Genomic DNA, 57,671 nt, shown 5'->3' with positions numbered 1-57,671 from the left:
TGTCGATGAAACGGCATTGGTTTCACCGAACTTCGAACCCGAACAGGAAGAGTACTACCGCTGGCAGGACGTTACGGCGGCCGTTACCAACGAAGCGCCTCAGGCCGTATGGAGTCAGTATTACATGGCGATTGCCGCTGCCAACCAAGCGCTCGACGCCATCAAGGAGCTGGGCGGCGCCGACACCCCGCAGCTGAAGGCCGCCAAGGGCGAAGCGCTCATTTGCCGTGCATACGCTCATTTCTGTCTGGCCAATATGTTCTGTCAGGCTTACAATCCGCAGTATGCGTCGGAAGACCTTGGCATCCCCTACATGGAGAAGGCCGAAACGATACTCAACCCCAAATACACCCGCGGTACGCTGGCCGATGTCTATTCCAAGATCGACGCCGACCTGATCGAGGGTCTGCCGCTGATCACCGACGAGTTCTACTCGGTGCCGAAGTACCATTTCAACCAGAAGGCCGCCTATGCCTTTGCAGCCCGTTTCTACCTCTTCTATCAGAAGTGGGACGAGTGTATCGCCGCCGCGAAGGTAGTGCTGGGAAGCGCTCCCGAAACGATGATGCGCGACCTTGAAGCGAACGGCAAACTGGGACTGCAGTCGGCCGACGGACAGACCCTGCTCCGCACGATGGATTATATCGACTACTCGCACAAGTGCAACCTGCTGCTGCAGACCTCGATAACCGATGCTCCCGGCATTTCGTTCGGTCCTTACAATGCCTACACCGGGTTCTCCCACGGCAACTGGCTGGATCAGACCGAAACCTTCCGCGCTCCGACGGCTCCGTGGGGCAGCAGCTATACGCTCTACTCTGCGCCGTATTCAATGAATACCGGTAAAGCCGACAAGTGTTTCGCATGGCGTGCGCCCTACCTCTTCGAGATCAAGGACCCGGTGATGCAGACGGGACTCGCGCATACGGTTTTCCCCGCATTTACGGCCGAAGAGACGCTGCTCTGCCGCGCCGAGGCTTACATCATGAAGAAAGAATACGGCCCGGCTCTGAACGACATGAACCTCTGGATCAGCAAATATGTGAAATCCGGCGCCCAGACGCTCACCGAAGCCAACGTCAACCAGTGGGCGCAGAACACGAAGGAGTATACCCCGGCCAATCCCACGGTGAAGAAACCTTTCGGCGAGACGGCTTTCCCGCTCGAAGCCGGCACGCAGACCAACATGTGCTATGCGCTGCTGCATCTGCGCCGTGTGGAGACCGTACACCTCGGTTTGCGCTGGTTCGACATAAAACGTTACGGCATTACGATCTATCGTCGCAAGCTGGCCAGCTACAACACGCTCGGAAGCGTTACCGACGAACTGCACGCCCGCGACCCGCGCTGCGCGATGCAGCTGCCGATGGATGTCGTTGCCGCAGGCCTGACTCCTAACCCGAGATAATCAGATGCTAACGATAAAACAGGATATACGATGAAAAAGAATATTATATTACTTATGACGGCAGTGTTCGGAGTGTTCGTTTTGGCGGGCTGCTCCGAGGACGACCTGAAAAAGACGAGTGCTGTCCTCGACTCGCCTACCGTCGAGAACGATTTCGACAGATGGCTTGCCAAGAACTATATGGAACCCTACAACATCGATTTCAAATATCGTTTCAAAGATGTTCTGGGCGACATGGACTACAACCTGACTCCCGCGGATTACGGACAGGCGATCAAACTGGCCAAGCTGACGCTGCACCTGACGCTGCAGGTTTACGACGAAGTGACGGGCAACAGGCAGTTCATCAGCGAGAACTTCCCGAAGATCGTCCATGTTATCGGTTCGCCGGCCTATAACGAAAACAACAATATCGTACTCGGTGTGGCCGAAGGCGGTAAGATGATGACCCTTTATCAGGTAAACATCATCGACTATCTGCTGGAGACGAAGAATATCGACCAGCTCAACGAGCTCTTCTTCAAGACCATGCACCATGAGTTCGGTCACATCCTCCACCAGACGCGGCCCTACTCGACCGACTTCAACGCCGTGACGCCTTCGAGCTACGTCGGCGACGCATGCTTCGACACCTATCGGACGGATGCAGCGGCTCGTCAGGCCGGGTTTATCACGCGTTATTCGTCGAAGGCTCCCGATGAGGATTTCGTGGAACAGCTCTCGCTCTACGTAACCTCGACGGCTGCCGAATGGGAAGCCATTCTCGCACAAGGCGGCAGCGCCGGACGTCCGCTTCTCGAACAGAAGAACGATATCATGCGTGCCTACATGCTCAGCACATGGGATATCAATATCGATGAACTGCGAAAAGTGGTATTACGTCGGCAGAATGAGATTTGGTCGCTCGATTATAACATTTAATTCGTAAAAGAGATGAAAAAACTTATCATATTATTAGCGGTTTTGCCGCTTGTCCTCTCTTCGTGCCTCAAAGACGACAAGGACGCTTTCGGCAAAACGGCCAGTGAGCGAATCCGCGAGGTGCAGGAGGGCACCGAAAAGGCGCTGACCGGAGCTGCCAACGGCTGGCTGATGGAGTACTATCCCAGTGCGACGCAGGAGTACGGAGGCATTGCGATCTACATGAAGTTCCAGAACGGAACGGTTACCGTAACTTCCGAAGCGGGAGGCGCCGGCAAGACCGCCGAGAGTCTCTACTCGTACGATCAGGATTACGGTCCCACGATCAATTTCGACACTTACAATCCGTACTTCCATATCTATTCGGAGCCGAACTCCGGTGTCGGCCCGACCAATACGGGTATGGGAGGCGACAGCGAGTTCATCATCATGAGCTACGCGGCCGACAAAGTCGTTCTGCGCGGCAAGAAGACCCAGAACACCATCGTGCTGACTCCCCTGCCGGAAACCGCATGGAACACGATGTTCGGCAAATATTCTGCGGATGTGACCAAGATGGACAATTTCCGGTCCTACGAACTCGTTCTCAACGGCAAGACCTACGACATTTCGCGCGAGGTGGCGGCCGGTTATAACTCCCGTTATTTTTCGGTTGTGACTGAAAACGGAACGATTCCCGCAAGCTTCATCTACACGCAGGATACCGGACTCAAGTTCTATGAGCCGCTGGTTGTCGACGGAGTGTCGATCGAGGAGATGACTTGGAGCGGCGGCATGTTCACCGACGAGATGAGCGGCGCCCGGATTCAGGAAACGGTATCCAACAATAAGTTCACCTTCGCCGTATCGGACATCAAGGCTACTTCGGTCAACGTAGAAACGACGCCGACTGTTGCAAACGAGTACTACTATTTCGACGTCGTGCCGTCGAGTGCATTCGCAAGTGCATCGGATGAGGAGATTCTGTACGAACTGATGGACGGAATCACGTCGATGAACCAATTGTCGCTCGGCAAAATGATGAAAACGCTGACGGTAGATTCTGACACGGAGTACATACCCTGCGCATTCGGTCTTAAAATCGTAAACGGCTGGATCTATCCGATCACGGAACTGGCAAAGGGCACCGCTTTCATGAGCGGTCAGGGCGATCCGATGTCGCCGGAATACCAAGCATGGCTCGGTACATGGACCGTCACCAGTACGTCGTCCGAAAAGAGCAAGCAGCCGATTACATTCGACATCACGCTTGCCAAGAAGGTCGCCAACACCTCTTATTCGCTGACCGGCTGGGATATTTCGGTCCGCCGACTGACTTGGGCGGGAACTGCCGACTTCAAAGCAACCAACAATTCGTTCGAGATCATAAACGGGCAAGAACTCCCGTATTCGGATCCCAACGGTACGCCGTATCTTATCGCCCGCGGAATCGCAGCATCGGGCACCTATATCGTCTCTGGCAGCTACCCGGCTCTGACCGGCGTTATGAATTCCGACGGAACAGCTTCCGTTTCCTGCTATAAGGGCAAGTTCTCGGACGGCGAGGAGTTTACCGTAGGTACGGTAGGATATTTCATAGATACCGGAGGCAGCTACGGATCTTATGGTCCCGCAGCAGGATTTACATCGGGAGATCATCCGGTCGGACCGTTCAAGATGGTTAAGAAATCGGCTGCCGGCGCCCCCGCCAAAGCCGCTGCTCTGACGAACGTCAATACTGTAATCCGGTACCACAAATTATCGGATATTCCGCAGATAAATTTATCGTCGTTTCAGATCGGCATCAATGTAAAAGCTGCAAAGCTCGAATAAGAGCCCTTGCATTATTGATCAATAGGGGTGGGAGGAGTCATTATCGAATGACTCCTCCCAAATTTTAGAGGGATTACCATCGTTTCATCTGCATGAGTTCGGTATTGCACCGGACTCATGTTTGTCAATGGACTCTTCATAGGCGCGCAGGCAGGCGCAGCCGACTGCCGGAGAGGTCTTCAAGCGGAATGCAGGCTGGGACGGTTCGTCTCCATAAAATAATAAATAGGATAATAATTTGCATAAATCCGCACAAAATCGCATATTTGTATCTTAATCTTCCGTTACGAACCATTTATGGAATCTTTTTTGAACCATACGCCGGCGGCATATACACACTGCAAATCCGCTCCGGAAGATCTGCCGCTCCTATCCTTTGTCAACTATTCAAAATCATAGTTATGAACAACAGAAAATTACTCATTTTTGCGTCATTCCTGCTGTTGGCGGGCTGTACGACCGATCCGGATATGGATAATAACGTGGGGGGGGGTACTTCCGCGCAGACTCCGTCGGCCAAGATCGTCAACACCTCCGCCGATGCGGCGGCCGAAACGCTTCTGGTCTATTTCAACGACCGTGCGGTCGAAAGCATCGAAAGCACCGCTGCCGCAACCCGCACTGCGGCGACCCGTTCGGGAGTCGCCTCCGTAGACGACGTTCTGAGCCGTCTGGAGATCGTTTCGTTGGAACGTCTTTTCACTTACGACGCCCGGAGCGAAGAACAGACCCGCGCCGCAGGGCTGCATAAATGGTACATACTCACCTTCGGCCAAGGCGCGGATCTGGAAAAAGCCGCAAGGGAGCTGGCCGGAGTGGCCGAAGTGAGCCGCATACAATTCGACACGAAACTGCAAAAGGCATCGGTCGGCAATCCCATGCCGTTCAGAATCGACGAGACGGGGACGACCCGCGCCGATTTCTCCGGCAGCGGCTTCAATGATCCCGGACTTCCGAACCAATGGCACTACAGCAACAACGGCGACAAAATGTTCGCGGCTACGACGGCCGCAGGCGCCGACATCAATGTTCCGGAGGCATGGAAACTGACCGGCGGCAGCCCTTCGATCATCGTCGCCATCGTCGATGAAGGCGTGAAATACACCCATCCCGATCTGGCCGACAACATGTGGGTAAATAAGGCCGAACTGAACGGTGCGGCAAACACCGACAATGATGGGAACGGCTATAAGAACGACGTACATGGCTACAACTTCGCTACAAACTCCTCCAATCTGACATGGAGTGTATCGCATTATGACAATAAAGGCAAATACGACGGCGATTCGGGCCACGGCACCCACGTCGCAGGTACGGTAGCCGCCGTAAACAACAACGGCAAAGGCGTCTGCGGCGTAGCGGGCGGCACGGGCAGCAACGACGGCGTGAAACTCATGTCGTGCCAGATTTTTTCGGGCGGCAAGGGCGGCACCATCTCGACTTCGGTCCGGGCGATCAAATACGCCGCCGACAACGGCGCCTCGATCATCCAGTGTTCGTGGGGCTACCCCACTCAGTCGCCGTTCACGTCGGACAGCTTTTATGAAAGGAATTACGCTGCGGAAAAAGAGGCGATCGACTACTTCGTCTCGAAAAAGAACAACGACGTACTCGACGGTGGCCTTGCGATCTTCGCCGCAGGCAACGACGCCACCAACTTCGCGAGTTATCCGGGCGGCTACCGCAGCTACGTTTCGGTCACCTCGTTCGGCCCGGACTACCTGCCGGCCTACTACACGAATTACGGTTCCGGCTGCAACGTCGCGGCTCCGGGCGGCGACGCCAGCATCTCGCCCGCAGGAACCAGCGCCGCGCAGGTGCTTTCGACACTGCCTTCCGAGCTACCCGCAGAACTCGGCACCGACGGAGCCGACTACGGCTACATGCAGGGCACCTCGATGGCCTGCCCCCACGTATCGGGCGTCGCCGCGCTGGGACTCTCCTACGCGCTGGCCAAAGGCAGGCATTACACGGTGGACGAGTTCAAATCGATGCTCCTGACCGCCGTAAACGACATCGACTCCTATATCATCGGCGGCACCAAAAACGGCATGGTACTCCGCAACTACCGCAAGAATATGGGCACCGGATCGATCGATGCCTACCAGCTGCTGATGCAGATCGAAGGCACGCCCTGCCTGCCGGCTAAAGTCGGCGTACAGCAGGTGCTCTCGCTCGACAAGTTCTTCGGGCAGGCTTCGGCGAACCTGACCTACAAGAGCGCCGAAATGTCGCAGGCCGACATGGACAAGCTGGGGATCACCGCCGCGCCTGCGTTCTCGTACGGAAAACTGCAGATCAAATGCACCAAACCGGGCGTCGCCAAGATCAAGATCAAGGCCATGGCCGGAAGTTCCTCGGCAAACGGAGAGATGAGCGGCATGGAGATCACCAAGGAGTTCGCGATCATTGCCCGCGCGGTACAAGCCGGCAACGGGGGTTGGTTATAATATAAACGTATGAAAACTATGAGAAAGACTATCTATATCGTACTGGCCGCATTGGGCCTGTGTCTGTTCGCCGGCTGCGGATCGTCGGACAAGGAGAAGGTGTCGCCCACGGCAAAACAGCTCGTCGGCGAGTGGCAGCTCAAGACATGGACGGGCGAGACTCCGCAGGATTTCGATATTTACCTCTCGTTCGGAGCGGACAATACTTTCGAGATATACCAAAGGCTCGCCGAGGTAAAATACCAGAAATTCACCGGCAGTTATCAGGTGCAGAACGACGTGCTCAGCGGAAAATACAGCGGCGGCAAGAACTTCGGAAGCACCTACGACATTTCATTCAACGAATCGGGCAGCACGCTGACGCTGACCAGCGCCACGAACGTTACGGAAGTGAGCGTATACGAGCGCAGCACGATTCCGAATTCGGTCAAGGAGGGCGCCGCCGTGATGAAATCCACCCGTTCGGCGGTACGGCTGGCGCTGTAGGCCGTCCGCCGCAAAGGTCAAAACAGAGAATCTCCGGTCTTATGACCGGAGATTTTTTCATGCCGGAGTCATTCACACCCCACCGGCGGCCGATTTCCGGACGCAAACGCCGTTCATGTCCGAAAAACTGTTATATTTGCCCTCTGGAAGAGAAATTATATTTACAGAAACATCAGACGGACAGCCGGATAGCTCTCGATTTCCGTTTTGGCACATTTTTCACTATCTTTGGACAAAATACGTTACATATTATGAACATCACCGAAATTCTGCCCGGCATTCATTACGTCGGGGTCAATGATCGCACGACAACCCGTTTCGAAGGCCTCTGGTCGCTTCCCCACGGAGTTTCATACAACGCATATCTGGTCGCAGACGAGAAGGTCGCCCTGATCGACACCGTCGAAGAGGCTTTCGGAAGCCGTTTGTTCGAAAATATCCGCGAGACGATCGGCGACCGCCCGATCGACTACCTCGTGGTCAATCACATGGAGCCGGACCACTCGTCGTCCATCCGCGCCCTGCGCCTGCTCTACCCCGACATCCGGATCGTCGGCAATGCCAAGACGCTGCAAATGATCCAAGGCTTCTACGGCATCGACACCGGGACGCTCGAAGTCAAGGAGGGCGACACGATTTCGCTCGGCGCGAAGACGCTCTCGTTCTACATGGCGCCGATGGTACACTGGCCCGAAACGATGGTCACGTGGTGCGCCGAAGCCGGGACGCTCTTCTCTGGCGACGCTTTCGGCACGTTCGGGGCTATCGACGGCGGCATCACCGATTCGCAGCTCGACCCGTCGCGCTACTGGGACGAGATGCGCCGCTACTACGCCTGCATCGTGGGCAAATACGGCGGCCCCGTGCAGAAAGCGCTGGCAAAGGTCCGCGGACTGAACCCCACGACCATCTGTTCGACCCACGGTCCCGTATGGCAGCGGCAGATTCCGCAGGTAATGGATATTTACGACCGTCTGAGCCGCTACGAGGGAGAACCCGGCGTAGTGCTCGCCTACGGTTCGATGTACGGCAACACGGAGCAGATGGCCGAACGCATCGCCCGCGAGCTTGCGAGCCGGGGCGTCGGCCCGATCGTCATGTACAACCTTTCGTTCGCCGACGAATCGGTCGTGCTGCGCGACGTGTTCCGCTACGACACGCTGATCGTCGGCGCGCCGACCTACAACGGAGGCATCTACCCGCCCGCGGCGCGCCTGCTCGACCTGATCGCCGCTCGCTGCGTCCCGCAGCGCAACTTCGGGTGGTTCGGATCGTTCTGCTGGGCCGGGGCCGCCGTGCGCGGCATGGGCGAATTCGCGCAGCGCATGAAGTGGGAGCCGATCTGCGATCCCGTGGAGATGAAGCAGGGCTTCTCGTCCGGCTGCCACGACTTCTGCAGCCGGTTCGCCGACGGCGTCGCCGAGCGCTTCCGCCGCTGAACATACACACACCAAAAACTCACAATATGAAAATCGCAGTCGTAGGAACGGGGTACGTCGGTCTGGTTTCGGGGGCTTGTTTCGCCGAAATGGGCCTCGACATCACGTGCGTCGATATAGACAAAAAGAAGATCGACGGGCTGAACAACGGCGTCATCCCGATCTATGAACCGGGGCTGGAAGAGGTCGTCCGGCGCAATGTCGAAGAGGGCCGTCTGCACTTCACGACCGAACTCACGGATTGTCTTGACAACGTGGAGGTGGTCTTCTCGGCCGTAGGCACGCCGCCCGACGAGGACGGCTCGGCCGACCTGAAATACGTGCTGGAAGTGGCCCGCACGTTCGGGCGGAATATCAAGAAATATACGGTGCTGGTGACCAAAAGCACCGTTCCGGTAGGTACTGCGCAGAAAGTCAAGGCCGTAATCCGCGAAGAGCTTGCCCGGCGGAAGTGCAAGGTGCCGTTCGACGTCGCTTCGAACCCCGAATTTCTGAAGGAGGGCGCGGCTGTCAAGGACTTCATGTCGCCCGACCGCGTGGTCGTGGGCGTCGAAAGCGAACGGGCGCGCAAGCTGATGACCAAGCTCTACCGGCCGTTCCTGATCAACAATTTCCGCGTGCTGTTCATGGACATTCCCTCGGCCGAGATGACCAAATACGCCGCCAACGCCATGCTGGCGACGCGAATTTCGTTCATGAACGAGATCGCCAACCTGTGCGATCTGGTAGGCGCCGACGTCGAGATGGTCCGCAAAGGAATCGGTTCCGACGCCCGCATCGGCAGCAAATTCCTCTATCCGGGCTGCGGTTACGGCGGCTCGTGCTTTCCGAAGGACGTGAAGGCGCTGGCCCACACGGCACACGAACACGGCTACACGATGCAGGTGATCGAAGCCGTGGAGCGGGTCAACGAACGCCAGAAGTCGATCGTTTTCGACAAATTGCAGCTGGCGCTGGGCGACCTGCGCGGCAAGACCGTAGCCGTCTGGGGACTCGCCTTCAAACCCGAAACGGACGACATACGCGAAGCACCGGCATTGGTCGTGATCGACCGGCTGCTCGAAGCGGGAGCGACGGTCCGCGCATACGATCCGGTCGCCGCCAACGAATCCCGCCGCAGGCTCGGCGAAGAGCGCGTTTATCATGCCGCGTCGATGTACGAAGCCGCCGAAGGAGCCGACGCCGTCGCGCTGATCACCGAGTGGAAGCAGTTCCGCATGCCCGACTGGACGCTCCTGCGTTCGGCCATGCGCGACAACATCATCGTGGACGGCCGCAATATCCTCGACAAGGAGGAGGCGCTGAACGCCGGATTCCGCTATTACGGCATCGGGAAATAACAGGTGCAGCGGCATCCGGAATGCAATCCGGCAGGCTGCAGGAAGCGGTAACCGTATATAACACGAAGGCCGGAGCATACACTCCGGCCTTCGTGTTATCGTCTCGGCGATCCTACATGCGGACCTTGACGATGATCTTGCGTATGCTTCCCTCGCCCACCATCGGCGCATGGCCGTCCTCAGGCATGAGGATCGTAAACTGACCGGGACGGATCGTGTAGCAGGTCTGCGGCTCGTCGTCGAAGAGCTGAATATCCTTCTCGGCATCGAACCCGCCCAGCGGTTTGCTCAGGACGGCACGTTCGCTCCAGCCGAAGGTCTCGCGCTCGCCGCGGACAAGCACCTGAATGTCGAGATAGGCGTTGTGGATTTCCAGCTTGGCGTCGGCGGGCTTCTTCAATTCGGTATCCATGACATTCACATAAATATCCTTGCCGTCGAGTTCGTGGATACCGGGTTCCATCTTCTCCCAGTCGGTCGAGGCGATGAAACCGAAAGCTTTTTCCAGACGCGGATTCAACGAATAATAGAGCGCACTGTTTTTCAAAGAGTCGAAAATCATAATTATATCGGATTAGTTGTTCATTGCATTTTTCCGCAGCCGGACGACGACGGGATGGTGGTCCGAGTAATCGACCGTGGGCACCTCGTACGAGAGCGCATCGAAACCCTCCGAGCTGAGCACGTAGTCGATCCGCAGGGTATTGAAAAATCCGCGAAACGTATGCGAATAGCCCGAACCGCACTGGCTGAAAGCGTCGTTCAGGCCCTTGGCCATGGTGCGGTAAACGTACGACATGGGCGTATCGTTGAAGTCGCCGCAGACGATGCACCGCGAACGCCACGCCTCCACCACCACCGCGATGCTGTCCACCTGCGCGGCACGCAGCACGCTGTTCTCGCGGAAACGGCCCGCCATGCTCCGCAGTTTGTCCTCGCGCGCCGTATCGGAGAGAAATCCGCGGCTGGTGAGGTAGTCGTTGTCGGCCGCCTTGATCGCCGTCGAACGCAGGTGGTTGTTGAACACCCGAATCGTATCGTCGCCGATCAGCAGATCGGCCCAGACCGAGGTGCCGGGGGTCAGCACGACGCCGGAGCGCAGGATGCGGTATTTGCTCAGGATCACCAGCGGCGCGCCGTAAAGCGAATCGGGCGCCTGCGTACGTCCGAAAACGGCGCTTTCGTACTTCTCGTCCAGCAATGCGAACTCGTCGGACTGCCCGGCCAGCCGCGCGTTGAACTCCTGCAGGCAGATGATATCGGGATTATGGTCGCCGATCAGCTGCAGCACGTCTCCCACGCTGCTGAGTCCGTTCTCGCCGTAGAATCCCCGCACGTTATAGGTCATCACCTTGAAGGCGCGGCGGTCGTACCTCTCGTCGCCGTAATTACGGCGGAACTCAGGTCTGTAGAAAAGCGACACCTTGAAAAGCCCGACGACCACCAGCGCGACCATGATTCCGGCCCGCACCAGCCGCCAGCGGATGATCCAATAGAGCGCCAGCACAACCGTGACGACATAGACCGCCGGTGCGGCCAGCCCCAGCACGGGGAAGAACCACACCCGGCCCGGATCGACGTAGGGGACGAAAAAGGTGACGACCATCGTAACGGCCGTTACGGCCGTCAGGAGCGTCATCAGCAGATCGAGCAGCCGCAGCAACAGACTGCGCCGCGGCTTACGGCCGCGGTCGCTGTCATAACCGCTGTAATAGGTCTCGGACATAGGGTCAGAAACGGATTATGCCCCGCTGTTTCCACCATTGAAGCAGCAGGAAGCCCCACAACATGCCTCCCACATGGGCGAAATGCGCCACATTGCCCACGCCGCGCCAGCCCAAGAACAGTTCGATCACACCGTAGATGACAACGAACCATTTGGCCTTCATCGGAATCGGGGGAATCAGCAGCATGATGACCGCATTGGGGTGCAGGACACCGAAGGCCAGCAGCAGTCCCATCACGGCGCCCGAAGCGCCGACCAGCACCAGCGGGAATTCGCCGAAGGCCAGTGCCGTCAGGTATTGGATAAGCGCCGCGCCGATGCCGCAGACCATGTAATAGGTCAGAAAGCGTTTCTGCCCCAATTCATACTCCAGCGTACGCCCGAACATCCAGAGAGCGAACATGTTGAAGAAGATATGTTCGAAATTGGCATGCAGGAACATGTAGGTGATGAACTGATAGACATGGAAAAACGGCGTACCGAGCGACAGGGCGCAGTACTCCATGATCGCATTGCCCGCCTTCGGCAGCAACGCCGTGGCCATGAAGATCAGGACGTTGATGATTATCAGATTCAACACCACCGGGGGCGTCTGGAAATAATTCCTGTTCATAAATTATCTTTTTTCAGTTTCGTTGCGGTTTTCTCCCCGTCCCGTCTCTCAGGGCTGCAAACGCGGCCCGGCCTGCATTCGCAAGCCCGATCATGCGGGGAGCGGTTTTCAATTTTCCGCCCCGAAAACAAGCCGCATGGAGCCGGCCGGATCAGAGCGCCGAAAATTTATGCAAATGTACGTTTTTCCGCCGGATTATCCCAACTTGGCCCGGATATCTTCGACGGTTATCTCGGCGGTTATGGCTTTGCCCGATGGTGAAAAGCTGAAATTGCCCGAAGCGGCCAGCCGCGCGAGCAGTGCGGCGGCTTCGTCGCACGACATGAGACGCACAGTCTGCTTCGCGGCTCCGCGCGCCATCACGGCGGCGATCTTCTCGCGCCGCACGTCGGCCAGCGACATGGGCGTCGAGAAGGCCTGCAGCAGTTCGTAAAGCAACTGGTCCACCGAGTCGGCAGGCATGTCGGCCGGCGTGCCCTTCACCTCGACGGCGCAGTCGCCCTGAAAATCGAGATCGAAGCCCAGCGATGCGAATTCGACGGCATTCTCTTCGAGCAGGGCGTATTCGCTGTCCGAAAGCACCAGCCGTTCGGGAAACAGCAGCTGCTGACTCACCGACGAACCGCTGCCGAGCATCTTCAGGTAGTCTTCGTAAAGTATCCGTTCACGGGCGCGGCGCACGTCCACCACCACGAACCGTCCGCCCAGCAGGGCGGCGACATAGCCGCCTCCGAGCGGCAGCGGATCGGTAAATTCGGGCCGCCCGTCAACGTCGAGACGCTGTTGCTCGACCGTCGCTTCGGAGGGGATGAATTCTAGCTCGCTGGCATCGAAACCGCTCTCCGAAGTCACTTCGAAGCCCCCGCCCGACACGAAATCCTCGAAGGCGTCGTCCGCCGCAGAGGGAATCGAAAATTCGTCGGCGCCGCTGCCGGCCGCAGGAAATCCCCCGCCCCCGGCGCTGCGCAGGCCGCCCGGCAAAGCGACACCCGAACCGCGTCCTCCGCCGCGCGGAGCGAAGCCCGCGCCGGCATTGTCGGAGAGAGTTTGGCCGTTGTCGCTGAACGGCACGTCGAATCCGGCGAAATCGACGTTCGGATCGGGCGCCGACGGGTCGATGTACTCTTCGCGGAAAGGATTGTATTCGCTGTTGGACATGGCCCGCGGCTCGCTGTAGACCGCCCCTTTGGTCAGCACCGGAATCTCGACGATGCCTTCGCGGTCGAAATCCATCAGCGGCACGGCGCCCGTCTTGGCGAGCGTTTCGCGCACGGCGGCGTTCACGATCTGCCACACGGCCTCCTCGTCGGCGAATTTCACCTCGGTTTTCTGCGGGTGGACATTGACGTCGATGCGCGACGGGTCGATCGTCAGGTAGAGGAAATACGACGGCGAACTGCTTTCGGGAATCAGCTTCTCGTACGCCTTCATGATGGCGCTCGTGAGGTACGAACTCTTGAAATAGCGGCCGTTTACGAAGAGGTACTGTTCGCCGTTGCGCCGTTTGGCGGCGGCGGGACGGCCGATGTAGCCTTCGATGCGGGCGATCGAAGTGTCGGCCTCGACCTCCAGCAGATTCTGCTTGATATGGCGTCCCACCACATCGACGATACGTCCGGCGAGCGACGCCGCACCCAGCGTATAGACCGAGGCGTCGTTGGCGTATAGCTCGAAGGCGATCTGCGGATTGCACAACGCCACACGCTGGAATTCCGACTTGATCTGCGCCGCCGACGTGGTGCTCTTGTCCAGAAAACGGCGGCGGGCCGGGACATTGTAGAAAAGGTTGCGCACGAAAAACTGCGACCCTGCGGGACACATCACCGGGGTCTGTCCGGCGAACTGGCCGCCGTTGATCTCGGTCTGCGTGCCGACTTCGTCGCCCTCCTGCCGCGTCCGCAGTTCGACCTGCGCCACGGCGGCGATCGAAGCCAGCGCTTCGCCGCGGAAACCGAAAGTATTGAGTGCGTAAATATCGTCCACGGAGGTTATCTTGCTCGTGGCGTGGCGGTCGAAAGCCATGCGCGCGTCGATGGGCGACATGCCGCAGCCGTCGTCCACGATCTGAATCAGGTCCTTGCCGCCGTCGCGGAAATTGACCTTTACGGTGCGTGCGCCTGCGTCGATCGCATTCTCCATCATCTCCTTGACCACCGAGGCGGGACGGTTGACGACCTCGCCCGCCGCGATCTGATTGGCTACGACCTCCGGTAATAATCTGATCTTATCTGCCATCTACTCCTGATAATCGTTGGGTACCACCGTGATAGGCTGCTCCTGCCACTCGACGTCGGAAATGCCCGACTGGTCGAGTCCGTTGCGCCGCACCGACTCTTCGGCGCCCGCCGCTTCGGTCTGCGCCGGGGCCGAGGTCCGCGCCCGCAGGAAAACGTCGGCGAGCCTCGGATAGAGGATATAGATGAACAGCAGCACCAGAACCGCGCCTACGGCCATCTTCCAAATGCGGTCGCGGCCCGTCTTCTCCTCCTTGGAACGGCGTGCGGCGCGCGCATCGCGCTGGGTGCGGATATATTGTCCGGGGCGGTATTCGCCGCCGGCGTCTTCGGCTCTTTCGCCCCGAAGCTCGGCGCGGCGCTGTTCGCGCGCCTCCTTTTCGGGGTCGTAATAACGCGGTATGTAATTGAATTTGTTCGCGTGCTTCTTGAACGGGGTGAAACCTAACATGGCGTGTCCTCCTATTTTTTTGTAAAGATACGAATTCTTCCGCAATTTTATTGCCCCGAATTCCTTTTTCCGGCACGGGCGCATGCGTCCGTCGCGCGCGGGAAGCGGGTTGCGGCCGGGGCGGCTCCCGATCTGCCAATACGGCGGAATGCCGGAACCCGCAGGGGTATTCAGCACTCCGCCGTAGAGACGAAACCGTATCGTTTCCTAACGGAAGAAACTCTTCATCCGCTCGAAAATATTCTGGTTTTTGACCGAGTCGGCTTTCTGGAAACCGGGCTGCCGGGACAACTCCTCGACCAGCCGCTTCTCCTCGGCATTGAGTTTCGACGGAATGGTGATGTCCACCACGACCAGCTCGTCGCCGCGGCCGTAACCGTTCACGTCGGGCAAACCCTTGCCGCCCAGACGCAGCACCTTGCCGGCATGCGTTCCCGGAGCGATCTTGATCTTGGCGCGGCCGTCTACCGTCGGCACCTCGACCGTACCGCCCAGCAGAGCCAGCGTCACGGTGATATTGAGGTTGTGAATCAGGTCGTTGCCGTCGCGCATCAGTTCGGGATGCGGCTCCTCTTCGATCAGCACTTGCAAGTCGCCGTTGACGCCGCCGTGGCGCGCGGCGTTGCCCTTGCCCGTGACGGTGAGCATCATGCCCTCGCCCACGCCGGCCGGAATCTTGATCTCCACGACCTCCGAACCGCGGACGGTGCCTTCGCCCTTGCACTTGTCGCAGGGCGAAGTGATGACCTTGCCCGTACCGCCGCAGGTCGGGCACACACTCTGGGTCTGCATGCGGCCGAAAAAGGTGTTTTCGACGCGCGTCACATGGCCCGTGCCGTTACACGTCGAGCAGGTCGAATAGGAATCGGCGTCCTTGGCTCCCGTGCCGCCGCACTTGTCGCAGGCGACGGTCTTGTTGATCTTGAGCTTCTTGGTGACGCCGTTGGCGATCTCGGCCAGCGTCAGCCTGACCTTGATGCGGATATCGGAGCCGCGGTTCACGCGCCGGCCGCCGGACGACGACGAACGGAACCCGCCCCCGCCGAAATGTCCGCCGAAAATATCGCCGAACTGTGAGAAAATATCCTCCATCGAGAAGCCTCCGCCGCTGAAGCCGCCGAAACCGCCTCCGCCGCCTGCCGCGCCGCTCATGCCGGCATGGCCGAACTGGTCGTAACGGGCACGCTTGTCGGGGTTCGACAACACGTCGTAGGCTTCTGCTGCCTCCTTGAATTTCTCCTCGGCCTGCTTGTCGCCCGGATTCTTGTCCGGGTGATACTGAATGGCAGCCTTGCGGTAGGCCTTCTTTATTTCGTCGGCGTTAGCGTTCTTCTGGACGCCCAGCACTTCGTAGTAATCCCTCTTTTCAGCCATCTTCTCACTCTCCTACAACGACTTTTGCAAAACGCAGCACCTTGTCGCCCAGCATGTAGCCGGTCTGGACGACGTCTACGACCTTGCCCTGCATATCCTCTCCGGCGGCGAACTTGGCCACGGCCTCGCATAGGTCGGCGTCGAACTCCCGGCCCTTGACGTCGATCTCGGTCACGCCCTTCTGACGCAGGGTTTCGGTAAATTTCTGCGATATCAGGTTCACGCCGGCGCGCAGCGCTTCGATATCGTCGCTTTTCTGCATGGCATCGACCGCCCGCTGCACGTCGTCGCGCACAGGAAGCATCGCCAGCAAGACGTCGCGGCCTCCGGTCTGCACCAGATCCATCTTCTCCTTGAGCGTACGCTTGCGGTAGTTGTCGAACTCGGCCTGCAGACGGATGTATTTATCCTGCCATTCGGCGGCGGCCGCCGCAAAATCGGGTGCGGCGCCGCTGTCGGCCCCGTCTGCCATTGTGTCAGTCTCCTCCTGCGGCTCATCTGACACATTGGCACAGGGTTCGCCGTCGCACGAGGGATAACCGTCGCCCGGCTCGAACCCTTCGTCGCCGTTAATGGCTTCATTATAAGCTTTTTCCTTTTTCATATATAGTTGTTTTTCAGATTTTCCGTCTTATAGTCGATCAAATTGTATACCAACCTCCGGAAGGGCCTATCCGATGATGAAAATAGCAGGGCGTTTGTTCATCGCGGGCAGTTCGGCGGCACGCCATTCGCGGACGCGGAGCGTGCGGATGAATTCGCCGGGAGCCGTGATGTCCATGGCCACCGTCAGCCGCGTTTCGGGCGCAAGGGTCTGCAACAGCTGCTCCATCAGCTTGACGTTGCGGTACGGGGCCTCGATGAAGAGCTGCGACTGGCCTTCGGCGTGCGCGCGGCGTTCGAAACGGCGGATCGCCTGCACCCGTTCGGGCGGTTTGACGGGCAGATAGCCGTTGAAAGCGAACGACTGTCCGTTAAGCCCCGACGCCATGACCGCCATGACGATCGACGAAGGTCCGACGAGCGGCACGACACGGATTCCGCGGCGGTGGCAGGCTTCGACCACCAGCGCCCCCGGATCGGCGACGCCCGGCACGCCCGCTTCGGAAATCACGCCCGCCGAACGCCCCTCGACGAGCGGTTTCACCAGCTCTTCGACCTCACGCCCGGCGACGGTATGTTCGTTCAGTTCGCGGAAGCAGAGCGTGTCGATCGGGCGCGCCGCGCCCGCTTTCGACAGAAACCGCCGCGCCGTGCGGGTATTCTCGACGATAAAATAGTCGAGCGAATCCATAACGGCGCGGTTTGCTGCGGGCAGCACGTCCCACGGCGCCGTTTCGTCCGAGATCGGACACGGGATCAGATAGAGTGTTCCGTACATTTTTTCAGTTCAGCGATTTTTCGTTCCAACAATCCGACACGGTTCGTAATGCGGACATACTGCACGGCGAACCAGAGACTCAGCGCCATGGCCCCGACGATCACCAGACCGGGAAACCCGCCGAGACAGAGCCAGCTGAGCAGAAATCCCGCGATCGAAAGCGTCAGCGGAGCTTTCCGGACAAGAAAGGCCAGTGCCGCGTAGACGCATGCCAGCGCAGCCATGAAAATCCCGACGGCCCGCATCGTCGCGTCGCCCCCGGCATGCACCAGCACGACCACGCCGCCGACAAGCGCGAAAAACGCGGCGCAGAGCATCGCGACCTTCGCCCGGCCCAGCTGGTCGAGGGCCGACTCCGCTTCGACGCGGGCCGTCAGCAGGCGGGTTTCGAGACACTTCACGGCCTGCATCCTCTCCGCCGGACAGTTGCAGGCGGGACATTTGTCCGCTCCGGGCGCGATCAGGCCGCCGCAGTCGTAGCACTTCATCCCGTTATTCCTTGAGATAGATGCGTTTCACACGTCCCGAAACCGAGGTCATGATTTCATACGAGATCGTATCGAGCACACGGGCCATCGTTTCGAGGTCGTTGCCCGGCACGGGCGAGAAGACCGACACTTCGTCGCCCTCCTTCACGCCGGGAATGTCCGTAATGTCGATCATGCAGCTGTCCATGCAGACCCGGCCGATGATCGGCGCAGGCTGTCCGGCCACGAGCACCGACCAGCGGCCGCAGCCCAGATGCCGGTCCAGCCCGTCGGCATAGCCGATCGGTATCGTGGCCGTAGTAGTCGGCCGCGTGAGCTTCCCGGCGCGGCCATACCCCACCGCATCGCCCGCAGGCAGGCGTTTGATTTGCACGATGCGGGTTTTGAGCGTCGAGACGGGACGCAGGGCGTCGTTGTGCCGGAACCCGAAGCCGTAAAGCCCCAGCCCCAGACGGCACATGTCGAACTGCGCTTCGGGGAAGCGCTCGATGGCGGCCGAATTGGCCGCATGGCGGATGACCGGATAAGGCAGCGAGGCGGCGAGCTGCGCGCTCATGCGGTCGTAGAGGGCGATCTGCGCCCGCGTATAGGCATCCTCTTCGGGCATGTCGGCGCAGTTGAGGTGCGAGAAGACCGAAGCCGCCTTGACCTGCGGCGTCGCAGCGAGCGTCGCGCACAACTGCGCGATCTCCTGCTCCACGAACCCCAGCCGGTGCATGCCCGTATCCAACTTGACATGAATCGGATAACGGGTTTCGCCCGCGTGCGTCACGGCGTCGGCGAAAGCGCCGAGCGAGTGGAAACTGTAGATTTCGGGTTCGAGCCGGTTGGCGATCATCACGTCGAAGCTGTCGGCGTCGGCGTTGAGCACCACGATCGGCATCGAAATCCCCCGCTCGCGCAGCAGTACGCCCTCGTCGGCGAACGCCACGGCGAGATAGTCCACGCCCTGATGCTGGAGCATCTGCGCGACTTCGAAATCGCCCGCGCCGTACGAACCGGCCTTGACCATCGCCACGAGCCGGGTCCCGAAGCTCAGCTTCGACCGGAAATAGTTGAGATTATGGATCATGGCGTCGAGATCGACCTCCAGCACCGTCGTATGACTTTTGCGGGAGAGCAGGTGCACCAGTTTTTCGAAACGGAAATCGCGTGCGCCTTTCAACAGGATCGCACGCCCGGCCACGGCGTCGCGGTTGATGCGCGCGACGCATTCGTCGGTAGCCGTAAAGAACTCCTTGTCGCAGGCGAACAGCGCGGCATAGCGTTTCAGGCGGGGACCGATACCGATCAGGAAGTCGATTCCGGCGCGTGCGACCATGCCCGCCACGCGGCCGTAAAGCTCGTCGTCCGAGAGACCGCTCTGCGAAATGTCCGACAACACGAGCGTACGGCGGCGGCTCAGCGCCACGCTGTGCAGGTAGTCCAACGCCAGCGCCAGCGAATTGAGGTCAAGGTTATAGGCGTCGTTGATAAGTATCGAGTCGTTGATGCCCTCCTTCACTTCGAGACGCATCGCCACCGAAGGAGCCCCGGCGAACGAAGGGGCGGGATAGCGCATCGCATCGCAGAACGCCTCGACGATCTGGGCGTTGCGGCGCGAAGCGGCGTTGCCTATGACCGATTCGGGCACTTCGGGATATGAGGCGGCATCGACGGGACGGCGATCGGCGAAATGCGCCGCGACCATACGGCCCAGCGGCTCGTAATAGCTGTGGTAGATGATTTTGGAAGCGCTGCGGGCGAGAATCATCTTCTCGTCGCATTTCTGTTCCAGATTGATGAAATTCTCCTGATGGGCGTCGCCGATCGAAGTGAAGATCACCGCGTCGGGGCGGATAATGCGTTCGAGCCGCTCCATCTCGCCGGGTTTCGAGATGCCCGCTTCGAAAATCGCCAGTTCCTCGTCGCCCTCCAGCATCAGCACCGAAAGCGGCACGCCCAGCTGCGAATTGTAACTCTTCGGCGAACGGTAATATTTCATGCCTTCGGGCAGCTCCTCGGCGATCCACTCCTTGATGACGGTCTTGCCGTTCGAGCCGGTGATGCCGACCACCGTGCCCCGGAACTGCGCCCGGTGATAGGCCGCCAGCCGCTGAAGGGCTTCGATGGCGTTGTCCACCTGCACGAAACCGCACTCCCCGGTGCACGAGGAGGCTTCGACACCCCGCTCGACGAGGAACGCACGCACGCCCCGGCTCTGCATGCCGGCGATGAAATCATGCGAATCGTGGTTCGCGCCGCGCATGGCGACGAACATCGGGCGGCACCCCAGCTCGCACGAAAGCGAACGGCTGTCGGTAACGACCGACCGCACCTCGGAATCGCAGCCCGAAAACTTTCCGCCGCAAATGGCGGCAATACGTGAAAGTCTGTAATTCATCCTCTTATCATTTTTCCGTTCCGTCCGCCCTGCGGTCTGTAGGCATCTGCCCCGCATTCGGCCGGAACGCCGCGAAAAATCGTCAGTCCATCTTAAAAGTCACGATCGTAATGCCCGCCCCGCCGCGGTCGGCATGCTCGTCCTTGGCGCTTTCGACCTCAGGAACCGTGCGCAGATAGCGGCGGATCTCCTCTTTCAAGGCCCCCGTACCCTTGCCGTGGAGAATCGAAACCGACCCCACGCCCACCATCAAGGCGTCATCGACGAAATCCTGCACGGCGTCCAGCGCTTCGGCGGCGCGCATGCCCCGCACGTCGATATGGTCCCTGAAATTGAGTTTGCGGGCCGAAATATCGACCGAGACCACCGTACGGGCCGTCTGCGGGCGCGTCGCTTCGCGGAACTCGCTGTTCGACACCACGGTCAGCAGTTTCTTGTCTACCGTAGTAAGTATCTGACCGAAGGCGACCTGCACTTTCTTCCCCTTGACCGACTGCACCACGCCGACCATATCCTGCCCGGCCATGCGGACCTTGGAACCGGTTTCGACCTCGCGGGGTTTGGGCGGTTCGGGGGCGGCGGCCGCCTGCGCTTCGCCGCGCTGGGTTTTGCGCTCGATGCGCCGCTGGCGGCGGCGTTCGATGCGCTCGATCTCACGGGCCACCTGCGCGTCCTTCTCGGCCGTATCGGCCTGCTCGACCGCATCGCGGAAGTCGTCCAGCTCGCGGCGCGCCAGCCGCGTCAGCTCTTTTTCGGCCTGCGCTTCGCGGATGGTCCTGATCGTATTCTCGATCTGCTTGTTGGCGTCGGCGATCAACCGCTGGGCCTCCTGCTTGGCCTTTTTCAGAATCTCCTGCCGCTCGGATTTGATCTTCGCCAACTGCTCGGCGTAAGTCTGCTCCAGCTCTTCGACCTTGCGGTCCGTCAGGCGGATGCGGTCGCGTTTCTGTTCCCAGTAATGTTTGTCACGGGCGATTTCGCGCAGCTGCTTTTCGATGTTGATATGGTCGCTGCCGGCCTTCTCGCCCGCAATGCGGATAATCTCTTCCGGCAGGCCGATCTTGCGGGCGATCTCCACGGCGAACGAACTGCCGGGCTTGCCCGTTTCGAGCCGGAACAGCGGCCGGATATGCTGCACGTCGAACATCATGGCGCCGTTGGCGATGCCTTCGGCGTTCGACGCATAATACTTGATATTGGCGTAATGGGTCGTGATAACGCCGTAGCACCCCTTGGCCAGCAGGCGTTCGAGGATGGCTTCGGCGATGGCGCCGCCGATGACCGGCTCGGTACCCGACCCGAATTCGTCGATCAGCACCAACGTCGCGGAGGAGGCCCCGGCCAGCATGTTCTTCATGTTGAGCAGGTGCGACGAATAGGTCGAAAGATCGTCGTCGATCGACTGCTCGTCGCCGATGTCGATGAAGATCGACCGAAACACGGGCAGCTCGGAGACCTCCGACGCCGGCACGAGGAAACCGCACTGGAACATATACTGCACGATGCCCGTGGTTTTCAGGCAGACCGACTTGCCGCCCGCGTTAGGCCCCGAAATGACGAGGATATGCTTGCGGCGGTCCAGCTGCATGTCGAGCGGCACGACCTCGCGGCCCTGCGCCCGGAGCGTCTGCTGCAGCAAGGGATGGCGGGCGTTTTTCAGCACCAGCCGGTCGTCGGTCGAGACGATCGGCTTCACGCAGCCGTTCTCCGAGGCCCAGCGCCCTTTGGCGCGCAGCATGTCGATCTCGGCGAGGTAATCGCCCGAATCGGCGATCAGCTCCGCATCGGGACGCACCGAATCGGTGAACTCCGAGAGGATGCGGACAATCTCGCGCCGCTCGGCGTATTCCAGTTCGCGCAGTTCGTTGTTGATCTCCACCACCTCGACCGGCTCGACGTAGAACGTGCGTCCGGTAGCCGACTCGTCGTGGATGAAGCCCTGCAGTTTGCGCTTGTTGGCCGCGGCGACCGGAATCACGGCTTTGCCTTCGCGGATCGAAATCTGGGCGTCGGCATCGACGATGCCGGCGTTCTTGGCGGCCGACAGCACGGCCTGCAGACGCTTGGCGGCCTGTCCCTCGCGTTCGCGGACGGCGCGCCGGATCTCCAGCAGACCGGGCGAAGCGTTGTCCTTCACGTTGCCGAAACGATCGACGATGGCGTCGATCCGCTGCACGATTTCGGGAAAGGCCGCGACGCCGCGGCTGCGGGCGTGAAGCGCCGGATATTGTTCTTCGCGGTTGAGAATGAACGCTACGATGCCGCCGACGACCGTCAGCGCACGATGCAGCGTCACCACTTCCTCGACGTCGAGGAATGAGCCTTCGACGCGCAACTTGGCGACGATATGATCGACGTCGGGATACTCCCCGCCGGGAAATTCGTGTTCCATATCGAGCAGCAGACGCATCTCGTCGGCAAGCGTCAGCCGCCGGGCGATCTCGCGCGCCGAAGTCGAAAAGGTCTCGCCGGCCAGCCGCGCACGGGCGGCACGCATGGTACAGCGCGCCGCAACCTGTTCACGAAGCCGGTCGAAGCCGATCTTCTGCTCGAAGTTTGCAGGATAAATCATGGTGCTATGTCGGGTAAAGGGCTACCGCAGCCGCCTGAGCGAATCGCGCTCGGCTTTCTCGGCGGCCTTCGCGGCCTTCCGGTCGGCCCGCTCCTTCATCTTCTCAGGGTTGCGCCCGAAGAGCGAAAGATGGACGTAACGGCCCGGATACTGTTTGACGTCGGCCAGCAGTGCGGAGAGATTCTCGCTGGCCCGGTTGAGCGAATCGTAAAGTTCGGGATCGTTCATCAGCTTGCCCACCGTGCCCTCGCCCTGCGCGATGCGGGCCACCAGATCGTCGAGATGCCCGACGGTCTGCGAAAGCTTGACGGCGAACTCCTCTTCGGAGAACTGCGCGACGACCCGGTCCACATTGCCGATGATGCTGTCCACGCGCTGGGCGTTGTCGCCGAGCATGTCGGAGAACTTCGAAAGGTTCTCCAGCGCGCTTTTCAGGTTGTTTTTCTCGGCGGAAAGGATCTGCGCCATGTCGCCCGTCACGGAGTTGAGGTTGCCGAGCGTCCCGGCGATATTGCCGGCGTTGTCCTCCATCAGCCTGTTGAGGTTGTCGAGCGCACGCGACAGATCGCCGGTGAGCTGCGAGACCTTCTGCTTGAAGAAATCCAGCTCCGAACCGGCCACATCCATCAGGTCGCGGTCGCGGCTCGACCGCAGCGTATCACCTTTATGCAGGTAGGTGTCGGCCGTGCCGTAGGTGATTTCGATCGCCTTGGCGCCCATCAGCCCGTTGCTGAAAATCTTGGCTTCCGAATCGGTCGGAATGCGGTACTCGCGTTTGATGGTGAACCGCAGCACGACTTTATCGCTGCGGGCGGGGTCGAACGACAGGCCCGTCACCGAACCGATCTTGACGCCCTTCATCATGATCGGCGAAGCGTTCTGCACGCCGTTGATCTGGTCGTAAGCCGCATAATATTCGACATTGCGGCTGAAAATATCGAATCCTTTCAGAAAGCGGATGCCCGCCCATGCGACGCCGATCATCGCCACGGCGAAAATTCCGATCTTAACTTCCCTTTTCATATCTCGTATGTTTTTATTTCACGATCCGAGTTCCCCGGCAGCTCACCACAAAGGCGTCGGGGAAGACCTTGCGCACCGCCGCCAGTTGCTTCTGCGCCGCAGCGCGGGTCTCGTATTCGCCGACGCAATATTTATAACGGTATTTGCCGTCGGCCGTATATTGCTTTACCTTGCCGCGGTAGCTCTTGAACCGCTCGGACGAAGCCGGCACGGTCTGGGGGCTGGCCAGCACCTGCACGGTATAGCGCAGCGGCTGCGCGTCCTGTTTCGGAGCCGGCTGCTTCGGGGTTTCGGCTTTCGGCGTCTCACGCTTCGGGGCGCCGGCCTTGGGAGTCTCCGTTTTCGGCGTCTGCGTTTCGGACGTCTCCCGCTCTGCCGGCGCAGTCACGGATTCGGATTTGGCGGCGGAGTCCTTCGCCCCCGCCTTTCCGCCGGCCCCGCGCACAGGCTCCTTGCCGACGACCACTTGCTCCGGTTTCTGCTCCGGCTTAGGCGCCGCAGCGGCCTCCTCTTCGGCGTTGCGCGTTTCGAGCACATAGGCCGAATAGTTCTTCACGCCCTCGTAAATCGAACGGGCGATCTCGGTCTGGCCCTTCTCCGACTTCATGTAGGCAGCCTCCTGCGAGTTGGAGAGGAATCCGATCTCGGTCAGCACGCCCGGCATGTCGGTCGCATAGAGCACGCGCAGCAGCTGGGGTTTGATGCCCCGCGAGTGGCGGCCCGCTTTCAGGTAGTTGTTCTGAATGCAGCGCGCGATGGCCATGCTGTACTCGCCGTAGGTGAACTGCAGGTTCTGTATATAGGCCCGCACGATGGCCGCCGTACGTTCGTCGGACATGTCGATCAGGTCCTCGCGGTTGTTCTCGAACAGCGCGTTTTCATTGTAACGCTGCTCCTTGGGGCTTTCGCCCATGATCAGCGTCTCGACGCCGCGCGCGGCCGTAGACTTGGCCGCATTGACATGGATCGAAATGAAGAGGTCGCCGCCGGCCTTGTTGGCGATGTCGGCACGCGCCTGCAGGTCTTTCGCCTTGTCGGGTCCCAGCGCCTTGTCCGTCTTGCGCGTATAGACCACCTTCACGCCGGGCATGCCCTCCTCGATCATTTTGCCGAGCTTGAGAGCCACCTTCAGCGTCAGGTCCTTTTCGCTGGTTCCGCCGTAGTGCGCACCGGGATCGTTGCCGCCGTGACCGGGGTCGATCACCACAACTTCGACTCCGTGCGCAATATTCCCGGCCGATGCCGCGTTCGTAAGAACGGTTACGGCCGCAAATGCGAATAACAGGAACAGTCGTGTGCGCATATTTAAGAGATCAAGTGTAAGCTTTCTGTAATTTTTTACCTATCTTTGTCGCGCCTGAAAACCCCGCGGGAGGTCGCCGGAGACCTGATTCAGGCATTTTTGCCGACATGTCGGCAAAGGTACGAAAAATTATTGGAATTTTGGATAAACTTAGGGTAAAATATCTGTTTTCGGCGGCGCTGATCCTGCTCTTCGCCCAGCTGGTGTTCGGCGCGTCCGCACCCCGGAGCATGTTCGCCGCAGCCGCCCCGGACAGCACCCGCACCCACGATTCCGTTCCGGCATATACCCTTCCGGAAGCCGCGGCCGAAGTTCCCGAAGCCGCCCGCACACGCAGCGAACGCCGCGCGCAGGCACGGGCCGCCCGCGAGAAAGCCCGCCGCCACGCCGAATTCGAAGCCATGTCGCAGGAGGAACGCGACTCGATGTTCAGTTCGCAGGTCGATTCGCTCATCGCCCGCCGGGCCGACTCGCTGGCCGGCAGGCAGGCCGACACCGTGGCCCGCGACTCGGTCAAGCGGCCGCGCAAGCCCGGCGCCTTCCTCGACGATCCGATTTCGGGCAAGAACAAGGACTCGCTGGTGTACGACGTCCGCAACAAGATGGTCTACATCTACAACGAAGGCGACGTCACCTATCAGAACAGCAACCTCAAGGCCGACTACATGCAGATCGACATGAACTCCAAGCTGATCCACGCATACGGCAAACCCGACTCGCTCGAAGGCAAGGCCATCGTCACCAAACCCGAATTCTCCGACGGCGGCGAAGCCCCCTACAAGATGGACACGATCACCTACAACCTCGAATCGAAGAAGGCCAAGATCAAGGGCGTGGCGACGCAGCAGGGCGACGGCTGGCTGGTGGGCGGCAGCGTCAAGAAGATGCCCGACAACACGATCAACATCGAGAACGGAAAATATACGACCTGCGACGAAACGGATCATCCGCACTTCTATCTGGCGATGACCAAGGCCAAGGTCATTCCGGGCAAGAAGGTCGTCACGGGTCCGGCCTATCTGGTCATGGAGGACGTGCCGATCTATTTTCTGGGCATTCCCGAAGGCTTCTTCCCGATCAGTTCGGGTCCCAAGTCGGGTCTGCTGATGCCCACCTACGGCGAAGAGTACACCAAGGGATTCTTCCTGCGCGATCTGGGCTACTACTTCACGCTGGGCGATTACGCCGATCTGGCCGTCCGCGGCGGTATCTACACGCTCGGTTCGTGGGAGGCGTCGGCCGCATCGCGCTACATCAAGCGCTACAAGTACAGCGGCAGTTTCAACATGCAGTACTCGAACATCAAGACGGGAGAGAAAGGCGAACCCGACTATATCAAGCAGAGCAACTTCCGCATCCAGTGGACCCATTCGCAGGACCCCAAGGCCAACCCCGGTTCGACCTTCTCGGCGTCGGTGAACTTCGCCACCAGCGGTTACAGCAAGTATTCGGCGACCAACCTCAACGACATTCTCGCCACGCAGACCAACTCGTCGATCGCCTATTCGAAGAACTGGGCCGGCACACCGTTCTCGCTCTCGGCGAACATGTCCATTTCGCAGAACTCGCAGAACAAGACCATTTCGGTAACCCTGCCCACGCTGGTCTTCAACGTCTCGCGCTTCTACCCCTTCAAACGCAAGGAGAAAACCGGCAAGGACCGCTGGTACGAGAAGATTTCGATGCAGTACACGGGTAAAATGACCAACTCGGTGAGCACCACCGAGGACAAAATATTCTCGAAGGAGACGCTCGACAACATGAAGAACGGCATCGAACACAACATCCCGGTTTCGGCGTCGTTCAACCTCTTCAACTACATCAACATCTCGCCGTCGGCCAACTACAACGAGAAGTGGTATTTCAAAAAGGTCGAGCTGGAATGGAATCCCGTCACCAACAGCGTCGACACGCTGCCGGCACAGTACGGCTTCTACCGTCTATACAACTACAACTTCAGCGTCTCGACATCGACGACCGTGTACGGCATGTACGACTTCACCAAAAAACGCCGCGACCGCAAGATTCAGGCGATCCGCCATACGATCACGCCGTCGATCGGATTCTCGTACGCCCCGGACTTCGGCGATCCCAAATACGGCTATCAGAGCAACTACCAGTCCGATTCGACCGGTACGTTCCGCCCCTATTCGCCCTATTCGGTCAATGCCTACGGCGTCCCCAGTTCGGGACGTTCGATGTCGATGAACTTCTCGCTGTCGCAGAACCTCGAAATGAAGGTGCTGAGCAAGCGCGACACCTCAGGCGTCAAGAAGATCAAACTGATCGACGAGCTGCGGCTCAGCGGTTCGTATAACTTTCTGGCCGACTCGATGGGGCTCTCGACCATCCCCATCTCGTTCCGCACCACGCTGTTCGGCAACTTCGGCATCAACCTCTCGGCGACGCTCAACCTCTACAAGCTGACCCCCGACGGAAAACTGTACGACAAGCTCTTCCTGCCAGGACGTATCGAATCGACGGGCTGGTCGTTCGGCTACACCTTCAAATCGCGTCAGGACCGTACGGAACGCGCCATCAACGACATCACGAGCATTCCGCCCGAATACATGAACCCGTTCTACGACCCCTACGGCAACATGGACCCCGTACTGCGAAGGCAGTACATGGCCCAAACCTATTACGACTTCTCACTGCCGTGGAACTTCGGTTTCAACTACACGGTCAACTACTCCATATCGCGGGGAAATTATCCGCCCAAAGGCTATAAAAAGAACATCACGCAGACGATCGGCTTCAACGGCAGCATCAATCTGACGCCGAAGACGGGCGTCACGTTCCAAGGCGGTTACGACATCAAGCAAAACAAGCTGACGACCTCGTCGGTCTCCATTTCGCGCGACCTGCACTGCTGGCAGATGTCCTTTTCATGGATTCCGTTCGGCTACCACCGCAGCTGGAGTTTCAACATCGGCGTCAAGGCGGCGTCGCTCTCCGACCTCAAATACGACAAGAGTCAGAGTATGTACGACAATATGTACTAAACGTACAAAAGCCGCCGCCGTCCGGAAAATGGAAACGCCCTGCCGAGGCAGGGCGTTTCCATATATAATAGGGTGTCCGCACAATCGGGACTGCCCCTGCGGAGCTAAATTTTCCGGACTTCAGGTTCTTTGCGGTCGATGTAGTTCGGATAGCGGAACTGCGGCATGCCGAGCGCCATGACGGCGCAGATACGGCGGTCTCGAAGTCCCAGCATCCGGTTCAGCCCGCCTTTCCCGTCCTGCCGCACAGCGGTCAGCACGAATCCCATGTAGACCTGACTCACACCGAGCGATTCAGCCGTCAGCGAGGCGTTCTGATAAGCGAGGTTCGCGTCCTCGGCGCCGAAGCGGCTCTCCTTGGGCGCATGGATGAACAGCACAGCCGTCGCACCCCGCAAAATGCGGTCGACGCCCTGCTCCGCATATTCGCGGCGCATCCGTCTGAACGCCGGAATGTAGCGGTAAACGCCCGGCAGCAGCCGGCTCAGCCAAGGCCGCACGAGCGGGTTAGACAGACGCTTCACGATCCGGCCGAAGACGCCCAGCGTATATTCGACGATTTCGCGCCGCATAGCGGGGTCCGTCACCAGCGTATAACCCAGCTGGCGGGCGTTGGTCGCCGTCGGCGCGCGGTCGGCGGCGGCAACGATGCGGTCCAGATACTCCTGCGGCACGGGACGCTGGGAAAAAGCGCGGTTCGAACGCCGCACGGCGAGCAGCAGTTCGACCTGTTCGGGCGTCGGCAAAGCCGCATAGTCGATCGGATGCACCTTCTCCGCCGGGAAATCGGCATGTTCAACCGCCCCCGTGGGACATGCCGCCGCGCAATGGCCGCAGACGATGCAGTTTTCGGGTTTATGCAGCGTCACCGCAGCCCCGGCCTTCTCCTGAACGAAAATCTGCGACGGGCACACCTTCACGCAGCGGCCGCAGCGGATGCAGATCGCATCATTTACTCGAATCGTATTCTCCATCATATCTTTCAAAATTTTTCAATATCTTTGGCATCTATCCGACAAACAGCATGCACCCCATCGTCATCAAACATTTCAGCGAAATCTCCGCCGCCGAGTACCACCGCATCGTGCAGGCCCGCGAAGCCGTCTTTTTCCTCGAACAGCACATCACCGAACCCGACGCCGACGAGGTCGATCCGCAGAGCGTCTTTCTCTGGATGGAGGAGGACGGCCGCGTCGTCGCATTCCTGCGGATCATCCCCGCAGGGATCGTCTGCGCCGAGGCATCCGTCGGGCGGGTGCTGGTAGACGCCGGTTACCGCCGCCGCGGATTGTGCCGCCGCCTGATGCTCGAAGCCCTGCGGCATATCGCCCTAACGTGGGGTCCGCAGCCCGTCCGCATCTCGGCGCAGGAGTACCTCGCCGGATTTTACGCATCGCTGGGCTTCGAAGCCGTTTCCGGAACTTACCTCGAAGCCGGCATCCCGCATGTCAGGATGCTAAGACGGTAACAAAAACAATTCCGGCGGCAAAGGAAATCCCTGCCGCCGGAATCGTTTTTAGGACTAATGGTTCACCGACGCCATCTCCGCGGGGTTGTGCTTGTATTTGAACACGAATGCGAAGACCACGGCCACTACGAGGGCATAGCCTGCGAAAATGTACCACGAATCGGGCCAGCCCCACGCATCGACGACGGCGCCTGCGGCGTACGAGCCGAAGAAGGCCCCGAAGCCGTTGGTCATGATCATGAAGACGCCCTGCGCCGAAGAACGGATTTCGCGGCTGGTCTCCTTCTCGACGAACAGCGAACCCGAAATGTTGAAGAAATCGAACGCCACGCCGTACACGACCATCGAGAGGATCAGGAACGCCGCGCCCGAACCGGGATTGCCGATGCCGAAGAACCCGAAGCGGAGCACCCACGCCAGCATCGAAATCAGCATCACCTTCTTGATGCCGAAACGCCGGAGGAAGAACGGGATGAGCAGGATGCAGAACGTCTCGGACATCTGCGAGAGCGACAGCAGGATCACCGAGTGTTTCACGATGGCCGAATCGGCATACTGCGGCATCGACCCGAAGTTCTGAATATAGGTATCGCCGAAAGCGTTGGTGATTTGCAGAGCGGCGCCGAGCAGCATCGAGAAGATGAAGAAGACGGCCATACGCTTCTCCTTGAAAAGCGCGAAGGCGCGCAGTCCCAGCGTGTCGATCCACGACTGCGACTTGACGTTGCGGTCCACGGAACATCCGGGCAGCGAGAAGGAGTAGACGGCCAGCACGAACGACAGGAACGCCGAAACATAGAGCTGCCAAGCGGTGAGCTTGATCTGGATGCCGCCGATATGCGTCAGATCGACGAACCACATCGCGGCGATGAATCCCACGGTCCCCCACACGCGGATCGGCGGGAAGTGTTTCACGGTGTCGAGTTTCGCCAGATCGAGGGCGTTGTAGGCCACCGAGTTGGACAGCGCGATCGTCGGCATGTAGAACATCACGCTCAGCAGCATGCAGCTGTACAAAGGCGCATAGGCCGTCTGTGAAGCCGCCGCCACGAGGAAGGCGCCGCTGATCAGGTGGCAGATGCCCAGCAGCTTCTGCGCCGGAATCCAGCGGTCGGCTATGATTCCCATTACGGCAGGCATGAACAGCGAGGCAATGCCCATCGTCGCGAAGAAACTGCCGATCTGCAGTCCCGTGAAGTCGAGTCCGCCGCCCAGATAGGCGCCCAGCGAAATAAGCCACGAGCCCCAGATGGCGTACTGGAGGAAGTTCATAACGATAAGGCGAAACTTAATTCCCATAATTCTCTGATTTTACGTTATTTTAATTTCTGGTTCATTTTAGTTCGGAAACGATTAAAACAAATGTACGAAATTTTTTTCGGAATTTTCTTTGCAATTGAAAAATAAAGTTCTACTTTTGCATCACCAAAACGTCATTGAGCTATGGTGTAATGGTAACACAACAGATTCTGGTCCTGTTATTCTTGGTTCGAATCCAGGTAGCTCAACTGAAAAGCGAGGAATTATCCTCGCTTTTTTCATTTTATCCGCCGGATTCCGCTGTTTCGATTTCCGAAACAATCCGCAGGCCCGATACCGCTAATCGACACTGCGGCAAAAACCGGACCGCCGATTTTCACAATGCGCGGCCGCACCCCGCCGCTGTTTCGAAATAAGGCGCACAAACTCCCTTCGATTTCTGTTTTCCGTCTTGTTTGACCCGCCGAAATGCAGTACGTTTGTATTGCACAGGAGATATGAAGAATTCAAGTGGGATTGTGCAAGGGGCGGGTTACACCCGCAAAAGTGACGCAAGTGGAAAATCCGTCAGGATTTGAAGCACAGGATAGACATATGGAGCTAGACGCAAGGTTCCGTTTATTCCTGGAAGACTTCGGGGGAGGGTTCTAAGCCCTCCCTTTCCAATTCTGCCACGATCGCACGCTGACGCTTGAAGAAATGAATCCGCTGCAGCTCCCCGCTGCACGAAACCAGCGTCGCAAAACGGCTCAGCGACGTAATCCAACGCCTGACATGCTCGAACATGCCCGGATCGGCGCTTCGCAGCGAATTGATCGAGAACGCCTCGATACAGCTCGCACGGTAGTGGCGCGCCGCGACATAGCAGTAAGTCGCCTCGATATCCATGTCCGATATGTAAATAGACACCGGCTTCCCGCTGCGGAACTGTCCGGCAACGGCTATCTCCTCCAGCTCGTCGAGCAACTGCAGCAATTCGCCCTTCAGCATCTCGACGCTCTGGTCGGTTATCAGGTGCATGTTGCGGAACGCGCAGATGGCATTGACCCAGCGCTTGGTGCAGCTACCGTCGAACACCAGCGTCGTCGAAGGCATCAACTGCGCTTCCTTCAGCAGGTCGCGGTAACTCTGCAAAAGCGCATCGGGCACTTTCATATCCTCGAATTTAGTCGTCGAACAATCGACGAGCCCCTGCTGGTAAAGCCACTTGAAGAGTTTGAAATTGGTAAGCCCTTCGTAGCGCATGTAAAGCATCCGCGGGAACGAGTTTCCGGCAATAGCCTGCTCCGCATCCGTATCCGGCGACACCTCCCGGTAAAAAAGGGTGTCCTGATCGATAACGCCCGTGTAGTCTTCGAGCGCCGTATGGTAATCGTTGAAGCTAAGACGGAAAAGCACGTTTCCGAAATCGACGGCACCGACAGCGCGGTCGAGCGAAAAATTCATCTGGGCCGAAAGAACGGCCGCTTCCCCGAAGGTAAAGGGCACCTCGCCGCGCAGACGGCGGTAAGCCGCTTCGCGGCCGATGTTGAGTTTATCGGTCAGTATGGCTGCCGGATTGGTATATTCCGGGGTACCGTTTTGAATAGCGGCGATCAGCGCCGCATTCAGTTTGTCAAGAGGCATAGTACAAGTGTTAAATCTAAATCAAATTCTCAATCCCAACCGCAAATTTAGTAAAATATTGACAAATTGATATTTTTCGGACAAAGAAATAAAACAAAAGGGAACCTTCCGGAAGGTTCCCTTTCATTTGTCTCGGATGCGGCGGTCTTACTTTCCCAACCCCATCTTTTCGATCAGCGCCTTGGTCTCCGGTTTGTGGCCGCGGAAGCGTACGTACAGCTCCATCGGATGCTCCGTACCGCCTTTCGAAAGGATGTTCTCACGGAACGATCCGGATACCTCGCGGTTGAAGATGCCCTTCTCCTTGAAAAGCGAGAAAGCGTCGGCTTCCAGCACCTCGGCCCACTTGTAGCCGTAATAGCCGGCAGCGTAACCGCCTGAGAAGATGTGGCCGAAAGCCGGGGCCATCGCCGTCCCCGGCACGACGGGCTGGACCTGCGAAGGGGCCATCGACGCCACTTCGAACTGCTCGACGTCGCCCTCGAAGGGTTCGGTGATCGTATGCCATGCCATGTCGGTCAGGCCGAACGAAAGCTGACGCACGTTCAGGTAGGCGGCCAGATAGTTCTGCGCCGCGATAATGCGTTCCACGATTTCGGCGGGAATCGGCTCGCCGGTCTGGTAGTTCACGGCCCACAGGTCGAGGAATTCCTTCTCGGTAGCCCAGTTCTCCATGATCTGCGAAGGAAGCTCGACGAAGTCGCGGTAAACGCTCGTACCGGTCTGCGACTCGTATTTGCCCTCGCCCAGCATGCCGTGCAGGGCGTGTCCGAACTCGTGGAGGAAAGTCTCCAGCTCGTCGAACGTCAGCAGCGACGGCGCGGTCTCGGTGGGTTTGGTGAAGTTCATCACCAGCGACACCAGCGGACGGGTCTCCTCGCCGTCCTCGATCTTCGTGCCGCGGAATTCGGTCATCCACGCACCCGAACGCTTCGACTCGCGGGGGAAGAAGTCGAGGTAGAGCACGGCCATAAAGCGGCCGTTCTCGTCGGTTACGTCATAGGCCGTCACGTCGGGATGATAGACCTCGATCTTGTCGTTGGGCGTGAAATTCAGGCCGTAAAGCTTGTTGGCGAGCATGAACACGCCCTTCTTGACGTTTTCAAGCTTCAGATAGGGCTTCACGACCTCGTCGTTGAGCGCATATTTCTCGTCCTTGTATTTTTCGTTGTAATAGCCCCAGTCCCACGGCATCAGCTGGCCCTTGAAGCCCAGCGAAGCGGCATAGTCGCCGATCATCCGGTAATCCTTGTCGGCATAGGCTTTGGTCTCGCCGAGCAGCTCGTCGAGGAACGCCGTGACGGTCGGAGTATTCTCGGCCATGCGGCGTTCGAGCACATAATCCGCGTAGCACTTGTAACCCAGCAGGTTGGCGATCTTCAGGCGCAGGTTGGCGATCTGCTTCACGATCTGCGTGTTGTCGTTCTCGCCGCCCAGCGCACGCGAATTGTAGGCGCGCCAGAGCTTCTCTTTCAGGGCGCGGTTCGACGAATAGGTCATGAACGGCACATAGCTCGGCGCCTGCAACGTCACGGTCCAGCCCTTCTCGCCGCGCGCCTTGGCGTCGGCGGCCATACCCTCCCGGACGAATGCGGGCAGTTCGGCAACGACCTTAGGATCGGTAATGTTGATCGTAAAGGCGTTGGTCGCGGCCAGCGCGTTCTGGCCGAACTGCAGGGTCGCGGCCGACAGCTCGGAGGTATACTTGCGGTAAAGCTCCTTATCGGCGTCCGAAAGGGCGGCGCCGTTGCGGGCGAAGCTCTGGTAGGTGTCTTCCAGCAGTTTCCTGTCCTCTTTCGAAAGACCGCGGCCGGGTTTCTCGTAAACCGCCTTCACGCGGGCGAAAAGCTCCGGATTGAGCGAAACGTCGTTCGACAGCTCGGTGAGCTTGGGCTGAACGCGCAGCGCGATCTCCTGCATCTGGTCCGAGGTCGCGGCTTCGAGCAGGTTGTAGAAAACACCCGAAATGCGGTCGAGCAGCGCCCCCTGACGCTCCAGCGCCACGATGGTGTTGCCGAAGGTCGGCTTCTTGGGGTTATTGACGATCGCCTCGATCTCGGCGCGCGAGCAGGCGATGGCCGCATCGAACGCAGGCTCGTAATCCGAAAGCTCGATCTGCGAGAACGGCGGCGTCTGGTGGGGCGTGTTCCACTCCGCCAGCAGGGGGTTGGTGGTATCCAGTTCGGGCAGCTGCGCTTTGGGAATCGAATTGTCGGCGCAGCCTGCCGCCATAGCTGAAAAGGTCATAATGATAAGTGCTTTTTTCATGTTACTGCAAATATTGGGTTATTTTTCACGATTCGTCTATTGCCCGTCCGATTCCGGTTCGAGGGGGATCGGGGCCTCTTCGTCCGGCTGCGGATCGGGTTCGGCGAGCAGGCCGCGGCCGCGGAGCATCGCCCGCTTGTCGGGATCGGCCCCGCGGAAGGCCCGGTAGAGCGTCATGCCGTCCTCGGAACCGCCGCGGGCGAGGATCTTGGTGCGGAAATCGGCGGCGATCTTCTTGTTGAACAGGTCGCCGCTCTCGCGGAAGGCCGCGAACGCATCCTTGTCGAGCACTTCGGCCCACGTATAGAAGTAGTAGCCCGCCGAATAGCCGCCGTCGAAAATATGGCTGAAATAGGGATAACGGTAGCGGGGTTCGATCTGCGGAATCAGGCCGCGCTTCTCGTTGAGCGCCCGGCGCTCGAAGACCATCGGGTCGAACGGTTCGTAGTCGGTGGTCGAGTGGATGTCCATGTCGGAAAGCGACGCGGCGATCAGCTCCGTAGTGGCGAAACCCTGATTGAAGAGTTCGCTCCTGCGCAGTTTATCGACGAGGTATTTGGGAATCACCTCGCCCGTGCGGTGATGCACGGCGTACTGTTTCAGCATTTCGGGTTCGAAAGCCCAGTTTTCCATGATCTGCGACGGAAGCTCCACGAAGTCGCCCTCGACCTCCGTGAGTCCGCGGTATTTCACGTCGTGGAACAGGAAATGGAGCGCATGGCCGAATTCGTGGAAGAGCGTTTCGGTCTCGTCGAGCGTCAGCAGCGCAGGGGTGTTGCGCACCGGACGGGTGAAGTTGCAGACGATGCTCACCACGGGAGCGACGCGCTCGCCGTCCCGGTAGGTCTGTTCGACATAGTTGCCGCACCACGCCCCCTGACTCTTGCCGTCACGCGGAAAGAAGTCGAAATAGAGCACGCCCAGATGCGACTGGTCGGCGTCGAGCACCTCGTAGGCGATCGCCTCAGGATGATAGAGTGGCGCCACGATGGGCTGGAAGGTGATGCCGTAAAGCCGGTTGGCGAGGTAGAAGATGCCGCCCTGCACGTTTTCGAGCGAGAAATAGGAACGCAGCATCTCCTCGTCGAGTGCATAGTTCTGCTTGCGCAGTTTTTCGGCATAATACCACCAGTCCCACGACTCGAACGTCGCGCCCGGAACGTCCTTCTGCAGGAGTTTGTCCATCTCGGCCAGCTCCTCCCCGGCGCGGTCGAGCGCCGGCGTCCATATCTGGTCCAGCAGCGCGTAGACCGCATCGGTCGTACCGGCCATCTCGTCGGCCACGACATAGGCGGCGTACGACGGATAGCCCAGCATCTTGGCCTTCTCCGTACGCAGACGGATGAAGTCGTTGATGAGCTGCTTGTTGTCGTACTGATCGCCGTTGTTGCAGCGGTTCAGGTAGGCCTTGTAGATCTTTTCGCGCAGGTCGCGTTTGGCCGAATAGGTCAGGAACGGAATCAGACTGGGCTTATGGAGCGTGAAGACCCACTTGTCGCCCTTGCCCATCGCCTGCGCCTTCTCGCGCGCGGCGTCGCGGACGCCCGAAGGCAGTCCCTCCAGATCGTCCGCCGTCAGTTCGAGCGCGAAGTTGTTGTTCTCGGCCAGAATGTTGTTGCCGAACTTCACGGCCGTAAGCGACAGCTCGCCGTTGATCTCCTTCAGCCGGGCTTTCTGTCCGGCGTCGAGCAGGGCGCCGGAGCGCACGAAAGCGTCGTAGGTCTTCCTGAGCAGTCGGCTCTGCTCGGCGTCGAGTCCCAGCGACGCGCGCCGGTCATAGACATCCTTCACGCGGGCGAAAAGTTTCTCGTCGAGCCGGATCTTATCGCGGTGCGCCGAGAGCAGGGGCATCACCTGCTCCTGCAGGGCCTGCATCCGTTCGTTGGTTTCGGCGGCGCAGAGCATGCCGAAAATCAGCTCGGTCTGCGCGAGCATCTGTCCGGCGTTGTCGTAAGCCAGAATCGTATTCTCGAACGTCGGCTCGTCGTTGTTCGAGGTGATGGCGTCGATCTCGGCGTCGTGCAGCGACATGCCGCGCTCGAAGGCGGGCATGAAGTGTTCGGCGCGGATCTTATCGAAGGGCGGCACGCCGAAAGGCGTGTCCCACTGGGTGAAGAAGGGATTCTCCCCGGCGCTTTTCGGGGAGTTGCATGACGCAAGTGCCATAAGCAGTAAGAGTGTTGTGAATAAACCTGCAATACGTTTCATCTATTCATGTTATTTTATGTAACTTTGCGAGCTGAAAATACGGACGCGCGCAAGGCATCCGTACAATGTTGCAAAGTTAGTAAATTATAAGAGGTATGCAACTTTTTTACGCCCCCGACATCACGCCGCCCCTCCATACGCTGAGCGAAGAGGAGTCGAAACACTGCGTGCGGGTGCTGCGTCTGGGACGCGGAGATACCCTTCATATAACTGACGGGAGGGGCAATTTATTTTGCTGCGAGATTACGGACGACAATCCGAAACGCTGCGCGGTGCGCGTCACGGAGACCCGCGCCGGGTGGGAGGCGCTCCCCTATTCGCTGACGATGGCCGTTGCGCCGACCAAGAACGCCGACCGCTTCGAATGGTTCCTCGAAAAGGCGACCGAAGTGGGCGTCGGCACGATCATCCCGCTCGAAACCGAGCATTGCGAACGCCGGGTCTTCAAGCCCGAACGCGGCGAACGGGTCATCACGGCGGCCATGAAGCAGTCGCTCAAAGCCTACCGTCCCACGCTGCGTCCGCTCACGCCTTTCGGCGAAGCGGCGGCCATGCCTTTCGAAGGGCGCAAGTTCATTGCCCACTGCGCCCCGGCGCAGTCGCCCGAAGGCAAAGCCTACCTCCCGGCGACGCTCCGCAGGGGCGAGGCGGCGCTGATCCTGATCGGTCCCGAAGGCGATTTTTCGCCCGAAGAGATCGCCTTCGCACGCGCGAACGGATTCGAGGAGATAACCCTCGGCGCGCAGCGGCTGCGCACCGAAACGGCTGCAGTGGCCGCAGTGGTGATGGTCTCCGTGGCAAACGGTTAGCGATACGGACAAAACGGTCCGCATCGCCGGTTCCGCCGCAAGGCGGCACGGTATAAACAGTATAATTACACACAAATAGCTCATGTTTCTCTATTCACTTCTCGCGCTGGCGGTGGTGACGGCGCTGATATTCGCCGCCCCTCTCAAGGCCAAGGTGTGGGCGACGCTGGCAGTCGTCGCGGCGGGGGCGCTCTGGGCGTCGGCAACAGCCGTCGGAGTGCTTGCCGGCGGACATACCGTACGGTTGTGGGCGACCGACGTCTTCCTCTTCGGAAGCGACGCAGGCTCGATGGACCCTCTTTCGGCGCTGTTCGCGCTGATCGTCTCGGTCGGGGCCGTCGCCGCGGTGCTCTACTCGCGGGGATATCTCGCGCACTACCTCGGACGCAAATCCCCGGCCCACATCTCGCTGCACTACACCGCGCTGGCGACGATGTTCTACGCCATGCTGGGCGTAGTGACCTCCGAAGGCGGATTTTCATTCCTCTTTTTCTGGGAGCTGATGACCGTCGCATCGTTCCTGCTGATCCTGTTCGACGCCGAGCGCCGCGAAGTGCGCCGCGCCGCGCTGGCCTACGTGATCATGATGCACGTGGGATTCGCCCTGCTGCTCATCGGCTTCGTGCGGTTGGACAGCGTCTGCGGATCGGCCGACTTCGCCCTGTTGGGCGAATATTTCCGCACGCAGCCCGCCCTGCCGCTGTTCGTGGTCTTCCTCGCGGGCTTCGGCATGAAAGCCGGCATGTTCCCGATGCACGTCTGGCTGCCCGAAGCGCATCCCGCCGCTCCGTCGCATGTCTCGGCCCTGATGTCGGGCGTGATGATCAAGACGGGCGTCTACGGCATCCTGCGCGTCACGGCGCAGATCGCCGACCTGCCGACGCTCCGTACCGCAGGCCTGATCCTGCTCGTCGCAGGCATCGTCACGGGACTCTGGGGCGTGATCCTCGCCGCGGCGCAGAACGACGTGAAGCGGCTGCTGGCCTACTCGTCGATCGAAAACATCGGCATCGTCCTGATCGGACTGGGCATCGCGGCGCTGGGCAAGAGTTCGGGCAACCAGCTCGCGGCGATCTGCGGACTTTCGGGCGCACTGCTCCACACACTCAACCACTCGCTGTTCAAATCGCTGCTCTTCTTCGGAGCCGGCAACATACTCTCCCAAACGCACACCACCTCGCTCGATGCGCTGGGAGGGCTGGGCAGGCACATGCCCGTCACGGGCCTGCTGTTTCTGGCCGGCACGACGGCCATCTGCGCCCTGCTGCCGCTCAACGGGTTCGTCTCGGAACTGCTGATCTACCTCGGCATGCTCGACGGCATCGCTTCGGGCAGCGACGTGCTCGCTTCGGCGGCCGGACTGGCTGCACTGGCGCTGATCGGCGGAGTTGTGATTCTGGCCTTCACCAAGCTCTACGGCACGGTGTTCCTCGGCGCGCCCCGCACGCACGAAGTGGCCGAAGCCTCCGAAGTCGATAATTTCCGCATCGCCGCTATGGCGCTGCCGCTGGCCGGAATTCTCTTCATCGGACTCTTTCCGCAGACCGCCGTGAGCGCGGTAACCCGCGCCGCGGGATTTTTCATCCACCACCCCGCCGATGCGGCGGACTACCTGCTGTCGCCCACGCTGGCGGCCGTCAGCCGCACGGCATGGCTGCTGATTCTGGTCGTCGGACTCTTGGCATGGCTTCGCAGCCGCGCCCTGCGCACGCGCAAGGTGACCGACGGCGCGACATGGGGCTGCGGCTTCACCTCGCCCAACGTGCGGATGCAGTACAGCGGCGAATCCTACTCCGAAGGACTGCAGTCTATCGCCACGTCGCTCACGCAGAACAGCGGCGAAGGCGGCGCCGTCGGCAAAGGCGAGATTTTCCCTGCCGCGCACAACTTCGATATCCGCCACAAGGACCGCTTCGACAAACTTTTCGCGGCGTGGTGGGTCGAACTGCTACGCGTGATAAACAAGCGCGCCATGCGCCTGCGTACGGGCAAGATCAACCACTACGTGCTCTTCGCACTGGCGTTTCTGGTCCTGATATTCCTGTTGTCCATCTTTAACCTGATCTGACGATGACGGCACTCAATACACTCCTGATCCTGCTGACGGCCGTCTGCATTCCGGGCCTGATAAACCGCACGCGGGCCGTGCTGGCGGGCCGCCGGGGCATCCGCTTCGCCCAGCACCTCTACGACGTGCGCCTGCTGCTGCGCAAAGGCGCGGTCTATTCGACGACCGCTTCGGCGCTGTTCCGCGCCGTGCCGTCGGTCTACCTCGGCTCGGCGATCGTCGCCGCGCTCTTCATCCCCGTCGGGGAGCTGAAACCCCTGCTGTCGTTCGACGGCGACATCGTCTGCTTCACCTACCTGATGGCTCTTGGCCGCTTCGCGCTGATCCTCGGCGCCATGGACACCGGAAGTTCGTTCGAAGGCATGGGCGCGAGCCGCGAAGCCCTCTACGGCGCGCTGGTCGAACCGGCGCTCATGCTCACGGCCGGCACGCTGGCCCTGCTGGCGGGCCACACGTCGTTCGCCCGAATCTTCGCCGAAGCGGCGACGGGCGACCTGCAGCTGACCGTCCTGCTGGTGCTCACGGCCTACGTGCTGGTGAAGATCGTCTTCACCGAAAGCGGCCGCGTACCGGTGGACGATCCCCGCACCCACCTCGAACTGACGATGATCCACGAAGTGATGTGCCTCGACTACTGCGGCACGGACCTCGGCATGATCAAAATCGCCGGGTGGCTCAAAACCGCGGCGCTCTCGATGCTGGCGGCCGACGCCGTGACGGCGGCGCTCTACCCCCACTGGTGGGCCGCGGCGCCGCTGGCGGTACTCCTCACCGGACTCTCGGTCGGCGTGGTCGAATCGACGCAGGCCCGCAACAAACTCTCGCGCAACACCACATTCATTCTCACCATCGCGGCTCTGGCGGCTCTGGTTTTCTTCACGGGCTACCTGCTGCAACTAAACATCAGCATCCAATGATACTCCCGCTGGTCATACTCTACGTCATCACGCTCGTCTATCTGGCGATCACCGAACGTTTCCGCAACTTCGCGTCGATCATCGGACTGCAGGGGTGGATTCTCTTCGCCGTCGCCCTGCTGCGCCTGCACGCCATCAATCCGCTGGAACTGATCTTCATCGCCATCGAGACGCTGGCATTCAAGGCCCTGCTGGTCCCGGCCATCCTCTTCGCCATGATCCGCAAAACCAAGATCAACCGCGTACGCCGCTCCGGATCGTCGCAGTCGGGTTCGCTCCTGCTGTCGCTCATGGCGCTGGCGGTCAGCGCCTCGATCACCTACTACATCGCCGACTCGGCCATCGACCTCGTATTCTTCGGCGTGGCGTTATACGCCCTGCTGAGCGGCCTGATCCTGATCGTCCTGCGCTCGCGCATCTTCTCGCACATGGTCGGCTTTCTGGTGATCGAGAACGGCGTTTTCCTCTTTTCGATGGCCATAGGCGTCGAAATGCCGCTGCTCATCAACATCGCCATCCTGCTCGACATCCTGATCTCGGTGCTGATGCTGGGCATCTTCTTCACCAAGATCGACGGCAAGATACACGCCGACGACGCCGATTCACTCACCAACGTAAAGGACTGACGCCATGATATATTACCTGATCGCCAGCATCCTGATCGCCGTCGCGGCGCTCTTCGCCCGGACCAAACGTGCGGTTCTCGCCGCCGGCATACTCTTCTACGCCGTTCAGATCGCCGCCGCGGGCCTGCTGCTCTGGGGCGGGCTTTACGACACGACCTCGGCCGCATTCTTCACCTTCGACGCGCTCGGCACGCTCTTCTACCTGCTGCTCGTCGTCGTCTCGATGTACGTCTTCGGCCACTCGGAAGCCTACCTGCAAGGGGAGGACCTCCGCTCCTACCGTCTCTATTTCGCCCTGCTGATGCTGCTCACCACGGCCATCGCCGGAGCCTATTTCGCCAACAACCTCGCCGTGACGTGGATTTTCCTCGAAGCGACGACGCTCTGCTCGGCGGGCATCATCTACCACCGCCGCACGGCGCAGGCACTCGAAGCGGCGTGGAAATACGTCTTCGTCTGCTCGACGGGCATCGCCATGGCCTATCTGGGGATCCTGCTGCTGGCCGCCGCGACCAAGTGCGAAACGCTTTCGTACGAAGCCGTCGCCGAAGCGGCCTCGTCGGGCAACCCGCTCTACCTGAAGACGGCCTTCCTGCTGATTCTCAGCGGATACAGCTGCAAACTGGAGCTGTTCCCGCTCTACACGGTCGGCATAGACGCCAATTTCGCGGCCCCCGCGCCTGCTTCTGCGCTGATCTCCACGGGACTGGTCAACGCCGGATTCCTCGCGCTGCTGCGCGTCTATAAACTGCTCGCCGGAACGGAGGTTTTCCCGTGGGTGCGCTCGGTACTGCTCATCGTGGGCATTCTCTCGCTGGGCGTGGGCGCGCTTTTCCTGCGCCGCACCAACAACTACAAACGCTTCCTCTCCTACTCCACCGTCGAGAACATGGGCATCGCCGCCATCGGGCTGGGCATCGGCGGCATCGGCGTATGGGCGGCGCTGTTCCACGTATTCTGCCATACGCTCGTCAAAAGCAGTCTCTTCCTGCAGATGGCCGTCGTACGGCAGGTGTATGACAGCTACCGCATCAACCGCATCGGCGACTACATCCGCATCAACCGCGTCGGGGCCGTCGGCCTGCTGACGGGCATGGTCGTACTGCTGGCTTTCCCGCCCTCGCCGCTGTTCGTCTCCGAGCTGATGATCCTCAAGCAGGTCATCACCGACCGGAACTGGTGGCTCGTGGCGGCACTGCTGCTGCTCATGTGCATCGTCATCTACTCGTTCGGATCGCGTCTGATCCGGCTCTGCTACCAGCCCAATCAGGACCGTCTGCACCCCTCGAAAGCCCACAAGGCACTCTCGTGGTCGGCCCTGTCGCTGCTCGCGGTCGCCATCGTGCTGGGCATGTGGCAGCCGGAACTTCTGCAACGGATCATCACCGAAATCGCCGCGTTATGAAATATTATATAACCGATAATACAGCCCCCGCCGTACCGCTGTCGGAAATTCCCGAAGCGTCGTACGCCGAATTCTACGCCGATCTGGCCGCCAAGCTGGCCGACGCGCGTTACCATATAGCCCACTATTTCGCCCTGCCGCTCGGCGACCGGCTCCGGTTCTTCTGCCTGCTGCTCGACGACGCGGAGGCCAAGGTGCTGATCGCGTCGCACGCCATGGAGTACTACGACGAGCAGGAACTCCCCTCGCTCACGGCCCTGCACCCGCAGGTGCATCCGTTCGAGCGCGACATCGCCGAACGTTACGGTGTGCGTTTCGACGGCATGCCGTGGCCCAAGCCGCTGCGTTTTCCGTTCGACCGGTTCGACCGCGGCAGTACGATGGACAACTACCCCTTCTACACGATGGAGGGCCGTTCGCTGCATGAAGTGAACGTCGGCCCGATTCATGCGGGAATCATCGAACCGGGCGCGTTCCGCTTCATCTGCAACGGCGAGCAGGTGCTCCACCTCGAAATCGCGCTGGGATACCAGCACCGCGGCGTCGAGCATGAATTCGAGACTACGGCCAACCGCCTGCGGCAGATGTGTCTCGCGGAAGCCGTCGCGGGCGACAGCGCCGTGACCCACGCCGCCACGTTCGCGTCGGCGGTCGAGAAACTCACGGGCGGCGTCCCCTCCGCACGGCTCGGCGTCGAACGCGCCGTGGCGCTCGAACTGGAACGGATGGCGATGCAGATCGCCGACACGGGCGCGCTCTGCATGGACGTCGGCTACCAGCTGGGGCAGGTGGCCTGCGAAGCGCTCCGGACAATGACGATCAACACCACGCAGGCGTGGTGCGGCAACCGCTTCGGCAAGGGGCTGATCCGCCCCGGCGGCACGAACCATCCGCTGACGGCCGCAAAGGCGGAAACGATCCGCCGCAACGTCGCGCAGATCGCCCGCCGTTACGACGAAGTGCGCCGCGACATCAAGTCGTCGCCGACGCTGCTGGCCCGCTTCGAGCAGTGCGGCATCGTGCCGCGCGAGGAGATGCTCCGCATCGGCGGCGTGGGTCAGGCGGCCCGCGCGAGCGGCGCGGCCCGCGACATCCGCGCCACGCACCCGTGGGGCGTTTTCGCAGGAACGATCCGGCACGAAAGCATTGTCAAACGCCACGGCGACGTGATGGCGCGTCTGATGGTGCGCTGCCGCGAGGTGCTGCAATCGGCCGGGTATATCGACCGCCTGCTGGCGGACTATGTCCCCGGAAGCCTGCCTGCACCCGATTATGCCGCTCCGCCCGCACCCGATTCGCTCGCGTTCGGGCTGATCGAGGGATGGCGCGGCGAAACGTGCCACGTCCTGCTGACCGACGCCCAAGGCCGGATCGCCGCCTGCCGCATCAAGGACCCCAGCCTGCACAACTGGCTGGCGCTGGCGCTGGCCGTGCGCGGCGAAGGCATTTCGGACTTCCCGATCTGCAACAAGAGTTTCAACCTCTCCTACTGCGGCCACGATTTGTAAAGACGAAAAACATGATACTACCGAAAATAAAAGTACTGCGCAGCCACGGGAAACAATACATTCCCGATCTCGACGCCGTCGAACTGACCGAAGAGTTCCGCGGACGGCCCGAACTGACCGAAACCCCGGACACCGCGGACCTCGAACGGGCAGCGGCAATCTGCCCCACCGGGGCGCTGACCACCGCGCCGCTCTCGCTCGACCTCGGCCGCTGTCTCTTCTGCGGCGAATGCGCCCGCACGGCGCCGCGCAATATCCGCTTCACGAACGACTACCGCATCGGCTCGCCGACGCGCGAAGGACTCGTCGTGCGGCCCGGCGACAAATGCGTGCGGTTCGACCCCGCGGCCGTACGCCCCGAAATCGGCCGCTACTTCGGCCGCTCGCTCCAACTGCGCGAGGTCTGCGCCGGGGGCGACGCATCGGTCGAAATGGAACTCAACGCCACGGGCAACGTCAATTTCGACTTGGGACGTTACGGCATCGGCTTCACCGCTTCGCCCCGCCATGCCGACGGCGTGGTGGTGTCGGGTCCGATCACGGTCAATATGGCCGAAGCGCTCCGGATCTGCTGCGACGCCGTTGCCGACCCCAAAATCCTCGTCGTCTGCGGCTCGGAAGCCTGTTCGGGCGGCCTGTTCGCCGGCAGCCGCGCCGTGGACCGCACCTTCTTCGATACGCACGCCGCCGATCTCTGGCTGCCGGGCGCCCCGACTCATCCGATGACCTTCATCGACGGCATCCTCAACCTGTTAGGCAAGAAAAAACGCGAATGACCATGCAACGACTCCGAACGATTTTCGCCTCGTTCTTCAAGATCGGGCTTTTCACCTTCGGCGGCGGATACGCCATGCTGCCGCTCATCGAGCAGGAGCTGATCGCCAAGCGCGGATGGATCGAGCACAAGGAATTCTTGGACCTGCTGACCCTCGCGCAGTCGGTTCCCGGACCGATCGCCATCAATACCTCGGTATTCGTCGGCTACAAGATGCGGGGTCTCAAAGGCGCCGTCGCGGCACTGCTGGGCAGCGTCCTGCCGTCGTTCGTCATCATCCTCGCAATTGCCCTGATGTTCGCCGACATCCGCCACAATCCGGTCGTGGACGCAGCCTTCAAGGGCATGCGCCCGGCTGTCGTTGCGCTGATCGTGGTGCCGGTTTTTTCGCTCGCACGCGGCATGCACTGGTCGATGTTCTTCGTCATCGCGGCGGCGGCCTTCGCCGTATGGTATCTGGGCTGGTCGCCGATCTACATCCTGATCGCCGCGGCCGCGATCGGCATTTCATGGACGCTGCTCATCACTAAAAAGGCAAAAAAATGATCTTCTGGCAACTCTTCGCAAGCTACCTCAAAATAGGGTTCTTCGGCTTCGGCGGCGGATACGCCATGCTCTCCCTGATCCAGAACGAAGTGGTCGTCCAGCACGCATGGATGACCAACGCCGAATTCGCCGACATCGTGGCCGTCTCGCAGATCACGCCCGGCCCCATCGCCATCAACTCCGCGACCTACGTCGGCTATACCGTCGGCGCACAGGCCGGAAACGAGTGGTGCGGCATTCTGGGGGCGGCGCTGGCGACATTCGCCGTATGCCTGCCCTCGCTGACGCTGATGCTGCTCATCACGCGCTTCTTCCTGCGGCTCAAGCAAAATCCGCTCGTCGAAGGAGCCATGAAAGGCATGCGGCCCGTGGTGATCGGCATGATCGCGTCGGCGGCGCTGCTGCTGATGTTCCCCCATAGCAAAGCCCCCGACGAGCAGAATTTCATCGACGGCTGGAGCTGGGCGCTGTTCGGCGGCGTCTTCATCTCTTCGGTCAAAAAAGTGAATCCCATTCTGTTGATCGCCCTCTCGGCCGCGGCGGGAATCCTGATCTATTACGTATTCTGACCCCGTCCCTCTCCTATAAAAACGGCCGGAGCGCATACGCCCCGGCCGATGTTTTCCCAACAGTCGCCGATCACACCACGGCGACGACCGCCGCACCCGCCAGCAGCAGGAACAGGAAGACTCCGAGACACAACAGCCCCAGAACGGCTATGAACGTGCCGATACAGCCCCAGCGCTGATCGCCGCCCGACAGCGGATCGGTCAGCAGGGTGATGATCAGACCGACGAGCGGCGTGAAGATCAGGCTCAGCAGGAAAGCCAGCCCGAAGCCGATGCGCCGGCGGCTGCCGATGATACCCACCAGAACAGCCAGCAGGCAGCCGCTCAACAAACCGAACAACAGAGTCAGAATAGCCATAATCGAAATCTTTTAGCGGATGAAACGGTAATAGGTCCCCAACGGCAGCTGCTTGCCTGCGCGGTCGGTGAAACAGAGTTCGCCGTACTGCTCTTCGAGCGGCGCGCCGAAGGCCTGCCGCACGGCGGTACGGGCCAGCGTGGACGAAAGGCCCATCGAGTAGAGGTTCAACACGAGAAACGCCCCCTGCGGCTCCAGCAGCTGCGCGCAGCAGGCGAGCATCTCGCAGATATTCTCCTCCAGAATCCACTTCTCGCCGTTGGCGCCGCGGCCGTAGGCCGGGGGATCGAGGATGATGCCGTTGTAGCGGCTGCCGCGCCGCACTTCGCGCCGGACGAATTTGAGCGCGTCTTCGACGATCCACCGGATGCCGTCCAGCCCGCTCAGCTCCATATTCTCGCGCGACCACGTCACGACCTGCTTCACCGAATCGACATGGGTCGTCTCCGCCCCGGCGGCACGCGCCGCAAGGCTCGCGCCGCCCGTATAGGCGAAAAGGTTCAGCACACGGGGCGTAACCGGTTTTCGCGGCGCAGTCCGGCCCTTCGGCGCCGCTCCGGACAGAACGCCCTCGGATGCGGTTGTGGCCGGAGCGCCCGCAGGAGCGGTTGTGGCCGGCATCGCATCCGGCGCCTTTCCGCCCGCAATCCCCATCGCAGCGGCTCCGCCCGACGCCAGCGCCCGGCAGTTGTCGTAGATGAAATTCCAGTTGGCGGCCTGCTCAGGGAAGATGCCGACGTGCTTGAACGAGGTGAGTCCCAGCCGCATGCGCAGCCGCATCCCCTTATAGGCGTAATCCACCGTCCAGCGCGAGGGCATTTCGGAACCGAGACGCCACTCGCCGCGCTCCTCGCTGCGCGTATCGCGCAGAAAGGAGGCATCGGCCGCACGGCGCCACTCCTCCTCGGAGAGCGTCCGCCGCCAGATAGCCTGCGGTTCGGGACGCCGCGTAACGTAACGCCCGAAGCGTTCGAGCTTCTCGAAATCGCCCGTGTCGATCAATTCGTAATCCCCGAAAGCGGGTGTCAGCTGTTCTTGCATAAAAAATCTTCTTTATTTTATCGTCGGCCTGAGCAGGAAGCGGAACGTATAGTCGCCGTAAGGCACCCGGAACCGCTCCTCCGGCAGTTGTCCCCAGCTGTCGATACAGCCCAGTCCGGACTGCCGCAGATCGAAGTTCACGAACGTCGCGTCGCGCGCCGTGAGCGTTCCCGAATGCTGCTGGGGCGGGAAGTTCGACACGTCGAGATCGGCCGTCGCATAGGGCAGCGCCGATGCCGAGAAAGGAGCGTCGGAGAGGATCGTCAGCCCCGTGCCCGAACTGTCGGCCACGGTCCACCAGCGCACGTCGCTCTTGGTGCCCGACTCCTGCGGACGCACATATTCGTCGTGATACTGGTCGGCGACACGCTGTTCGTAAAGTCCCAGATCGGCCGACGAGAGCCGGTCGGCATAGTTTTCATGTTCGCCGCGGCCGTAGTAGATCACGCGGTCGTAACGCGCCGGCATCGTGAGCGTCATGCCGTAGCGCAGCAGGTTGGGAACCTTGGCCGACTTGCCGGCGGTCATCCGTTCCGTCACCTCCATTTCCCCCGCGCCGTTGATCCGGTAGGTCAGCGCCAGCGTCGCTTTCACGGCGGGAAGCTCGTAAAGCGCTTCGACGACCGCCACGCCGTCCTTCACACCGGCGTCAAATTTCGTGAGTTTCAGTTCGGGATTCTTCCAGACCGCGAGTTTGCGGTCGAGCTTTGCGCCGAGGTCGTTCTCGGTCGGAGCGCGCCAGAACTGCGGACGCAGCTCGGCGCCTTCGGCCATCAGTGCGCGGCCATCGACGTCGTAGGCGCTGAGGAAGCCGTCGCGCGAGAAGAACATCTCCCACGTCTGGCCTGCAACCCGCGTGCCGCGCTCCCATGCAGTCACCTCGACGGGACGTTCCGACACAGCAAGACCGAACCCGGCTTTGCAGTCGTACTCACGCACGACGAACTGCTGCTGCGCCGCCGTATGGCCGATGTCCAACAGCGGCTGTTTGTTTTTCAGTTTGTAGGCCACGTTCACCAGCAGCTCCTTGGCCTGCGGGTAGAAATCGGCGGAGGTAAAGCCCAGCGCATAGGTGCGCCGCTGCCGGGGCGCGACATCGAGTTCGCCAATACGGCCGGCCTTCACGACCCGGCCGTCGGCGACCAGTTCCCACGTCAGTTCGTAATCGTCCAGCCCCACGAAGAAGTTCTCGTTGTACACCTCCACGCGGCCCTGCGCCGGATCGAGAAGCTCGGTCCAGATATTCTGGTACTGCCGCTTCACCTCATAGGCGTGCGGATGCCACGTGCGGTCGGGCGCGATGATGCCGTTGCAGTTGAACGAATTGTCGGTCGCGTCGTAGTTGTTGAAATCGCCGCCGTAGAGGAACGACACGCGGCCGTTCTTTTCGTAGCGGGCAAGTCCCTGATCGACGAAGTCCCAGATGAATCCGCCCTGATACGACGGATATTGGCGCACCAGCTTCCAATAGTGGTCCAGACCGCCCATCGAGTTGCCCATGGCATGCGCGTATTCGCACTGGATCAGCGGTTTGGAGGGGTTGTTCTTCAGGTATTTCTCACACTGCGCATAGTCCCAGTACATCGGGCAGATGATGTCGGTAAACGCACCGTCCCGATCGTACACGGCGCGTTCGTAATGCACCGGACGCGACGCATCGTAATCCTTGATCCAGCGGTAGCAGGCCTCGAAGTTAGGCCCCATACCCGCCTCGTTGCCCATCGACCAGACGATGACCGAGGGGTGGTTCTTGTCGCGCAGCACCATGCGCTGGTTGCGCTCCATATGCGCCTGCGCGAAGGCGGGCACCTTGGCCAGCGTCTCTTCGCCGTAGCCCATGCCGTGCGACTCGACGTTCGCTTCGTCCACGACATAAATGCCGTACTCGTCGCAGAGTTCGTACCACTGCGGATCGTTGGGATAGTGGCTCGTACGCACGGCGTTGATGTTCATCTCCTTCATGATGCGGATATCCTCGATCATCCGCTCGCGGCTCACCACATAACCCCCGATCGGGTCCATCTCGTGACGGTCGGCGCCCTTGATCAGCACGGGCTGTCCGTTTACGAGCAGCTGGGCATTCCGGATCTCCACCGAACGGAAGCCCACGGGCTGCGTCACGGTTTCGGTCACGTTCCGCCCGTCAGACACGTCGATCCGGAGCGTATAGAGGTTAGGCGCCTCGGCCGACCACTTCGCGGGATCGGCAACACGGAAGAGACACCCCGCTTTGCCGCCCGCCGGCATGATCTGCTGTTCGGCCACCGCCTCGCCCGCCGCATCCAGCAGCGTCAGGCCGACCGATTTCACGCGCGGGGTCGTCTCCACTTCGACGTGCAGCTGGGCGTCCCTATAATCGGCGTCGAGCGTCGGGGTGATGCGCACGTCTTTCAGGTGCGCCTTGTCGCGGGCCGTCAGCGTCACGCCGCGGGCGATGCCCGAAAAGCGCCAGAAGTCCTGATCTTCGAGGTAGGTGCCGTCCGACCAGCGGAACATCTGCAGGGCGATCAAGTTTTCGCCCGGCTTCACGAATTTCGTGACGTCGAATTCCGCCGCAAGCTTGCTGTCCTCGCTGTAGCCGACGAAACGGCCGTTGATCCAGACATAGACGTTCGACGTCGCCGAGCCGATCGAGAGAAAAATATCCTTGCCGCTCCACGATGCCGGCACCTCGAACGTATGCCGGTAGGAACCGACATGGTTTTCGGCGTCGGGCACGTGCGGCGGATTGTTCTCGAAATTGCCGCGCCACGCATAGCCGATATTCACGTAGAGCGGGTCGCCGTAACCGTTCAGCTCCCACATCCCCGGCACGGGCATCGCGCCCCACGACGCATCGTCGTAATCCTCCTGCCAGATACCGGAGGGACGCTCCGAAGCGTTGCGCACCCAGTGGAATTTCCACACGCCGTCGAGCGGCATGCTCTCGCCCGCCGCAAAGGTCGAGTGCATCGGCAGACGGTTGATTTCATTGACGGCAGGGTCCTGCCATTCGCGGCCGGTCTGGGCCGAAGCGGCCAACGCGCCCGAAAGCGCCGCCGCAAGGATCAAGAGAGTCTTTTTCATCGGTTATGGTTATGGTTTTGGTTTCGCAGTCTCTTTACGGGTGCAGTCCACCAAGCTCATTTCGCAGCGGACGCAGTCGAATTCCAGCCGGTAGCGGTTCGCGCCGCGCTCCAGCCAAAGATCGCCCTTCAGCCGCGGCCGCTCCTTGAGGCATTCGCCGATTTCGCGGCGGATGCAGTAGGCCGAGCGCATCACCCGACGCCCGGCGGTCGTGGCCGCGAGGTCGAGCCCCCGCTCGATTTGCCGGACGCCGTGGTCGCGGTAAAACGCTTCGGCAAGACGGTTGGTGACATTCTCCTCGGCCGAAAGCGTCTCCGACGGATACTCCGCCGCGCCCTCAGGCAGAATCCGGTGCTCGACGCCCCGCGCCAGCCGGGCCTGCAGCAGGGCGGCAAGCCCTTCGCGCCGCAGCTGCGACGCCAGCGACGCCGGAACGAACCATTCGGCTCCCTGCACCTCGGCCGAGCGCACCGCAAAAATCGTATCGCCGCTTTTCATGGCCTGCGTCCGCAGGGCGGCGGCGTTCGCTTCGGGATTATTCGCCGGCTCCAACGCAACGCGGCGTTCGGCGACAGCCGCCACCCCTTCGCAGTCGGTATAGCGGAACGTCACCCCCTCCGCCGACGCCGTCACCACGGCCGCGGCCGGAATCACGCGCCGCGTACGACTCCGTTCGAGCAGCAGGTTGAAGCGGTGGTCGTAATTGCGGTAGACCTCGCATCCCGGAGCGATCCCCTCCATGCGGTTGGGCGTCACGCAGTCGCCGTCGGCAGCATTAACATTGGTTCCGACCAGTCCGCGCGGCGTCAGGAAGCAGATGCCGTCGCCGGCGGCCAGCGTATGCACCCGGTCGAGCCGGAAACGGGTCCTTTCGACACGCGTCACGCGGCCCGCATATTCGCCGACGGCCTTCGGCGTGTCGAACGACGCGACGCCAGCACGTTTGCCCGCAAAGAAGTATTCCGACTCCCCGCGGGTGAAACTCTTGGCCGTATCGGGCGTGAAGTCCGCGACGCTTTCACCGGCCGAAGCACGCCGCAGGTGCGGCCGCACGGCCAGCGCATCGTCCACCGCGCGGCGGTAATAGGCCACCGTATTGCGGATATAATTGATGTCTTTGAGACGCCCCTCTATTTTCAGCGACCTGACGCCGGCATCCAGCAGCTCGCCGACGTGTGCCGAAAGATTCAGGTCGCGGACCGAGAGCAGGTGTTTTCCGGCCAGATAGGTGCGCCCGCTGCCGTCGGTCAGATCGTAGGTCAGGCGGCACGGCTGGCTGCATGCGCCGCGGTTGCCGCTCCGCTCGGACATCGACCGCGACAGAAAACAGCGGCCGCTGTAACCCACGCAGATGGCCCCGTGGACGAAACACTCCACTTCGGCGTTCGTCGCGGCGCATATCGCCCGGATCTCGTCGAGCGACAGCGCCCGTTCGAGAATCACGCGGGCAAAACCGCATTCGCCTAAGAAACGCGCCTGTTCGGGCGTCATGTTGCACACCTGCGTCGAGGCGTGCAGTTCGACCGGAAGATCCATCCGCCGCAGAGCCATGTCCTGCACGATGAGCGCATCGACCCCGGCCGCGATCAGCTCGCGGGCCTGCCGCTCGGCGGTCTCCAGTTCGTCGTCGTAAATCAGGGTATTGAGCGTGGCATGCACCCGCACGCCGTAACGGTGGGCATACTCCGCGACGCGGGCGATCTGCTCCGCGCTGTTGCCCGCCGCATGGCGCGCCCCGAACTTCGCACCGCCGATATAGACGGCGTCGGCGCCGTAATCCACAGCGGCCACGGCCGACTGCAAATCTCTGGCGGGAGCGAGTAGTTCGACGAAGTTCATGCTTTATTTTTTGCAAAAATAACAAATTCCCCGACAAAAAACGGAGCCGAAGCCGAAAAAACACAAGACAAAGAATTGATAACCGTTCTTGAAAAATATCACAAAATCACATATCAAAAACCTACTATCAATAGCAATCTAGGAAACCTCACTTCCTTAATTCAAGCATTCATTCAATTAAAAAACTTCCACATACTCTTTAACTTTCAAAAAAGAAGAAGCCAAATTCTTTACATTACTCGCTAAAAAAGGGACTGTCGATGCTTTCTTACATCCATCTTCCATATAGTAAGCTAAATAAAAAGAACGATGTACTTTCTTAAAATTATCATATAAATTATCAACAACAACACCAAATTCAGGATAATCAAGTTGAGCTATCATAATAATCTCATGTACATTACTTTCAATCTGCGAACGGCAATCATCCAGATATCTCATCCAATTAAAATCATCTCCATGAAAATGATATGCTAAAGAGGGAGATATGGACAAATCCAAAGTTTGGCAAGCTTTTTCAATATCCACATCTAATGGAATTACCGAGCTATTTTTCGAAGTAATATTTTGAAACAGATTTACTCCTACCTCCAATAAGGCACTGACATATTTGCGTAAAAATATGCTCCGATATTTACGCTCTGAATACCGAGACAAAACTACAGTCACTCCATAGACAATCGTTGCTGCAACAATTGACCAACATATATTCGTCAACCAATCCACTGAAATAATAATCCCCACACAGAAAGCAATCGCAGCTACCCCCAATAACCAGAAACTCTCTTTTCCAAGTAACATCATATATTTTCGCATAAACTTCTATTTTATGTATAAAATCATCTTTTCACTACTTTGGTCTTCACGCATCACACTTCCATCCTCATTATAAAGAGTCGAAACAGTCCTTCCGTACCTACAATCGCCTGAATCAGAATAAGTATACACACTATGATTTACAAAACTTAAATATCTTTTACCACTAGGATAACCTTTCTGATACTGCACTGATTTTGCCTCTACCATTCTCCCTTTATTGTCATAAACATAATCCCAACGATTACTAATCTGACCATTTTCATCACAAATTTCATAATAAGCCATATTCTGAGATTCCCAAGAACACTCACAATTTGCTGAAGACGTGGAATTACCACTACCGCAATCTTGTTCAAATTTATTTTCATCTCCACCACAAGCTTGAATGGTGATACTTACGAGTGCCCCCAATACAAACGACACTATTACCATACTTAATGTTCTATCCATAGTATTCTTTATTATTTACATGCCAGCCCCATAGCAAATTCAGTTTGAGTCCTTAAAATATATAAAAAACGTGGGACAAAACTTCCATTGATCATTGAGGTCTTCGACAACCTTGGCTATCAACGAAGTAAAGCCCACGTCGTGAAACGTGAGCGTCTTCGCTTTTCTAGTAGCCGTTTGAAAGTGTCGAAGTTCCAATGACTAGTAAAAGCTAACGCTTTTTATATGTAATCACAATTTAGATCAGCCGTTTATGTCATAAGCAATGATTTTATTCGTTATATCTGCAAATATAAGGATTTTCACCAGCATTGTCAACCTAAATAACCTTTTTCCTCGATAAGAAGATACAAATTGCCGCTATTTTTATAAATTTGCGGTTTGTAATACGAATACTCAAAAATCAACAGATAGTATGCTTACGCTAAAGCAAATCCGCGATGACAAAGAGGCCGCGATCCGCAAACTGGCCAAAAAGGGCGTGGACGCCGCACCCGTCATCGAAAAGATCGAAACGCTGGACGACCGCCGCAAGGCCATTCAGGTAGAATTGGACAATACGCTGGCCGCGCAGAACAAAGCCGCCAAGGAGATCGGCGCGCTGATGGGTCAGGGCCGCCGCGAAGAGGCCGAGGAGCGCAAACGCTTCGTCGCCGACCTCAAGGAGAAATCGAACCGCCTGCAGGCCGAATCGCGCGAAGTGCAGGAGGAGCTGCAGGCCGCGATCGTCACGCTGCCCAACTTCCCCGCCGAGATCGTCCCGGAGGGCAAAACCGCAGAGGACAACCTCGTCGTAAAACTCGTCGAAAGCTACACCGAACTGCCCGAAAACCCGCTGCCCCACTGGGAGCTGGCCCGCAAATACGACATCATCGACTTCGATCTGGGCGTGAAGCTCACGGGCGCCGGATTCCCCGTCTACAAGGGCAAGGGCGCACGCCTGCAGCGGGCGCTGATCAACTACTTCCTCGACTGCAACACCAAAGCCGGCTATCTCGAAGTCGAGCCGCCGATCATGGTCAACGAGGCTTCGGGCTTCGGTACGGGACAACTCCCCGACAAGGAGGGGCAGATGTACCACGCCACGGCCGATAACTTCTACCTGATCCCCACGGCCGAAGTTCCCGTCACGAACATCTACCGCGACGTGATCCTCGACGAAAAGGATTTCCCCGTAAAAATGACCGCCTACACCCCCTGCTTCCGCCGCGAAGCCGGTTCCTACGGCAAGGACGTGCGCGGCCTGAACCGCCTGCACCAGTTCGACAAGGTCGAGATCGTGCAGCTGAGCCTGCCCCAGAACTCGTACGAAGCGCTGGACGGCATGGTGGCGCATGTCGAGTCGATCGTCAAGTCGCTCGGCCTGCCCTACCGCATCCTGCGTCTGTGCGGCGGCGACATGTCGTTCACTTCGGCGCTCACCTACGACTTCGAGGTTTACTCCGAAGCGCAGAAACGCTGGCTGGAGGTTTCCTCCGTCTCGAACTTCGAATCGTTCCAAGCCAACCGTCTCAAGCTCCGCTACAAGGACGCCGACAAGAAAACCCAGCTGGCGCACACGCTCAACGGCTCGTCGCTGGCCCTGCCGCGCATCGTCGCCGCCCTGCTCGAAAACTTCCAGACCCCCGAAGGTATCCGCATTCCCGAAGCGCTGATTCCCTATACGGGTTTTGATATTATCAAATAAGTTTCTATATTTGTCATTACATACACACATTAACAAATAAATTTTTCAAAAATGGCTTACAAAATCACCGACTCCTGCGTTGCCTGCGGTACCTGCATCGGCGAATGTCCTGTAGAGGCTATCTCGGCTGGCGATATCTATGTAATCGACCCCAACACCTGCATCGACTGCGGCACCTGCGCAGGCGTTTGCCCCAGCGAGGCGATCATTCCGGAATAACGCACGGTTACAACATGGAACAACACGCCCGAAGCATAATGCTTCGGGCGTGTTGTTTAGGCGTTGGGCTGAGAAAGTTATTCAATCGGTTTTCCCGGAATAACAATTCCTCCAGCTTCTTCCAAAGAATAGCATCTATCCTTCGGAATCTCTATTTTCCAATAATCTCCGGGAAGATCCGGATTAGGCCCCATAAAAATGCCATCCATTGGAGTTGTCGTAGCAGGCATAATAACTTTTCCAGACTCTCCAGCCGCCTGACGGATTTCTTTCCAATCAACGACCTCAAAAGCAATTCCATTAGACCTTATGCCCACCTCTTTATACTTGAAATACACTCTATATGGCAAAGAAGCATAAACATCTTGTTGCTGATCGCACAATTCAATAAAATTCAGGTAGATCCCTCCTAATTTAGAACTACCTTTTATGGACTTGTGAATCATCTCCGGTCTGAAAAACACCTCCACACAATAATGTGGACCGACCTTCATAACATCGGAAGAGTTAGCCCATGTCAAGCCGGGTTTAATCGCATACGCACCCGGCTGGTCGAAACGAATCAAATAGTTCCCTGCTCCGTCGTTATTGATAATCGTACACTGCGGATCATTAAAAACCGATTCCGTGATTTCCAAATTGGGATCAGGATAATCAGGATCTTCAAAATTGACACTGAAATTATAAACTTTACCGAGTGCTACAGAACTCGGACCTTCGATGCTTGCCACAGGCGACGCCACCCGACAAGTAATGGTTGCCTGTTGGAGCATAATCGGCCCCGACGGGTTCGCAAGATCACGATAATTCCGTGTTGCCAATATCTGATAAACACCGCATTTTGTAAAACGTAGTTTCAGCGATTTATCGGTCCGTGAAATTTGATCGATGCCGCCGTCTATCGTAGTAAAGAACGACACGTTTGTACTTATCACTTCTATACCCGCATCAACTCCTGACGTCACGAGGTTAAACGTATAATCTATATCCTTTCCATAATACTCATCGCCAATTCCTCTTCCCGCAGGATTACTGACAATGCCGATCTTAGCAATGCCTGCGCGCGTCTGCGGATTATCCGGCGCAAGGTCTTCGGATACTTCGAGGATTTCCTGCGAGCAGGAACCCGCACACATTACCGCCAATGCACCGAATAGCGGCAGTACGAAATTTGGGAACAAGTAGGATTTTTTCATAGCTTAAATTATTTAAGTGGGTGAATAATAAAAAGCCGCAGGAAAAATATCTGAATTATTCAAATATACAATAAATCAGGCGTATTATTTCATTTTCCGATGAAAATTTTCACAAACCGTCTCCATATGTCCGAAGCACATATATATTTCCAATAAAAAAACTGCGGTCCAAATTGGTGTGGGATTAAAGTGATGTAACGACCTGATTCATCGGGTCGTTACATTTTTGTATAAGATAGTAGGTAACGAAAAGGCAACGGTTTGTTTTCAGTCTGTTGCGCTGAAATACCGCGTTTCAAATAACCTTTTGCAAGATACGGAAAATTTTCGCGATAGGCAAATTATACTGAAAAGCATCAAGGGTAATAAAATTAGATAATATTCTTTATAACAATATAACAGCTGAGACGATTACAAAGTGCTGAACCTTGTACTCGTCTTCTGTTTTTATTTAAGATCACTACTGTCCCGTAAAAGCGGGCAAGTCGGTCTTTGAAATAGTTGAAACATAGTCTATTAGAAGTAATTTTTCAT

45 protein-coding genes and 1 tRNA gene (1 of these 46 running past the window's edge) are annotated in these 57,671 nt (G+C 59.1%); 21 read left to right on the top strand and 25 right to left on the bottom strand.

Annotated features, from left to right (window positions below):
* The 7 genes from ACESTR_RS10465 to ACESTR_RS10435 form a co-directional block, all read left to right on the top strand.
* Positions 1-1,408, top strand: the 3' portion of a protein-coding gene (locus tag ACESTR_RS10465) for a RagB/SusD family nutrient uptake outer membrane protein (protein WP_014774509.1). 194 nt of this gene lie to the left of the window's left edge; only the last 1,408 of its 1,602 coding nucleotides appear in the window; its start codon lies beyond the left edge, outside the window; the stop codon is at positions 1,406-1,408.
* Positions 1,409-1,438: 30 nt separating this feature from the next.
* Positions 1,439-2,329, top strand: a complete 891-nt coding sequence (locus ACESTR_RS10460; RefSeq protein WP_288299017.1) for a putative zinc-binding metallopeptidase — start codon at positions 1,439-1,441, stop codon at positions 2,327-2,329.
* A gap of 12 nt (positions 2,330-2,341) precedes the next feature.
* Positions 2,342-4,141, top strand: coding sequence for a DUF4302 domain-containing protein (locus ACESTR_RS10455; RefSeq protein WP_227042556.1), 1,800 nt, complete (start codon positions 2,342-2,344; stop codon positions 4,139-4,141).
* Positions 4,142-4,542: 401 nt separating this feature from the next.
* Positions 4,543-6,591: a S8 family serine peptidase gene (locus tag ACESTR_RS10450; RefSeq protein WP_227042557.1), complete on the top strand. Its 2,049-nt coding sequence runs from the start codon at positions 4,543-4,545 to the stop codon at positions 6,589-6,591.
* 18 nt (positions 6,592-6,609) lie between these two features.
* On the top strand, positions 6,610-7,077 hold the full coding sequence (locus ACESTR_RS10445) for a lipocalin family protein (protein WP_014774512.1): 468 nt from the start codon (positions 6,610-6,612) through the stop codon (positions 7,075-7,077).
* 251 nt (positions 7,078-7,328) lie between these two features.
* On the top strand, positions 7,329-8,516 hold the full coding sequence (locus ACESTR_RS10440; RefSeq protein ID WP_009598603.1) for an FprA family A-type flavoprotein: 1,188 nt from the start codon (positions 7,329-7,331) through the stop codon (positions 8,514-8,516).
* A 26-nt stretch (positions 8,517-8,542) separates the two neighbouring features.
* A complete protein-coding gene (locus ACESTR_RS10435) occupies positions 8,543-9,856 on the top strand; it encodes a UDP-glucose dehydrogenase family protein (protein WP_009598637.1) in 1,314 nt (437 codons plus the stop codon).
* Positions 9,857-9,968: 112 nt separating this feature from the next.
* Here ACESTR_RS10435 and ACESTR_RS10430 read toward each other — a convergent pair whose 3' ends face one another.
* The 13 genes from ACESTR_RS10430 to ACESTR_RS10370 all read right to left on the bottom strand — a co-directional run bounded on the left by ACESTR_RS10430 (position 9,969) and on the right by ACESTR_RS10370 (position 25,404).
* Positions 9,969-10,418, bottom strand: coding sequence for a YhcH/YjgK/YiaL family protein (locus ACESTR_RS10430; RefSeq protein WP_009598600.1), 450 nt, complete (start codon positions 10,416-10,418; stop codon positions 9,969-9,971).
* Positions 10,419-10,430: 12 nt separating this feature from the next.
* Positions 10,431-11,582: an endonuclease/exonuclease/phosphatase family protein gene (locus ACESTR_RS10425; RefSeq protein ID WP_009598601.1), complete on the bottom strand. Its 1,152-nt coding sequence runs from the start codon at positions 11,580-11,582 to the stop codon at positions 10,431-10,433.
* 4 nt (positions 11,583-11,586) lie between these two features.
* Positions 11,587-12,195 (bottom strand): rhomboid family intramembrane serine protease, encoded by a 609-nt coding sequence (locus ACESTR_RS10420; RefSeq protein ID WP_009598629.1) that lies wholly within the window; start codon positions 12,193-12,195, stop codon positions 11,587-11,589.
* A 195-nt stretch (positions 12,196-12,390) separates the two neighbouring features.
* A complete protein-coding gene (gene mutL, locus ACESTR_RS10415) occupies positions 12,391-14,430 on the bottom strand; it encodes a DNA mismatch repair endonuclease MutL (protein WP_302575832.1) in 2,040 nt (679 codons plus the stop codon).
* Positions 14,431-14,880 (bottom strand): hypothetical protein, encoded by a 450-nt coding sequence (locus tag ACESTR_RS10410; RefSeq protein ID WP_130062707.1) that lies wholly within the window; start codon positions 14,878-14,880, stop codon positions 14,431-14,433.
* Between the two features lie 207 nt (positions 14,881-15,087).
* Positions 15,088-16,254: a molecular chaperone DnaJ gene (gene dnaJ, locus ACESTR_RS10405; protein ID WP_014774517.1), complete on the bottom strand. Its 1,167-nt coding sequence runs from the start codon at positions 16,252-16,254 to the stop codon at positions 15,088-15,090.
* 4 nt (positions 16,255-16,258) lie between these two features.
* Positions 16,259-16,858: a nucleotide exchange factor GrpE gene (locus tag ACESTR_RS10400; RefSeq protein WP_130062706.1), complete on the bottom strand. Its 600-nt coding sequence runs from the start codon at positions 16,856-16,858 to the stop codon at positions 16,259-16,261.
* 66 nt (positions 16,859-16,924) lie between these two features.
* Positions 16,925-17,635: an SAM-dependent methyltransferase gene (locus ACESTR_RS10395; protein WP_009598638.1), complete on the bottom strand. Its 711-nt coding sequence runs from the start codon at positions 17,633-17,635 to the stop codon at positions 16,925-16,927.
* Positions 17,614-18,123: a hypothetical protein gene (locus ACESTR_RS10390; protein ID WP_237958979.1), complete on the bottom strand. Its 510-nt coding sequence runs from the start codon at positions 18,121-18,123 to the stop codon at positions 17,614-17,616. Before ACESTR_RS10390 ends, ACESTR_RS10395 begins: the two co-directional genes overlap by 22 nt.
* Before the next feature lie 4 nt (positions 18,124-18,127).
* On the bottom strand, positions 18,128-20,506 hold the full coding sequence (gene alr, locus ACESTR_RS10385) for an alanine racemase (protein ID WP_302269046.1): 2,379 nt from the start codon (positions 20,504-20,506) through the stop codon (positions 18,128-18,130).
* 82 nt (positions 20,507-20,588) lie between these two features.
* Entirely contained in the window at positions 20,589-23,078 is a 2,490-nt protein-coding gene (locus ACESTR_RS10380) for an endonuclease MutS2 (protein ID WP_130062703.1), read from the bottom strand.
* A gap of 21 nt (positions 23,079-23,099) precedes the next feature.
* On the bottom strand, positions 23,100-24,101 hold the full coding sequence (locus tag ACESTR_RS10375; protein ID WP_130062702.1) for an MlaD family protein: 1,002 nt from the start codon (positions 24,099-24,101) through the stop codon (positions 23,100-23,102).
* 13 nt (positions 24,102-24,114) lie between these two features.
* Positions 24,115-25,404: an N-acetylmuramoyl-L-alanine amidase gene (locus tag ACESTR_RS10370; RefSeq protein ID WP_130062701.1), complete on the bottom strand. Its 1,290-nt coding sequence runs from the start codon at positions 25,402-25,404 to the stop codon at positions 24,115-24,117.
* Between the two features lie 140 nt (positions 25,405-25,544).
* On the opposite strand from ACESTR_RS10370, the gene ACESTR_RS10365 reads away from it, so the two are divergent.
* Entirely contained in the window at positions 25,545-28,409 is a 2,865-nt protein-coding gene (locus ACESTR_RS10365; RefSeq protein WP_373179255.1) for a putative LPS assembly protein LptD, read from the top strand.
* A gap of 104 nt (positions 28,410-28,513) precedes the next feature.
* On the opposite strand, the gene ACESTR_RS10360 is transcribed toward ACESTR_RS10365, so the two are convergent.
* A complete protein-coding gene (locus ACESTR_RS10360; protein ID WP_175282414.1) occupies positions 28,514-29,383 on the bottom strand; it encodes a nitroreductase family protein in 870 nt (289 codons plus the stop codon).
* A 50-nt stretch (positions 29,384-29,433) separates the two neighbouring features.
* Here ACESTR_RS10360 and ACESTR_RS10355 point away from each other — a divergent pair, with 50 nt between their 5' ends.
* Complete coding sequence (locus ACESTR_RS10355; protein ID WP_009598604.1) at positions 29,434-29,877, top strand: GNAT family N-acetyltransferase; 444 nt, start codon at positions 29,434-29,436, stop codon at positions 29,875-29,877.
* Between the two features lie 54 nt (positions 29,878-29,931).
* On the opposite strand, the gene ACESTR_RS10350 is transcribed toward ACESTR_RS10355, so the two are convergent.
* Positions 29,932-31,176: a nucleoside permease gene (locus ACESTR_RS10350; RefSeq protein WP_009598597.1), complete on the bottom strand. Its 1,245-nt coding sequence runs from the start codon at positions 31,174-31,176 to the stop codon at positions 29,932-29,934.
* A gap of 138 nt (positions 31,177-31,314) precedes the next feature.
* Here ACESTR_RS10350 and ACESTR_RS10345 point away from each other — a divergent pair.
* A tRNA-Gln gene (locus ACESTR_RS10345) sits at positions 31,315-31,385 on the top strand.
* 370 nt (positions 31,386-31,755) lie between these two features.
* Here the strand turns inward: ACESTR_RS10345 and ACESTR_RS10340 are convergent.
* The 3 genes from ACESTR_RS10340 to ACESTR_RS10330 form a co-directional block, all read right to left on the bottom strand.
* Positions 31,756-32,763, bottom strand: coding sequence for a hypothetical protein (locus ACESTR_RS10340; protein WP_240048962.1), 1,008 nt, complete (start codon positions 32,761-32,763; stop codon positions 31,756-31,758).
* 147 nt (positions 32,764-32,910) lie between these two features.
* Positions 32,911-35,031 carry a M3 family metallopeptidase gene (locus ACESTR_RS10335; RefSeq protein WP_240048960.1) on the bottom strand — a complete coding sequence of 707 codons (2,121 nt, stop codon included), beginning with the start codon at positions 35,029-35,031 and terminating at the stop codon, positions 32,911-32,913.
* Between the two features lie 36 nt (positions 35,032-35,067).
* Positions 35,068-37,239 carry a M3 family metallopeptidase gene (locus tag ACESTR_RS10330; protein ID WP_333872665.1) on the bottom strand — a complete coding sequence of 724 codons (2,172 nt, stop codon included), beginning with the start codon at positions 37,237-37,239 and terminating at the stop codon, positions 35,068-35,070.
* A 95-nt stretch (positions 37,240-37,334) separates the two neighbouring features.
* On the opposite strand from ACESTR_RS10330, the gene ACESTR_RS10325 reads away from it, so the two are divergent.
* The 9 genes from ACESTR_RS10325 (at position 37,335) to ACESTR_RS10285 (ending at position 46,462) form a co-directional block, all read left to right on the top strand.
* Positions 37,335-38,048, top strand: coding sequence for a 16S rRNA (uracil(1498)-N(3))-methyltransferase (locus ACESTR_RS10325; RefSeq protein WP_014774529.1), 714 nt, complete (start codon positions 37,335-37,337; stop codon positions 38,046-38,048).
* An 82-nt stretch (positions 38,049-38,130) separates the two neighbouring features.
* Positions 38,131-40,116, top strand: a complete 1,986-nt coding sequence (locus tag ACESTR_RS10320; RefSeq protein WP_009598588.1) for a proton-conducting transporter membrane subunit — start codon at positions 38,131-38,133, stop codon at positions 40,114-40,116.
* Between the two features lie 2 nt (positions 40,117-40,118).
* Complete coding sequence (locus ACESTR_RS10315) at positions 40,119-41,033, top strand: respiratory chain complex I subunit 1 family protein (RefSeq protein ID WP_278713874.1); 915 nt, start codon at positions 40,119-40,121, stop codon at positions 41,031-41,033.
* Positions 41,030-41,659, top strand: a complete 630-nt coding sequence (locus ACESTR_RS10310; RefSeq protein WP_009598611.1) for a membrane protein — start codon at positions 41,030-41,032, stop codon at positions 41,657-41,659. Before ACESTR_RS10315 ends, ACESTR_RS10310 begins: the two co-directional genes overlap by 4 nt.
* Before the next feature lie 4 nt (positions 41,660-41,663).
* Positions 41,664-43,064, top strand: a complete 1,401-nt coding sequence (locus ACESTR_RS10305; RefSeq protein ID WP_373179250.1) for a complex I subunit 5 family protein — start codon at positions 41,664-41,666, stop codon at positions 43,062-43,064.
* On the top strand, positions 43,061-44,572 hold the full coding sequence (locus ACESTR_RS10300; protein WP_014774533.1) for an NADH-quinone oxidoreductase subunit C: 1,512 nt from the start codon (positions 43,061-43,063) through the stop codon (positions 44,570-44,572). Before ACESTR_RS10305 ends, ACESTR_RS10300 begins: the two co-directional genes overlap by 4 nt.
* 11 nt (positions 44,573-44,583) lie before the next feature.
* Positions 44,584-45,348, top strand: a complete 765-nt coding sequence (locus ACESTR_RS10295; protein WP_014774534.1) for an NADH ubiquinone oxidoreductase — start codon at positions 44,584-44,586, stop codon at positions 45,346-45,348.
* 2 nt (positions 45,349-45,350) lie between these two features.
* Positions 45,351-45,893 (top strand): chromate transporter, encoded by a 543-nt coding sequence (locus ACESTR_RS10290; RefSeq protein ID WP_014774535.1) that lies wholly within the window; start codon positions 45,351-45,353, stop codon positions 45,891-45,893.
* Positions 45,890-46,462: a chromate transporter gene (locus ACESTR_RS10285; RefSeq protein WP_009598663.1), complete on the top strand. Its 573-nt coding sequence runs from the start codon at positions 45,890-45,892 to the stop codon at positions 46,460-46,462. The genes ACESTR_RS10290 and ACESTR_RS10285 overlap by 4 nt, the downstream gene beginning before the upstream one ends.
* 70 nt (positions 46,463-46,532) lie before the next feature.
* Here ACESTR_RS10285 and ACESTR_RS10280 read toward each other — a convergent pair whose 3' ends face one another.
* The 6 genes from ACESTR_RS10280 to ACESTR_RS10255 form a co-directional block, all read right to left on the bottom strand.
* Positions 46,533-46,820, bottom strand: coding sequence for a hypothetical protein (locus ACESTR_RS10280; RefSeq protein ID WP_009598656.1), 288 nt, complete (start codon positions 46,818-46,820; stop codon positions 46,533-46,535).
* A gap of 12 nt (positions 46,821-46,832) precedes the next feature.
* The gene (locus tag ACESTR_RS10275) at positions 46,833-47,861 is read right to left on the bottom strand and encodes a class I SAM-dependent methyltransferase (protein ID WP_009598612.1); all 1,029 of its coding nucleotides are present in this window, start codon (positions 47,859-47,861) and stop codon (positions 46,833-46,835) included.
* Positions 47,862-47,873: 12 nt separating this feature from the next.
* Positions 47,874-50,927, bottom strand: a complete 3,054-nt coding sequence (locus ACESTR_RS10270) for a glycoside hydrolase family 2 TIM barrel-domain containing protein (RefSeq protein WP_373179246.1) — start codon at positions 50,925-50,927, stop codon at positions 47,874-47,876.
* A 9-nt stretch (positions 50,928-50,936) separates the two neighbouring features.
* Positions 50,937-52,766 (bottom strand): peptidase U32 family protein, encoded by a 1,830-nt coding sequence (locus tag ACESTR_RS10265; RefSeq protein ID WP_302269018.1) that lies wholly within the window; start codon positions 52,764-52,766, stop codon positions 50,937-50,939.
* A 177-nt stretch (positions 52,767-52,943) separates the two neighbouring features.
* Positions 52,944-53,582 carry a hypothetical protein gene (locus tag ACESTR_RS10260; protein WP_014774539.1) on the bottom strand — a complete coding sequence of 213 codons (639 nt, stop codon included), beginning with the start codon at positions 53,580-53,582 and terminating at the stop codon, positions 52,944-52,946.
* Positions 53,583-53,588: 6 nt separating this feature from the next.
* Positions 53,589-54,035: a hypothetical protein gene (locus tag ACESTR_RS10255; RefSeq protein ID WP_130062693.1), complete on the bottom strand. Its 447-nt coding sequence runs from the start codon at positions 54,033-54,035 to the stop codon at positions 53,589-53,591.
* A 415-nt stretch (positions 54,036-54,450) separates the two neighbouring features.
* Here ACESTR_RS10255 and serS point away from each other — a divergent pair, with 415 nt between their 5' ends.
* On the top strand, positions 54,451-55,722 hold the full coding sequence (gene serS, locus ACESTR_RS10250; RefSeq protein ID WP_014774540.1) for a serine--tRNA ligase: 1,272 nt from the start codon (positions 54,451-54,453) through the stop codon (positions 55,720-55,722).
* A 51-nt stretch (positions 55,723-55,773) separates the two neighbouring features.
* Positions 55,774-55,941: a DUF362 domain-containing protein gene (locus ACESTR_RS10245; RefSeq protein ID WP_009598644.1), complete on the top strand. Its 168-nt coding sequence runs from the start codon at positions 55,774-55,776 to the stop codon at positions 55,939-55,941.
* A 77-nt stretch (positions 55,942-56,018) separates the two neighbouring features.
* Here ACESTR_RS10245 and ACESTR_RS10240 read toward each other — a convergent pair whose 3' ends face one another.
* Positions 56,019-57,137: a hypothetical protein gene (locus ACESTR_RS10240; RefSeq protein ID WP_022043556.1), complete on the bottom strand. Its 1,119-nt coding sequence runs from the start codon at positions 57,135-57,137 to the stop codon at positions 56,019-56,021.
* Positions 57,138-57,671: the final 534 nt, after the last annotated feature.

The organism is Alistipes sp. DJF_B185, assembly GCF_964250025.1.
Taxonomy (GTDB): Bacteria; Bacteroidota; Bacteroidia; order Bacteroidales; family Rikenellaceae; genus Alistipes; species Alistipes finegoldii.
The sequence above is the reverse complement of the archived record's forward strand: the minus strand, read 5'-3'. Positions and strand labels throughout refer to the sequence as shown.

What these genes read in the sequence shown, in the direction of transcription:
- ACESTR_RS10460 (WP_288299017.1), top strand. Translation starts at nt 1,439, where the DNA reads ATGAAAAAGAATATTATATTACTTATGACGGCAGTGTTCGGAGTGTTC.
- ACESTR_RS10455 (WP_227042556.1), top strand. Translation starts at nt 2,342, where the DNA reads ATGAAAAAACTTATCATATTATTAGCGGTTTTGCCGCTTGTCCTCTCT.
- ACESTR_RS10450 (WP_227042557.1), top strand. Translation starts at nt 4,543, where the DNA reads ATGAACAACAGAAAATTACTCATTTTTGCGTCATTCCTGCTGTTGGCG.
- ACESTR_RS10445 (WP_014774512.1), top strand. Translation starts at nt 6,610, where the DNA reads ATGAGAAAGACTATCTATATCGTACTGGCCGCATTGGGCCTGTGTCTG.
- ACESTR_RS10440 (WP_009598603.1), top strand. Translation starts at nt 7,329, where the DNA reads ATGAACATCACCGAAATTCTGCCCGGCATTCATTACGTCGGGGTCAAT.
- ACESTR_RS10435 (WP_009598637.1), top strand. Translation starts at nt 8,543, where the DNA reads ATGAAAATCGCAGTCGTAGGAACGGGGTACGTCGGTCTGGTTTCGGGG.
- ACESTR_RS10430 (WP_009598600.1), bottom strand. Translation starts at nt 10,418, where the DNA reads ATGATTTTCGACTCTTTGAAAAACAGTGCGCTCTATTATTCGTTGAAT.
- ACESTR_RS10425 (WP_009598601.1), bottom strand. Translation starts at nt 11,582, where the DNA reads ATGTCCGAGACCTATTACAGCGGTTATGACAGCGACCGCGGCCGTAAG.
- ACESTR_RS10420 (WP_009598629.1), bottom strand. Translation starts at nt 12,195, where the DNA reads ATGAACAGGAATTATTTCCAGACGCCCCCGGTGGTGTTGAATCTGATA.
- mutL (WP_302575832.1), bottom strand. Translation starts at nt 14,430, where the DNA reads ATGGCAGATAAGATCAGATTATTACCGGAGGTCGTAGCCAATCAGATC.
- ACESTR_RS10410 (WP_130062707.1), bottom strand. Translation starts at nt 14,880, where the DNA reads ATGTTAGGTTTCACCCCGTTCAAGAAGCACGCGAACAAATTCAATTAC.
- dnaJ (WP_014774517.1), bottom strand. Translation starts at nt 16,254, where the DNA reads ATGGCTGAAAAGAGGGATTACTACGAAGTGCTGGGCGTCCAGAAGAAC.
- ACESTR_RS10400 (WP_130062706.1), bottom strand. Translation starts at nt 16,858, where the DNA reads ATGAAAAAGGAAAAAGCTTATAATGAAGCCATTAACGGCGACGAAGGG.
- ACESTR_RS10395 (WP_009598638.1), bottom strand. Translation starts at nt 17,635, where the DNA reads ATGTACGGAACACTCTATCTGATCCCGTGTCCGATCTCGGACGAAACG.
- ACESTR_RS10390 (WP_237958979.1), bottom strand. Translation starts at nt 18,123, where the DNA reads ATGAAGTGCTACGACTGCGGCGGCCTGATCGCGCCCGGAGCGGACAAA.
- alr (WP_302269046.1), bottom strand. Translation starts at nt 20,506, where the DNA reads ATGAATTACAGACTTTCACGTATTGCCGCCATTTGCGGCGGAAAGTTT.
- ACESTR_RS10380 (WP_130062703.1), bottom strand. Translation starts at nt 23,078, where the DNA reads ATGATTTATCCTGCAAACTTCGAGCAGAAGATCGGCTTCGACCGGCTT.
- ACESTR_RS10375 (WP_130062702.1), bottom strand. Translation starts at nt 24,101, where the DNA reads ATGAAAAGGGAAGTTAAGATCGGAATTTTCGCCGTGGCGATGATCGGC.
- ACESTR_RS10370 (WP_130062701.1), bottom strand. Translation starts at nt 25,404, where the DNA reads ATGCGCACACGACTGTTCCTGTTATTCGCATTTGCGGCCGTAACCGTT.
- ACESTR_RS10360 (WP_175282414.1), bottom strand. Translation starts at nt 29,383, where the DNA reads ATGGAGAATACGATTCGAGTAAATGATGCGATCTGCATCCGCTGCGGC.
- ACESTR_RS10355 (WP_009598604.1), top strand. Translation starts at nt 29,434, where the DNA reads ATGCACCCCATCGTCATCAAACATTTCAGCGAAATCTCCGCCGCCGAG.
- ACESTR_RS10350 (WP_009598597.1), bottom strand. Translation starts at nt 31,176, where the DNA reads ATGGGAATTAAGTTTCGCCTTATCGTTATGAACTTCCTCCAGTACGCC.
- ACESTR_RS10340 (WP_240048962.1), bottom strand. Translation starts at nt 32,763, where the DNA reads ATGCCTCTTGACAAACTGAATGCGGCGCTGATCGCCGCTATTCAAAAC.
- ACESTR_RS10335 (WP_240048960.1), bottom strand. Translation starts at nt 35,031, where the DNA reads ATGAAAAAAGCACTTATCATTATGACCTTTTCAGCTATGGCGGCAGGC.
- ACESTR_RS10330 (WP_333872665.1), bottom strand. Translation starts at nt 37,239, where the DNA reads ATGAAACGTATTGCAGGTTTATTCACAACACTCTTACTGCTTATGGCA.
- ACESTR_RS10325 (WP_014774529.1), top strand. Translation starts at nt 37,335, where the DNA reads ATGCAACTTTTTTACGCCCCCGACATCACGCCGCCCCTCCATACGCTG.
- ACESTR_RS10320 (WP_009598588.1), top strand. Translation starts at nt 38,131, where the DNA reads ATGTTTCTCTATTCACTTCTCGCGCTGGCGGTGGTGACGGCGCTGATA.
- ACESTR_RS10315 (WP_278713874.1), top strand. Translation starts at nt 40,119, where the DNA reads ATGACGGCACTCAATACACTCCTGATCCTGCTGACGGCCGTCTGCATT.
- ACESTR_RS10310 (WP_009598611.1), top strand. Translation starts at nt 41,030, where the DNA reads ATGATACTCCCGCTGGTCATACTCTACGTCATCACGCTCGTCTATCTG.
- ACESTR_RS10305 (WP_373179250.1), top strand. Translation starts at nt 41,664, where the DNA reads ATGATATATTACCTGATCGCCAGCATCCTGATCGCCGTCGCGGCGCTC.
- ACESTR_RS10300 (WP_014774533.1), top strand. Translation starts at nt 43,061, where the DNA reads ATGAAATATTATATAACCGATAATACAGCCCCCGCCGTACCGCTGTCG.
- ACESTR_RS10295 (WP_014774534.1), top strand. Translation starts at nt 44,584, where the DNA reads ATGATACTACCGAAAATAAAAGTACTGCGCAGCCACGGGAAACAATAC.
- ACESTR_RS10290 (WP_014774535.1), top strand. Translation starts at nt 45,351, where the DNA reads ATGCAACGACTCCGAACGATTTTCGCCTCGTTCTTCAAGATCGGGCTT.
- ACESTR_RS10285 (WP_009598663.1), top strand. Translation starts at nt 45,890, where the DNA reads ATGATCTTCTGGCAACTCTTCGCAAGCTACCTCAAAATAGGGTTCTTC.
- ACESTR_RS10280 (WP_009598656.1), bottom strand. Translation starts at nt 46,820, where the DNA reads ATGGCTATTCTGACTCTGTTGTTCGGTTTGTTGAGCGGCTGCCTGCTG.
- ACESTR_RS10275 (WP_009598612.1), bottom strand. Translation starts at nt 47,861, where the DNA reads ATGCAAGAACAGCTGACACCCGCTTTCGGGGATTACGAATTGATCGAC.
- ACESTR_RS10270 (WP_373179246.1), bottom strand. Translation starts at nt 50,927, where the DNA reads ATGAAAAAGACTCTCTTGATCCTTGCGGCGGCGCTTTCGGGCGCGTTG.
- ACESTR_RS10265 (WP_302269018.1), bottom strand. Translation starts at nt 52,766, where the DNA reads ATGAACTTCGTCGAACTACTCGCTCCCGCCAGAGATTTGCAGTCGGCC.
- ACESTR_RS10260 (WP_014774539.1), bottom strand. Translation starts at nt 53,582, where the DNA reads ATGCGAAAATATATGATGTTACTTGGAAAAGAGAGTTTCTGGTTATTG.
- ACESTR_RS10255 (WP_130062693.1), bottom strand. Translation starts at nt 54,035, where the DNA reads ATGGATAGAACATTAAGTATGGTAATAGTGTCGTTTGTATTGGGGGCA.
- serS (WP_014774540.1), top strand. Translation starts at nt 54,451, where the DNA reads ATGCTTACGCTAAAGCAAATCCGCGATGACAAAGAGGCCGCGATCCGC.
- ACESTR_RS10245 (WP_009598644.1), top strand. Translation starts at nt 55,774, where the DNA reads ATGGCTTACAAAATCACCGACTCCTGCGTTGCCTGCGGTACCTGCATC.
- ACESTR_RS10240 (WP_022043556.1), bottom strand. Translation starts at nt 57,137, where the DNA reads ATGAAAAAATCCTACTTGTTCCCAAATTTCGTACTGCCGCTATTCGGT.